Consider the following 57,671-nt stretch of genomic DNA (forward strand, 5'->3'; position numbering starts at 1 on the left):
GGGGGGGGGGGGGGGGGGGGGGGGGGGGGGGGGGGGGGGGGGGGGGGGGGGGAGTGGCTGGGGTTCGCCGGGCATGCGAAAGGGGCGCCAGGTGGTTGCCTGGGGCCCCTTTCGGTGCGGGTTACTTGGCCTGGTTGAGGCTGTTGCTGATGCCCTGGTCGAAGTCTTCGGCGTTCTTCTTGATGGAGTTGAACATTTCGCGGAAGTCTTCGATGCCTTTGACGGCGGCTTTGAGGCTGGTGTCGAAGTTGTTGTAGGTGTTGCGGATGACCTCGGAGGACTGTTTGAAGACGAGGCCGTCCTCGACCAGGGTGTTGACCCGGGTGCGGAGGTTCTCGACCAGGGGGACGATCTGGTCGTGGGCGTTCTTCATCACGTTGGTGACATCGACGATCTTGCCGTAGTCGAGGTTGATGCCGTCGTACGCCATTGCGGGTGTTCCTTTCGGTGGGCGTTCCGCTCGGTCTAGACGCCGATCGGGTAGGGGTAGTAGTCGTAGTCGTCCTCGGGCTTCGGCTTCTCGACCCAGTCGGCGGCGGTGCCGTCGTCGTTGTCGGGGCCGCGGGTGTACTCGGTGACGGTGCCGTCGGAGTCGGTGGTGGTCTTGGTGCCGCTGCCGTCGCCGGCCAGGTTGGTCACCGTGACGTCCTTCTTGCCTTCGGCGTCGGTGCTGGTGGCGGTGGAGGTGCTGCTGCCGTCGCCGTTGATCTTGGTCTCGTCGTGCACCTTGCTGCCGTCGGGGTAGGTGCTGTCGGTGATCATCGTGTGCTTGTCGTCGCTGTACGTTGTCACCGAGTGGTAGGTCTTGCCGTCGTAGGTGACCGTGGTCTCTTCCTTGATCACGTTGCCCTGGTCGTCCAGGGTCAGGTGCGTCTGGATGTTGCCGCGGTCGGTGGTGATGGTCTGGTCCAGTGGGGCGTCGCCGGGGTTGGTGGCGCTGCAGAAGTCGGGCGCCTCGGTGCCGGCGGGCAGGTTCTCGCACTCGCCCTTGTGGGCCTGGTAGTAGTCCCACTGGGACTTGTCGCGCTGCCAGTTGGACAGCGCCAGGTTGCTGTTGGTGACGTTCATGCCCTGGGCGATCTCGGCGTCGAACTGCAGAAACGCCTCACCGACCGACCCGAAGGAGCCGGCGAGCTTCTTCAGCCCGTCCTCGGCCTTGGTCATCGTGCCCTGGGCGTTGGTGTGCAGGGACGAGATCGCGTAGTAGATCGAACTGCTGCCCAGGACGTCGGAGCTGTCCGAGTTCGCCAGCGTGCTGAACAGACTGTCGTTCAACGTCGGCTTGATGTTCCCCGCGAGGTCCTCGAGGTCCTTCTTGGCGTCGTTGAGCAGGTTGTAGTTCATCTTGAGTTTGTCGGGCACCCAAACCCCTCCTGACACGCTGGCTCGGCCTGGCCTACGTACTGACCACGCCGGAACCGGCCCCCGAGTTCATTCCGATTTCGGAGTGAACTCCGAGGCCCGCTCGCGCGTGGTCAGTACGAGGGCTGACCGAGCGTGAGGAGGGGATGAATGCCACGGCCGGGCGACTGGGACGCGATCGGACTGGGCAGCGACCCCACTCCCGGGGAGCCCGAGACGATCGGCCAGCTGGCCGAGGTGCTGCAGAAGATCGGCGGCAAGGCCCGCGAGATCATGACCGCGGTCGACTCGGTGATGAACACGAACAACGACAGCGTGTTCGTCGGCGCCACCGCGGACGCGCTTCGCGGCAAGGTCGACGGCCGCCTGCGCGGCCATGTCGAGGATGTCGCCAACGCCTTCGAGACCGCCGCCACCGCCCTGCGCGAGTGGCGAACCGCGGTCGAGGGCTACCAGCGGACGGCGGACGCCGCGCTGAACGCCGGTCGCGGACTGGCCGAGGACGACCCCGAGCGGGAGCGCCAGAAGGGCGTCGCCGAGCAGGCCGGCCGGGACCAGTCGGATGCCGCCAGCGGTTTCGCCGGCCGGATCAACGGCGTCTCCGACATCCAGCTGCCGATCTCGGAGTGCGAGGCCTTCTGGGAGGCCTTCAAGTGGCTGGCGATCATCCTGATCATCCCGGCGCTGATCTTCGGCGGCCCGATCGCGCTGATCGCGCTCGGCGTCAACCTGGCGCTGTTCATCAAGACGATCGTGGACGTCGCCAACGGCGACGCCACCTTCCTGGACCTGTTCCTGGCCGGGCTGGGCCTGATCGCGCCGACCACCAAGGCGCTGCCGATCTTCTCCATCCTGAAGGGCGTCGCGAGCGGGATCGGCGCCGGTGTGAAGGGGATCGCGCAAACCTTCCGGAACATCTTCAGCAAGGACTTCCTGATGAGCGGCCTGACCGGGCTGCGCGGTCTGGGCAGCCTGGTCAACCTGACGATCCGCGAGACCGGCCTGTTCGTGGTGAAGAACCTGCGCAACTTCCCGGTCAGCGCCGCGAGTTTCGTGAACAACTTCGGCACCATCGCACTCGGCGCGTTCAGCAAGATCTCGCTCACCTTCCAGGCCGGGATGGGTGCGATCGGCCGCGGTTTCGTGAACTTCGGCAAGGGCATCGGGACGGTCTTCACCGGCACCAAGCAGTTCATCGGCGCGCATTTCGGCAACCTGCAGTGGACCCGGATCTTCCTGCCGGTCGCGGCCAACGACATCCGCGCCTTCCAGGCGATGGGGATGAGCAACTGGGCCTCGTTCACCCAGGCGCTGAAGGTCGGCGTGATCGGCCGCGGCGTCTTCGCCCAGAACGTCTACGGGATGCCGACGATGGCGGCGATCGGCCGCGGGATCAGCGCGGCCCCGATCCACACCGGCAACCTGTCGTTCGTCGACAACCTGAAGACGTTCTTCAACGAGGCGATGGACCCGCCGAAACTGGTGCCCGCCGTGCACATCAACAACTTCGGCCTGGCCACCGACTCCGGGTTCGGCGCCGGCAAGGCGTTCACCGCGATCGACGAGATCAACATCGCGCCGATGACGCCGATGCCGCCGACGAACGTCGGGGTCAGCGCGATCAACCCGCCGACCGTGCAGACGGCCGGCGGTCTGCACGTGCCGGTCACCGCGAACGTCGGCAACGTGTCGACCAACGTCAGCTCGCTGCACGTCGGCACGCCGTCCCTGGGTAACGTCGGCAACGTCTCCACGAACCTCCCCGGGATGCACGCCGGGACGCCGTCGCTCGGCAACGTCGGGAACCTGACGACGAACATCCCGGCCATGCACGCCGGTACGCCGTCCGTCGGCAGCCTCACGACGAACATCTCCGGCCTGCACACCGGCTCGCCGACCGTGAACGGCGTGAACGGGATCGAGGGCCTGGTCCAGGGGATGCCGAACGGCAACCAGGTGGCGCTGCCGGCGTTGCCGACCAACGGGTTGACGCACGGCGCGACCGGCGCGGGCACCGGGAACTTCGGGCACCTGACCGGGAACGCGAACGTCGCCCAGCCGAATGTGAACGTCAGCTCGCTGCACGTGTCGGCCCCGCAGTCCACCGGCATCGGCGACCTGGTCAACTCCGGCATCCGGAACAACACTCCGACGGTCTCGCCGAACTTCGGTCAGCTGATCGGGGACGGCGCCGGGCAAGGGTTCCAGGCGCAGCACATCCGGACGTCGATCGACGAGATCCTGCACTCGCCGGCCGCGACGAACGCGAACCTCACGTCGGTCACGCCGCCCGCCGTCGACCGGGTGAACACCGCGCTGAACCTGGTGCACGGCGGGCCGGAGATCAAGGTCGGCGCCGCGCCGGTGAAGGTCGACAACCCCAGCCTCGCCGGCACGCAGAACCTCGCCTCGCCGCCGCCTGCCGCGCACGTCCAGCCGGTCAACATGCCGCGCACCGACGTCCCCATCCAGACGACCCTGGTCCCGAACACGCCCGGCCTGGGCGGGACGCCGGGCCACATCGGCACCCCCGGAGTCGGCAGCGCCCCAGGCTCGATCGGCACGCCGGGAGTGGGCGGGGCACCCGGTCACATCGGCACTCCTGGTGTCGGCGGACTGCCCGGGCAGCTCGGGACACCCGGGAACGTCGGTACGCCGGGCGGGGGGCACTCGTTCGCACTCGGGAAGTCCGAGATCCCGCTGACCGGGCTGGACGGGCACCCGGGCGCGATGATCAAGGTTGAGCGCTTCGAAGGCGGGATGACGCAGTTCAACCTGCACGGCGGCGGCCCGAACGGCCGGCTCGACGTGCTGAACGGCGGCGGGGTGCGGTTCACCGACACCTCGACCGGCGCGACCACCCGGTTCGGCAGCGACGGCATCGTCATCGACCAGGGACTTCGGCTGGTCAAGGGTGACGGCGTACTGCGGCCGACCGACCAGATCGCCGTCAAGGGGGCCGACGGCAACTTCCACATCACCGGGCTGGACGGCAAGCTGGTGCCGGACGGGCTGAAGGTGCGTGGGCTCGACACCGGCGGCGTCCAGATCCTCGGCAAGGACGGCGCGTCCTGGAACTACGGCGCCACCGGCAAACTCGAGGGCCAGAACATCACCGCCGCCTGGAACGGCGATGTCGCCGCCAAGGCGGGCGTCTTCCGCAAGGTCGGCGACACCGACGCGATGGTCGACGCCAAGATGGACGACTTCCGGTCCGTCCAGAACGCTCAGAAGAACCTCGACATCGCCAACGAGAACGTGGCGATCCACGGTCAGCGCGCCGACGGCCCGTCGACCGCGCCGTCGGTCGGCGAGCAGGTGCACATCGATCTGCGCGGCGCGCAGAACGACCTGGCCAACGCCAAGCAGACCTTCGAGACCAAGCACGGCGTCAATCCGGACGGCATCCAGCAGCAGCTCGACGACCTGCTGGCCGGCTCGCTCAAGGAGCGCCCGCGGCTGCCCGGTGGCGCGCGGCCGCAGACCTACGACCTGCCGGGTGGCAACGGCGTTCGGTTCGAAGTTGCCGACGGCAAGCGAATCACCATCCACAGCGACGGTTACGGCTCCGAGGTGGTCGGCAACACCGTCAAGATCACCCAGAACTCGACCGGCCATTCGTGGACCTACAGCCTCGGCTTCGGGAACCGGGTCAACCACATCGGCGAATCGTTCCCACTGAGCGGCGGCCTGTTCGACGGTAAGCCGGTCTCGCTCCAGGGCACGCTCGGCCAGTTCGACCGCGGCGGCCTGGTCAGCGACGGGAAGGCGTTCCCGGTCAAGGTCACCGACGACACGATCACGGTTGGTTCGCCGCAAGGCCCGCTCAGCTACAACCGGAACGGCGTCTTCACCGGCGCCGGCCCGAACGACGCCGGTCACCTGCCGAAACCGGCCCCGCCCGCGCACCTGCTCGACGACCCGGCAGCGCTGGCGCGCTGGCAGTCCCAGGTCGACCTGTCCCGCACCCACCTGACCGTGGCCGCGTCGGACAAGGCCGTGTCGAACCTGATGAAGGACGTCATGGGCGGCTCCTTCACCTCCAAACGCGGGTACGACGGCTACGTGAACCCGACCGCGCTCGGCGACGGCACGCTGGTCGGCAAGGCGCGCCAGTTCGACACGATCACCCAGGACCTGCTGTTCAAGGGCCCGGCCGACGACATCACCGTCTACCGCGGCGTGAACCTGGACCCGCACGCGGCCGCCGCGAACAGTTTCACCGAGCGGCTGCCGATCTCGACCTCGACGTCGATGAAGTTCCAGGACGACTGGGCCAAGAACGGCGTCCTGTCGAACCGGGTCGTGTTCGAGATCGACGTCCCGGCGAATCACGGCAAGCTCGCGATGTCGTACCCCGACGGCTACAAGCCGGGCAGCACCGAGGCCCGCGCCTGGAACCAGGACCAGTCCGAGTTCACGCTGGCGCCCACCACGTTGACCCGGACCGGGAAGCCGGACCGCTTCGAGAACGGCCTGCGGATCATCTCGGTCAAGGCCGATCAGATCCCGGCGTCCCGGCTCGAGTCGCTGATCACCGAGCAGTGGAAGGGCCTGGACTCGGCGACCGCGTTCGACGATTTCGCGAAGTCCTTCAGCCAGCAGAATCTGCGCAACTTCGACGGTTTCGACGACGCGATCACCCGGACGACGACCAGCAGCGACAACCTGATGCACACGATCCACGTCCAGCGGCCGGGGTTCGCGGACGAGCTGACGATCACCGTGATGCGCAACGAGCAGGCCGACTCGGTCCGCGTGACGATGGTGACCGACGGTAAGACGGTCTTCAACCAGACCTGGTCGAAGACCGATTTCCGCAACCTGGCCACGGATCTGCGCGGTAACGTGCTCTTCAACAACGAGCAGTTCACCAACCTGGCCAAGCCCGCCGAGTGGACCAAGGCGCGCCCGACCGGCCAGCAGATCGCCGATGCCTGGGACGCCGACAGCCTCGCTCGGACGAATGTCTTCCGGCAGCCCGGCGACGCCGATTCCCTCGTCAACCAGCGCGCCAACGACTTCGTCGCCGTCCAGAAGGCGCAGAACGACCTGGGCAAGGCGCTGGAGAACTTCACCATCAACGGCAACCGGATCGAGGGCCCCTCGTCCGGGATGTCGATCGGCGACCAGGCCCGGGTCAGCCTGCAGCACGCGCAGGGCGAGTTCACGAAGGCCAAGGAGATCTTCGAGTCCAAGTACCCGGGGATGAACGTCGAGAGCGTCCAGCACCAGCTCGACGAGCTGCTGGTCGACTCGCTCCGCGACCGCCCGCGATTGGTTGCCGGCGGCATCCAGCCGCGCCCGGCCGCCATCCCCGACGGCAACGCGTTCTTCAAGGTGGACGACGGCGTCGTCACGTTCAGCGGCCCGAACGCGAACGCCTTCAGTAGCAGCTTCGACGGCCCGACGCTGAAGATCACCGAGACCGCGTTCGACGGGAATATCACCCGCCAGCTCGAGTTCTCGATCAACCGGCGGACCAACATGCCGATCCTGAACCGGGACGAGTTCACGCTCACCGGCGGCCCGTTCCAGGGGCAGCGGATCGGCGCCGAAATCGAGGTCGGCCTGCCCGGGGCCTCGGTCCTGGACGACGGCGCCGGTGGTCGCGTCCCGGTGCAGTACCTGTCCGGTGAGTTCCACGTCCCGTCGACGCTCGGCCCGGCGAAGTACACCCGGCAGGGCGATTTCATCGGGATCGGCAGCACCCGGACCGACCACCTGCCGCCGGTGACCCCGCCGGCCGGCCTGCTCGGCGACGACCTGGCCCGCTGGACCGCCCAGGCCGAGATCTCCCGCACGCACCTGACCGCGGCCAACCAGCTGGACGACGTCGGCAACATGATGCAGTCGGTTGCCGAGGGCGCCTTCACCTCCAAGCGCGGGTACGGCGGTTACGTCGACAACGCGTTCCACCACGGCTCGCTCGAGGAGCAGGTGCTCGAGTTCAACACCGTCGCGAACTCGCTGCTCGTCGACGGCAAGATCGGCAAGACCACCGTCTACCGCGGTGTCGCGATGGACAAGGCGGCCGCCCAGGCCGATGTGTTCATCGAGCGGCTGCCGGTCTCGACGTCGAGTGAGTGGAAGTTCCAGCCCGAGTGGGCCAAGGGCGCCGACTTCGACAAGCGGGTCGTGTTCAAGATCGACGTCCCGGAGACGCACGGCAAGCTCGCGATGGCGTACCCGGACGACTACGTGCGCGGCGCGAACGACGCGCTGCCGAAGAACCAGGGCCAGTTCGAAGTGACGTTGTCGCCGACGATCCTGGAGCGCACCGGCCCGTCGTTCCAGCAGGACGGCCTGACCGTCATCCCGGTCCGGGCCAAGCAGATGACCGACGAGCAGATCGGTCACTACCTGACCGAGCGCTGGCAGGGCTTCGACTCCGCGGACGCGTTCGACGACTTCGGCAAGGCGCTGGACCAGGGCTCGCTGCAGAAGTTCCCGGGGATGTCCGACATCACCGCGGCCTCGGCGAAGTCCGCCGACAACCTGGTCAACGAGATCACGGTCAGCAAGGTCGGGTTCGAGGGCAACGACCTCAAGATCACCGTGACCCGCAACGTGGACGCCGATTCCGTCACGGTCAAGGCGACGGCGGACGGTCGGAGTACCTTCAACCACACCTGGAGCCGCGAGCAGTTCGCCAACATCGCGACCGACCTCAAAGCCGGGACGCTGCACGACAACGACCTGTTCGTCTCGATGTCGAAACCGGCCGACTGGGCGTCGAAGGGCAAATCCTTCAGTCCGCAGTGGGACGCCGATCTGGCCGCCCGCAGCCAGGTGTTCACCCGGGCCGGCGACACCGACGCGATCGTCAGCGGCCGGATGGAGGACTTCGCCCGCATCCAGCAGTCCCAGCAGAACCTCACCGCCGCGACCCGCAACGTCGAGCTGCACGGCGGCCGCCTGGACGGCGACTCGAACGGCCCCTCGATCGGCGACCAGGTCCGAATGGATCTGGACTCCGCGCACGCCGACTTCGACGGCGCCCGGGCGGCGTTCAAGCGCAAACACTCGATGGAGTTCGAGCAGGTCCAGACCGACCTCAACGCGATCAAGCGTCTCAAGCTCGACGGCACCGACGGCTCGGGCCGACTGCCCGGCTCCGGCCGCCTGTACGACGTCCCGGGCGGCAACGTGTCCTTCCAGGTCGAGAACGGCCTGGTCAGCTTCGCCGGGAACCAGGCCGACCTGTTCCGCGGCGCGGTGAACGGCCGCGAGGTGACCATCACTCGCGTGGTCGACGGTCTCGCGGGCGACAGCTGGACCTTCCGGATGGGCTTCGGCCGCCCCAACCTGATCGGCCGGACGATGACGCTCAGCGACGGCCCGCTGGCCGGTGAGCTGGTCACCCTGCGCGGGATGGCCGGTCAGCTCGACGGCTCCCTCGGCGACGCCGGCGTCTGGCCGCGTCAGCTGTCCGGTGACAACCTGTACGTCGCCTCGCCCTCCGGCCCGCTGCAGTACACCCGGGACGGCGACTTCGTCGGCCACGTGCAGACCGCGACTCGCGATCTCGGCCCGGCGACCCCGCCGGCGCACCTGCTCAACGACCCGGACGGCCTGGCCCGCTGGACCGCGCAGGTCGACTCGTCGCGCACCCATCTCGACGCCGCGATGAACACCAAGGCCGTCGAGAACCTGATGAAGGACGTGATGGGCGGCGCCTACACGTCCAAGCGGGGTTACGAGGGTTTCGTGAAACCCGCCGCGCTCACCGACGGCACGCTCGCGGCCAAGGTGAACGACTTCAACACGATCACCAAGGACCTGCTCCTCAAGGGCCCGGACGAGCGGACGACGCTCTACCGCGGCGTCTCGATGGACCCGCACGCGGCCCAGGCCGACGAGTTCGTCGACCGGCTGCCGAGCTCGACCTCGAACAACCTCGGATTCCAGGAGGAGTGGGCCAAGAACGGCGTCGCCAGCAACCGGTTCGTCTTCGAGATCGACGTCCCGGCCGGTCACGGCAAGCTGTCGATGGCCTACCCGAAGGGATACGACGCGGGCGAGGGCGCGGCCAAGGCCTGGAACCAGAGCCAGTGGGAGGTCACGCTCGCGCCGACCGTCCTGAAGCGCACCGGGCCGGACCGGATCGAGGACGGGATGACGATCATCCCGGTCCGCGCCGAGCAGATCCCGCCGGGGCAGATCGCCGACACGCTGAACGCCAAGTGGCCGGGCATGAACCTGGACACGGCGTACGACGACTTCGTCCGCGCGTTCGACAACGGCTCGGTCAACCGCTGGGAGGGTTTCGACAACGTCGCCGTCTCGACGACGAAGAGTGCCGACGGCAACCTCACCACGCTGACCGTCAGCAAGCCCGGGTACGGCGACCAGCTGACCATCCAGGTCAGCAAGGACGTCGACGCCGGGACGGTCGCGGTCAAGATCGACGGCGGCGACGCGGCGTTCAGCAAGGGCCCGTGGCAGGGCACGGACCTCACCGACCTGGCCGCCCAGCTGCGCGGCAACGTGCTGCACGACAGCGATCTGTTCCTGCAGCTGCCCAAGCCGTCGTCCTGGGACGTCAAACCGTCTGCAGGTAAGCAGATCGCCGCCGCTTGGGACGCCGACAGCGCGGCCCGGCTCAACGTCTTCCGCGGCCCGGGCGAGTCCGACGCGATCGCCCTGCAGAAGGCCAACGACTTCGCTTCCGTCCAGAAGGCGCAGGCGAGACTCGACTTCCAGCTCGACAACCTGACCCGCAACGGCGGCCGCCTGGACGGCTCGTCGAGGGGCATCTCGGTCGGCGACCAGGCCCGCGTCAACCTGACGTATGCGCAGGGTGAGTTCACGAAGGTCAAGGAGATCTTCGAGGCGAAGTACCCGGGGATGAACGTCGAGAGTGTTCAGCACCAGCTCGACGAGTTGCTGGACGCCTCGCTGAAGAACCGTCCGCGGCTGGTCGCCGGGATGGACGGCCGGTCGACCGACGACGCCGTACCGCCCACCCACACGGCCCCGCCGCCGCCTCCGCCGCCGCCCGCGCAGGCGGTCCCGCCGCCTCCGCCCCCGCCGCCGCACACGGCTCCGGTGCCGCCGCCTCCGCCGCCCACGCTGGCCAACCAGGCCGGTACGGCGCCCGCGCCGGCTCCGGTGCGCCCGCAGCGGGCCGTAGCGCCGGACTTCCGCAAGGAGTTCGACGGGCCGTCGTTCGGGCACGAGAGCGAGCTCGGCGGCTTCGTCGTCGCGATGCCCGAGGGCACCAACCGCGCCTTCGCGTTCGTGAAGAACCTGGAGACCGACGAAGCCCTGGTCATGGTCACCAAGGACATGAGCAACGGCATCTACCGCAACCCCGGCGACCTGCCGATCGCGCGGAACGGCAACTGGACGACGCACACGGTCGAGCTGGTCAGCTACCCGTCGAAACTCGACGACCTGGGCGGTATCGCGCTGCGCGAGGACGCGACGCAGTTCCTGCTCGACACCTTCAAGACCCGCCTGATCGGCGCGAACCACCAGCCGATGGAGAGGATCGTCAGCGCGGACGGCCGGTTCGCGCTGGAGATCACCAACGGCCGGCATGCGATCGCCGGCGGCAGCGGCCTCGGCCTGGACGACGTCGGCTCGGTGACGATGCCGCGTGGCGGTCAGCAGCTCACGGTCGGCGTGAAGGCGACCGACTTCGGCAGCGGCGCCACGGACGAGCTGCGGGCGCTGGAGAAGAACCCGTGGTTCAAGCCGGAGTTCCGCAGCGACGACGCCGTCCGCGGGCTGGACCACAGTCAGCTCGACAACCCGGCGCAGGTGGAGTCGGCGTACACCTACCTGAAGTCGATCATCAACTTCACCTCGAAGCAGGTGGACAAACACGGCATCCCGATCGGCAACCACGCGGGCGCGGCGCCGTACCGCGGGCTGACCGACCCGGCCGTCAAGAACGACTGGGTCGTGCTGCCGCGGACCAAGCCGAGCCTGCTGCTGGAGTCGCTCACGGATCTGGACCGGGCTGCCACGCTCAAGCTGCTGCGCGAGATGGAGCCGATCGGCAACCCGGCGATCTGGAACGAGTCGAAGCTCTACATCCTCGGCGGCGGTGAGGTGGCCGGGCACGGGATCAACAGCGCGGTGATCGCCGGCGAGAAGGCGATGCTGTTCGAGTTCCGCTCGGTGCCGGAGCAGCTCAAGCACCTGGTGCCGAACCAGAAGGCGCCGACCGTCACGGTGACCGACGCGCTCGCGCAGCTCGGCGTCGGCGACAGCCGCAAGCTCGGCGTCCAGCACATCAACAATTTCGTCGGCGACGCCGACAACGGCAAGTCGTTCGCCAACTGGTTCCGCGAGCAGAACACGCAGCACCTGGGCAAGGCCGACGACCGGATCATCAGCATGGCCTCGGCGAAGGTCAAGGCCGACTGGATCGCGGGCCACCACCCCGGTGCGTGGGACTCGATCGTCGCCGGCCAGGCGCCGATCGTCGTCCGGCCGGCGATCATGCCGACGATCCAGACGTACCCGGTGACCGGCGCCTTCGACAACCACGTCGTCGTCCGGCCCGAGGGCGGCACTCCGCACGTCACCGGCCCGAACGCCCAGGCCATCACAATGCACGATTTCGGCGACGACGGCTTCCGTTTGGTCGGGCCCGACGGCCGGACGCAACGTTATGATGGCGCCGGCGTTCAGCTCGGCGACGGTATTCGGCTGCAGGAGCCGAGCGGCACGCGGTTCACCGAGGGCGGTCAGGTCGTCGACCTGCACGGCACGCCGGTTCCGAACGCCGTCGTGCAGCAGCTCGACAACGGCATCGCCGTCATCGAGGGCCGGGTCGGCCGCGGGTTCGACGCGAACGGCGCCCACATCGACAACCGGATCCAGCTGCAGGGCGCGTTCGGCGACCGCTGGGTGGTTCAGCCGCTGAACGGGCACCCGCGGGTCGGCGGCGCCGACGGGCCGTTGTTCAACGTCTTCGAGACGTCGAACGGGCTCCGGATCATCGGGCCTGGTGGCGAGAGCCACCGGTTCGGCGCGGACGGCGCCCACCTCGGCGGCGGCCAGGTGCTGGCCGACACCGCCTACCCGCGTGGCACGCTCTTCACCGAGGCTGACGGCGCCGGCGGGCTACGGGCCGTCGACGTGGATGGGGTGCCGATCCCGCAGCACCGCGTCGAGCTGCTTGGCAATGGGCAGTTCCGGATGTTCGACGACTCGACGCAGACGGTCCGCTGGTTCGGCAACGACGGCGTCGGACGCGCACACGGCATTCAGGTCACCGACCCGGCGAACGTGGGCAACGTCTACCTGTACCGCCCACACGGCGGTCAGCCGCACCTCGTCGATGACGCCGTGACCCGACTGCCCGGCACGGTCGACCTGCAGACCGGCGGCTTCCGAGTCACCGACGACCTCACCGGTGTCAGTCGGCACTTCGATGACTCCGGCACCTATCTGTCCCGGCATGTCCCGCTGCCTGACCCGGGGAACGCGGGTGTGCAGCGCTTCGTCGTCCACCAGGACGGCGACAGGCTCACCCTGCAGGGCGGTGGTAATCACACCGTCGAACTGGTGCCGGGTGGCGGCTACCGAGTCGTTGACAATGGCAACTTCCAGCGCTTCGACACCGACGGCGTCTTCCAGGCCTTCGGGCGGGAGATCGAGCTGCCCGGCGAGACGGCGTGGCTGGAGATCGGCGGCGGGACCGCCCGCTGGCTGGACAACACCTACACGCCGGTTCAGGGCCGTACGGTCACGGTCAACGGCACCGAGATCACCGTCACCCGGGTCAACGGTCACGATGTCTTCGACCTGCAGGGCGGTCTGCTGCGGGAGGTCACCGACATCCCGGGCAATGGCGCGGCTCTCGGCGGCACGCGGATCACTCGCGACAACACCGGCGTCCACTGGACCGACAACGCCGGTACGCAGGTGCCGACGCCGCACACGGCCACGATCGACAACGCCGGTGTGATCCGGATCGAGATCAATATGCCCGGCCGGCCGCGGCACGGCGAGTACCACCAGTTCAACCGCGGCGGCGAGATCACCGAGCAAGGGTTCCGCGTCGTCCGCGACAACCAGGCGACCGAGTTCAAGTACGTCGTCAACCGGACCGACAACACCTGGCAGCGGGTCCGCGACAACGGGACGCTCAGCGACCTCGGCTTCCACAAGGGCAAGGTCGACATCGTCGGCCTGGAGAACGGGCGGATCCGGTTGCAGAGCTCGACCGCGAAGGAGGTCGAGGTCTTCGAACGCCGGTGGTTGCAGGGCGGCGAGATCCTGGACAGCTTCCGGAAGACCGACACCTTGGGCTTCGGCCAGTACAACCGGCGGACGACGTGGGCGACGTACGACAGCACCGGCAATCTGACCAACTGGGGTAAGCGGCACCACGCGACCGCCGGCAACGCCTGGCAGGACATCGACCACAACTGGCGGACGGTCCGCGATTACCAGCAGGGCCTGCAGAAGTACGACAACCCGATCGCCGATCAGATGGGGCCGCTCGCGAAGGCCGAAGAGAAGATCGCCGGCCACGTGCTCGCGATCCGCAACGGCGACACCTGGACCTGGCATCGCTACCAGGCCGACTTCCTCCATGTTGCGCAGGGCAACCGAACCCTGGAGCGCGTCGGCGAGGGCTGGACCGACACCGTTCGGGTCATGGAGAACGGCAACGAGGTGAGCCGGGTCGCGCAGCAGAAGTTCGGCACCTGGCACGGACCCGACACCGCGCGCCAGTACAAGGAGTTCACGCTCGAGCCCGGCGCGACGCACCCGACCCGCGACGGCTCGTTCGAGGTGCAGTCGCCGCAGCTGAAGCCGGTCGGCAAGGGCGAGCTGCTGCCCGACAAGACGACCCTGCTCACCTCGACCCGGCAGGGCGACCAGCGGCCGCCGATCTGGGTCCGGAAGAACTTCCTGGACAACCCGCCGACGACGGGCAGCGTCGCGCACATCGCGAACGACAACCGCTTCCAGATCTTCCGCTGGGAGACCACCGGCGGCACGAACCCGGGCCGCGGCGTCCGGTACGTCGGCACCGACGAGGCCTTCGTCGACGTCGACCTGAACGGCGCGTTCGTCCGCTCGAAGGGCAAGCTGCACGACGGCACCGAGCTCAAGGTCGGCGACCACGCCGAGCCGCCCGCGAACCAGTACCAGAACGCGACCACCCCCTGGGAGGCCGGTGACGTCAAGGGCTGGCGGGTCAACAACGGCGACGACTGGCAGGACTTCACCGAGATCGACGGCCACGGCTGGCGGATGGTCCGGGAGAGCCAGCCGGGCGGCGTCGTCCGGGAGTATCCCGAGCACACCGACCTGCGGATCTGGGTGAACCGCGATGCCCACGGCAACGTGGTCGGAATGTCGCACAAGGTCGACAACGTGGGCACGGCCGGCGGGCACAAGTACGTCGTCGGCACCGGCCCGGCCGACTCGTCGGCGTGGCGCTGGCACGAGCTGAACGACCAGGGCGTCGCGATCGCCGGGCGCAACGGCGACCGGCTCCACTTCAAGGGCTCCCGCGACGAGAGCATCAGCTGGGACAACTCGTTCCGCGACTTCGACAACGCGGGCAACCTGGTCCGCGACCGGCGGATGCTCGACGAGCGCCGGTTCATCGAGTCCTGGAACGACGGCACCCAGTGGGTCTCGAAGGAGTTCGACAAACTCGGCGTCGAGGTCGTCGGGACGACCCAGCTCAACCGGCGCTGGCTGGCCGCCGACGGCACCTGGCAGCAGAACTGGACGCCGGGCTCGACGCACTTCCGCGACAGCACGCCGGGCGCCACACCGCAGATCGTCCGCGAGACGCCGTCCCATATCGGCGACGGCCGGCCCACCCGCGTCCGCGAGTACACGATGGACGCGAACGGGCACACGGACTTCAAGCAGTGGAAGGAGTTCGACTTCGACAAGGTCGTCCGGGAGCGGGTGGCGTCGGGGAACAACTACCTCGAGACCGACAAGCTGCACGGCCAGTGGAAGCTCTACGACAACACCGGCCGGGTGATCGGCGAGCGGTCCGACAACGGGCTGGTCTTCGAGATGCGCGGCGACCGGCTCACCCTGAGCGGGAACGAGTGGGACTTCCGCGGTCAGATGACCGAGTTCCGCGGCTGGAACTCGCGACTCGGCGACCTGCAGCGGCAGCCGTGGCTCATGCAGTCGGACTGGACGTTCACGAACAAGACGCTGCTGCCGGGTGGCGACGCGTTGCTCCGCGAGGCGAACTACGCGTCGTTCTCGCGGCTGTTCTCGCAGAAGATGCTGCTCACGATCACCACCGAGTTCCTCCTCGACTACGCGGCCAGCCTGATGATCATGGGCATCATCGCCGAGGCGCAGAACAAGCCGTTCTCGGGCACCGACGCGCTCAAGGCGCTGATGAACGCCGCGGTCGGTACGACGCTGCGGACGGTGGCCGGGGCCGCGCTGACGGAGTCCAAGCTCGGTGGCGCGATGCGCACCTTCAAACAGGACATGGGCAACCTGGACGGCGGCTCGCTGATCACCAAGCGGCCGAACAACAACGGCTCGCAATGGGGTGTCGAATGGGCCGGTAACACCAGCCCGACCAAGTGGCGGGCCGGCACCTTCGACTACGGCTTCGGCATGCTGATGCTGCCGCTGACCGGTTTCGTCAACGGCACGATGAACGCCGCGATCTTCGGCGTCACCGGGCCGGACGGCAAGCCGGTCAAGCTGACCGGTTGGGAGGCCGTTGCCGAGGGCGGCATGGCGGTCGTCTCCGGCTACGTGGCCGCGAACAGCATCGGTCTGCTGCGGACGATCGGGACCAACTTCGCCGGTGGGCGCTTCTTCCAGAAGGGCGGGATCGGCGAGATCCTGGTCACCATGCCGCTGCGGCTGTTCGAGAAGGGCCTGGGCAGCCTGCTGGTGCCCGCGCTGCGGCAGCAGTTCGACCCGGCCTGGTCGCGGCCTGCGCCGGCCCCGGTACCGGCACCGCCGCCGCCCGCCCCGGTCGCGACGCCTACGGTTACCTCTGGCGGCGTGATCCTGCCGCCTGGCGTCAGCTATGTACCTCCCGTCTCCGGCAGCCAAGGAGCACCGTGACAACTCGCTACGTGAGCCCGAAGGGCCGCGGCAGTTTCCGCCGGATCGGCGACGCCCTGCGGGCCGCCGGCCCCGGTGACGTGATCGTCGTGGCTGGTGGCGAGTACGCCGAGCAACTGCGGCTCGACCGGTCGGTCGCCGTGGTGGCCGAGCCCGGCGGCGGGCAGGTGACCGTGACCGGCGTACCGGGTGGGGAGCCGACGGTGGTTGCCGAAGGCCTCGAATGCACCGTACGCGGGTTGACGATCAAGGCGCCGTCCGACGACAGCGGCGCGCCTGCGGTAGGGGTGGCCGGTGGCGCCGGGTTGATGATCGAGGACTGCACGGTTTCCGGCGGGCGGATCCATGCCCGCGGCAACGAAAACACCGGGCAGAGCTCCGATCTGGCCGGGTACGGCGTGACCACGTTGATGCTGCGCGGGTCGCGGCTGGAGCAGGGGCGGCTGGCGGCGATTCATCTGTCCGGCCGGGTCCAGGCGAAGATCGAGGACTCGGTGATCGAGATGATCGATGGAATCGGGGTCGTGCTGTCCGGTCCGGCGTACCTGGATGCGTCGCGGCTGCGGCTGAACCAGACCTCCGGGTACGGGTTCCGGCTGCGGGGGACGAGCAAGCTGGTGGCGACGGACGGGACGATCCGGCAGACCGGGATGGCCGGCGTACTGCTCGAAGACGGCGCGACGGCGAAGCTGAGCGACGTCCGGATCGAGAAGGCCGGTGGGCCTGGGGTGCACGCGACCGGGTCGGCGCGGAGTGAGCTGACGGACTGCCGGGTGCGGGAGGCTCGGGCGAGCGGGCTGGTTGCGCAGGACAGCGCGTCGCTGGTTGCTGCGGACTGTGCGATTACTGACGCGGGTGCGAACGGGTTGCTGGTCTCGGATTCGGCGACTGCGACCGTGACGGCGACCAGGTTCGATCGGCCGGCGTACAGCGCGGTGCATCTGACCGGGACGGCGAATGTGAAGCTGACCGACTGCCACGTGCGGGAGGGGGTTGAGCACGGCGTCCATGTGACCGCGTCGGCGAAGGTCGAGCTGATTCGATGTGGGATTCAGGACGTTGGGCTGACCGGGTTGTCGGCGGTGGACGCCGCGACTGCGGATGCTGAGGACTGCCGGATCGTTGGCGGTGGGACGGGTATTCGGCTGGAGAGTACGACGGCGACCAATGTGCGGACGTCGTCCGTCATCGGGACGATCGGGACCGGGGTCGAGTTGGCCGGGCAGGGGTTGTCGAGTCTGGACGCCGTCCGGGTCAGCGGGACGAAGGCGGCCGGGATCGTGGTCGGGACGGGTGCGGCGGCGGCGATCGGGGCGAGCTCGATCGAGAACTGCGCCGGCTCCGGGCTGGTGATCTGGTCGGAGGCGACTCCGACGGTGACCGGGCTGCGGGTGCGGACGGTCGCGAAGAACGGGATCTACGTGGCCGAGAAGGCCGGTGGGACGTACACGGACTGCGATGTGACCGGGACGAAGTACCCGGCGCTGCATCTGGCGAAGGCGGCGGCGCCGACGTTCAAACATCTGCGGATCCGGGACTGCGCCGAGCCGATCGGGCAGGAGGACGGCGCCGTACCGGTGTTCGAGGACTGCACGGTGGACGGTGTCGCGATGGTCAAGGAGACGCCGCCGGTCGCGGCGGCCGCCACGGCCGGGGGCGCGCCGGCGCCGGACGTGAGTGTGCCGGGGACGCTCGACGAGAGCATGCCGCCGGACGACGAGACGCTCGAGGACGTGCTGGCCGAGCTCGAGGAGCAGGTCGGGCTGGATCGGGTGAAGCACGACGTCCAGTCGATGGTGAAGCTGATGCAGACGGTTCGGATGCGCGAGGAGGCCGGGCTGCCGGCGCCGCCGCTGAGTCGGCATCTGGTGTTCGCGGGCAATCCGGGTACCGGTAAGACGACGGTCGCGCGGCTCTACGGGCGGATTCTGAAGGCGCTCGGACTGCTGCGGAAGGGCCACCTGGTCGAGGTCGACCGGACGGCGCTGGTCGGCGAGTACGTCGGTCACACCGGCCCGAAGACCCAGGCCGCGGTGACGCAGGCGCTGGGCGGCGTGCTGTTCATCGACGAGGCCTACTCGCTGGCGCCGATCGGGATCGGGAACGACTTCGGCGCCGAGGCGATCGCGACGCTGGTGAAGTTGATGGAGGACCATCGCAACGACCTGGTCGTGATCGTGGCCGGCTACGTGAACGACATGTCGCGGTTCATCGGGTCGAACCCAGGTCTGTCGTCGCGGTTCACGCGGACGCTGCAGTTCGAGGACTACACGGCCGCTGAGCTGGTCGCGATCGTCGAGCACCAGGCGCGCGGGCATCAGTACGAGTTGACCGGGGACGCCCGGGGCGCGCTGACGACGCTGTTCGAGCAGCTGCCGCGCGGCGAGGGCTTCGGTAACGGGCGCTCGGCGCGGCAGATCTTCCAGGCGATGACCGAGCGGCAGGCGCACCGGATGTCGGAGCTGACGGCGCCGACGTCCGCCCAGCTGGTGGCGTTGGAGGCCGCTGATCTCCCGGAGAGTTTCTAACGGCTTTTCGTGAGTTGTTCACGGAAGTTATTGTTCGATATGGACAATATTTCCCGCCGTGGGTTGCTCACGGGTGCCGCCGCGGTCGTGGCCGCCGGTTCCCTGGGTGCGCCCGCCGCCTCCGCCCGGAGCCTTGCCCTGCCCGCCTCGAAGCGATTCAAGATGAGCGCGACCACCAACGAGTTCTTCCGGCACAAGCGGCTGTGGGGGCCGCGTGTCATGCAGTCCTTCGCCTTCGACACCCCGAACAACCGGCTCTTCACCGGCCAGCTGCGGTCGGAGACGGCCGCGAACAGCGGTGACATCACGCTCAGCCAGCTCGACTTCGCCGGGAACGTCCTCGGCCACATGTACCTGACCGGCTTCGGCCACGCGGTCTCGATCGGCGCCGAGGCGGTCGGCAGTACGTCGTACATCTGGACCGAGACCGACGTGGACACCGACGACGGGCGCGGCCGGCAGATCACCCGCTTCCCGTGGCAGAACGGGAAGACGCACACCACGTCATCCGTCACGAAGTGGAAGCCGATCGCGGGCGCCGCCAACTGCACCCCCGCCGTCGACCAGCGCTTCGGCCGCGTCGGCATCCGGCACCGGCGGTCGAACGGCATGCACATCAACATCTACTCGCTGGCCGCCGCGCGGACGGGCGATTTTTCCACCGTCCTCGCGTCCTTCAAACAGCCGGCCCTCACCCCCGGCGTCGACTTCCAGGGCTGGACCCTCTACGGCTCCTACGTCTACTTCTGGGAAGGCGAGGCCTACCCCGGCGACCCCGACGAGACCAAAGCCAACTCCAAACTCTGGTGCTACGACATCAACGCCGGCCAACTCGTCGACTCCTTCCTGACCCTCGCCGGCAAAAGCCTCACCTACCGCGAAGCCGAAGGCATCGCCGTCTACGGCTCCACCGACGCCACCGCCCGCCTCTACTTCGGCTTCGCCTCCGGCCTGGAAGGCGACCGCCGAGCCAACCTCTTCTACCGCAACACCCTGGTCTGAGAATTACTGGGCGACGCCGTACAGGCGGTCGCCGGCGTCGCCCAGGCCGGGGACGATGTAGCCCTTTTCGTTCAAGTGGGAGTCCATGGCGGCTACTACGAGGGTGCAGGGGACGTTGAGGTGGTCGAGTTCGCGTTCGATGCGGGTGACGCCTTCGGGGGCGGCGAGGAGGCAGATGGCGGTGATGTGGTCGGCGCCGCGGTCGACGAGGAACTGGATGGCGGCGGCGAGGGTGCCGCCGGTGGCGAGCATCGGGTCGAGGACGTAGCACTGGCGGCCGGAGAGGTCTTCGGGGAGGCGCTCGGCGTACGTCGAGGCGTCCAGGGTCTCCTCGTTGCGGATCATCCCGAGGAAGCCGACCTCGGCGGTCGGCAACAGCCGCGTCATCCCCTCGAGCATGCCCAGGCCGGCCCGCAGGATCGGCACCACCAGCGGCTTCGGCGAGGTGAGTTTGACGCCCTCGGCCGCGGCGACCGGGGTCTGCACGGTGGTCGGGCCGGTCCGCACGTCGCGGGTCGCCTCGTAGGCGAGCAGCGTGACGAGCTCCTCGGTCAGCCGCCGGAACGTGGGCGAGTCCGTGCTCTCGTCCCGCAGCGTGGTGAGCTTGTGGGCGACGAGCGGGTGGTCCACGACGAGGATCTGCATAACCCGGAACGCTACCGTCGGCGATTCGTCCCGCGAAACCACCAGCCGCCCTAGGCTTGAAAGTGCATTGGTTTGTACCCTCTTCGCCCCAAGGGGAGTGCCGATGACCGAGGACGCCGCGAACCCGCCCCGCCCGCGCCTGGTCGCGCCCCGCCGCGACCTCGACCGCCTGCACCGCCGCGCCGAGTTCCTCCGCGAACTCGAAGAAGCCAAAGCCCTCCGCGACCGCATCGCCCCCCGCCGCGCCCGCGTCCGCCGCCTCCGCGAGGCCATGCGGCGCGCGACCTACCACCACTGACCCCGTTTCGCCAGGCCATCACAATCGCCCGTCGGCGGCGGTCGCCCGCCTGGGCGGGGGCCGAGACGCAATCGTGATGGCCTGGACGGTCGGGGGGTGGGGGAGTCTGCGACTATGGCGGGGTGTCCGACGTCACAGCGGGACCGACCACCGACCTCGACTTCGCGATCGCCGCCTACGCCGAGGACGGCGTGTGGACGGTGACGCCGTTGGTGTTGCGTGGGGAGCCGGAGTTGTCGGCGGTGGTTTCGGCGTTGTTGCGGTATCCCGGGGAGGCCGGGGTGCTGGGGATGATCTCGGTGGACGAGGACTTCTTCGTCGTGATCCGGGTGGTCGGCGGGCGGGCGCGGTTGCTGATCTCCGATGTGACGGCGGCGACCGAGTGGCCGTTGGCGCGGCAGGTGGTGGACGAGCTGGACATCCCGCTGGCCGATGACGACGACGAGCAGGTGCCGGCCGGTGACCTGGCGATCGTGGCCGACCTGGGGATGAGCGCGATGGATCTCGGCGCGCTCTGCGACGACGTCGACCTCTACCCGGAGGAGATGCTCGAGGAGATCGCCGACGCGCTGGGCTTCGGCACCCAGTTCCAGGAGGCGATCGAAGCTCTTGGCTAGCCCGGCACTGCAGCGCGAATGGGCCCGGCTGATGACGCTGGCCCTGGAGGAGGCCGAGCTCGCGCTGCCCGACGTACCGATCGGCGCGATCGTGATCGATGCCGAGGGCACCGTGATCGGCCGCGGTCACAACGAACGTGAGACCACCGGCGACCCGACGGCGCATGCCGAGGTGCTGGCGCTCCGCGACGCCGCCCGGCAGGTGGGCGAGTGGCGGCTCACCGGCTGCACCCTCGTCGTCACGCTGGAGCCGTGCACGATGTGCGCGGGCGCGATCGTGCTGTCCCGGATCGAGCGGCTGATCTTCGCGGCGTACGACGAGAAGGCGGGCGCCGTCGGCTCGCTGTGGGACGTCGTCCGGGACCGCCGGCTCAACCATCGGCCGGCCGTGACCGGCGGCGTCATGGCCGATGTGGCCGGCGCCCGGCTCCGCGATTTCTTTTCTGGGCACAGGTCTTGATAGCCTCTGCGGCGGTGGCGTGTCCGAGCGGCCGAAGGAGCGCGCCTCGAAAGCGCGTGACGGGTACCCCCCGTCCGAGGGTTCAAATCCCTCCGCCACCGCCAACTGCCCGCGAGGGTGGATGTAGGACCGAAGACCCTGACGCCGTGTGATGCGCCAGGGTCTTCGTTTCTCCAGATGATGCTCGGGACCGAACCTCGACGAGAGGGGCCCCACCGGTGGACGTGGAACAGCTCGACCAGATTCTGCTCGGCGGGGCCGTGGTGTTGCTGGTCGCGGTGATCGCGGTTCGGCTGTCCGGCCGCCTGGGCCTCCCGTCGCTGCTGATCTATCTCGGGATGGGCCTGCTGCTCGGCGAGTCCGGGCCGGGGCACATCCATTTCGAGGATGCCCAGATCGCGCATGCGCTCGGTTTCGCGGCGCTCGTCATCATCCTCACCGAGGGCGGTCTGACCACCCGGTGGAACGAAGTCCGCCCGGTGATGCCGCTCGGGCTGGTGCTGGCGACGGCCGGCGTCGCGATCAGCGTCGGCGTCGTGGCCTGTATCGCGCACTACATCCTCGGGCTCGATTGGCAGATCGCCGTCCTGATCGGCGCGGTGACCTCCCCGACGGACGCCGCCGCCGTGTTCTCCGTGTTGCGCCGAGTCCCGATCAGACCGCGGTTGCGCGGCGCGCTGGAGGCGGAGTCCGGCCTCAACGACGCCCCGACCGTCCTGCTCGTCACCCTGGTCAGCACGGGTGCCACCGCCGAACACGGCTGGCTCTACTTCACCGGCCTGGTCGCCTACGAGCTGATCGTCGGCGCGCTCTTCGGCTTCGTGATCGGCTGGATCAGCGTCGGCCTGATCCGCCGGGTCGCCCTCGGCTCGGCCGGTCTGTACCCGCTGGCCGTCGTCTCGCTCGCGATCATCTCGTACGCCGGTGGCACCGTCCTGCTGCACGTATCAGGGTTCGCCGCCGTCTACGTGACCTCGCTGGTCCTCGGCCGCGCCGAGCTGCCGCACCGGATGGCGACCCGCTCGTTCGTCGACGGGCTCGCCTGGCTGGCGCAGATCGGGCTGTTCGTGATGCTCGGCCTGCTCGCGTCCCCGGGCCGGATCGGGCTGAACGACGTCCTGATCGCGCTGGTGATCGGCATCGCGGTCACGGTCGTGGGCCGGTTCCTCGCGGTGCTGGTGTCGGCGACGCCGTTCAAGGTTCCCTGGCGGGAGCAGGCGTTCATCTCCTGGGCGGGGCTGCGCGGCGCCGTCCCGATCGTGCTGGCGACGATCCCGCTCGCCGAGCAGGTCCCGCAGGCGACCCGGATCTTCGACATCGTCTTCGTCCTGGTCCTGCTGTTCACGCTGCTCCAGGGCCCTTCGCTGCCTTGGCTGGCCAAGAAGCTCCGGGTGCTCGACGAGAACGCGTCGTTCGAGGTCGAGATCGACGTCGCGCCGCTGGAGTCGCTCGGCGCGGACATGCTCCAGGTGCATGTGCCGAGCGAGTCCCGGCTGGCGGGGGTCGAGGTCGGCGAGCTGCGGCTCCCGGCCGGGGTCTCGGTCTCGCTGATCATCCGGGACGACAAGACCTTCGTCCCGGAGCGGCGGACCGTACTCCGGGCCGGCGACGCGCTGCTGGTCGTTGCCCCCAGCCCGCTCCGCGAGCAGACCGCGCGCCGGTTGCGCGCGATCTCGCGGGCCGGCCGCCTGGCCGGATGGTTCGGCGAACGCGGCCGCGAGAGCTACTGACGGCGAATCAGTTCGGGTTCTGGCCCTTGGGGATCGGCTGCGGGGTGTAGATGACCGGCAGGCAGATCGTGCCGTCGCCGGGGACGGGTGCGGACGCCGCGCCCTTGTCCTTCAGCTTGGTGTACCCGCGGCCGAGGACCAGGTCGACGGTGTGGTCGTCGCGGGAGTCGCCGACCCGGATCGGCTTCTGGGCGAGCTGGCCGACGACCAGCTGCAGCTCGGGAGCCACGTCGGTGTTACCGCGGACGGCGACCACGTCGATCTTGTCGCCCTTGGGCTCGTTGGCCACCTTGGCGATGTGGAAACCGCGCTTCTTCAGCAGGTCGGCGACCTTCCGCGCGGTACCGCCCGGGGCGCCGCCGTTGTAGACGTTCACCGAGACCTTCTGCGGCACCAGGCGGTTGTTCTCGACCTTCTGCTCGACGCAGGTCGGGCCGGCGCTGGAGTTGATCAGCGAGTTCCAGCCCCACCAGACGCCGCCGATCAGCACGACGAGCAGGATCACCATCGTGATCGGCGTCCGCCAGTGGATCCGCGCGAACGGGCTGGGCTGTGGCTGCAAGGCGGTCATCGTGATCAGTCCACGACCAGGACCCGGGCGTGCAGGACCAGACGCTGCTGCAGTGCGGCGCGCAGCGCGCGGTGCAAACCGTCCTCCAGGAACATCTCACCCCTCCATTCGACGACGTGGGCGAACAGGTCGCCGTAGAACGTCGAGTCCTCGTCCAGGAGCGCGTTCAGGTCGAGAGTCCCCTTGGTGGTGACCAATTGGTCCAGCCGGACCTGCCGTGGTGGCAGAGCAGACCAGTCCTTCGGCTTGAGCCCGTGGTCCGGGTACGGCCGTTCCTCCCCGACGCGCTTGAAGATCACCCCCCGAAGTCTAGCGGTGTCCGAGGTCTCGTGGTTGGTCGTTTACCTCACCGGAGCAGTCCGGAACAAGGATCAACCTTTTGGATGAGCCGGACGTCATACTCAGGTTGTAGGACAGCCTGTCCACCTGTTGCCGGACGGCCGCGGACGGCGTGCGCTCCTAGGATCGCCGTATGTCGGGCACCGTGCGGCTCAGGCCGCCCAGCAATGCACTGGACCACCGCGTCGTCGCCGTCTGGCGGACGACCGCTGGGATCGTTTTCGGCCCACCTGTCCTGGTGCTGGCCCTGCTCGGGCTGCTCATCCCGCCCGCTCGGGTCTGGTTACTCGTCCCGGCCGCCGTGATCGCGCTGGTCGCACTTCCGTACCTCACCGCGCTCCCGCGCTGGTGGTACGGCGTCCATCGCTGGGAGGTCACCGACGATGCCGTGTACACCCGGGCCGGCTATTTCTGGCAGGAGTGGCGGGTCGCGCCGATGTCCCGGATCCAGACCGTCGACACGCTTCGCGGGCCGATCGAGCAGGCGTTCGGGCTGTCGACCCTCGTCGTCACCACGGCCTCGGCCAAGGGCGCGCTCAAGATCCGCGGGCTCGAGCAGGAGGTCGCCGCCGACCTTGCCGAGCGGCTGACCGCGATCACCCAGGCGACGCCGGGCGACGCCACATGAGCGACTGGCAGCGGCTCGACCCGAAGGCAGTCGCCGTCGCCGCCGTCCTCGGGGCCGGGGTGGCCGGCGCGGCCGGAGTCCCGACCGCGGCGGGGATCGCGAGCGGTACGTCGTGGCCGGTCGCACTGCTCTGGGTCGTCCCGCCCGTGGTGCTGCTGATCGTTGGCGCGGCAGTTCTCGAGCACGTGCGCTGGCGGCGGACGCAGTACCGGATCAGCGCCGACCGGGCCGAGCTGCACTCGGGCCTGGTCGTACTGCGCCGCCGGACCCTCACCCGGGATCGCATCCGTAGCGTCGACCTCACCGCGAACCCGATCCTCCGGATCTTCGGCCTGGTCGCGGTCCGGATCGGTACCGGCGAGCAGACGGACGCCGGCGAGGGCACGCTGACCCTGACGCCGGTGACTCGGGCCGAGGGGGAGCGGCTCCGGCAGGAGCTGCTGCGCGGAGCGACCACCGAGACCGACGGGACGCTCGCCCAGCTGGATCCGGGGTGGATCCGGTACGCGCCGACGTCGTTCGTCGTCCCGGTGCTCGGGTTCGGCGCGGGCGGCGCGGTCATGCAGGTGTCGCAGTGGTTCGGGCTGCAGGAGGAGCTGATCGACTGGGTCCAGAGCCTGTCCAGCGGAGTACCGCTGCTTTTCGTCCTCCTCATCCTGGCAGCGCTGCTGATGGTCGTCGGCGTGATCGGCTCGCTCGGCCTCTTCGTCGAGATGTGGTGGAACTACCGGTTGGACCGCGAGCCGGGGACGCTGCGGGTCCGCCGGGGCCTGTTCACCACCCGCTCGATCTCGGTCGAGGAGCGCCGGTTGCGCGGGGTCGACGTGGTCGAGCCGCTGGGCGCCCGGCTGCTCGGCGCCGCCCGGGTGGACGCGATCGCGACCGGGCTCGCGCAGCAGACGGACGACGAGAAGACCGACCACAAGACGTTGTTGCCGGTGGCCCCGAAGGGGCTGGCCGATCGGATCGCGGCCGCAGTACTGCGGGAAGAAGTCGCGCCGACCGCGGCCGCTCGGTTGACGCCGCACCCCCGGGCCGCGTTCGGCCGGCGGCTGCGGATCGCGGTGACCGTTGCCTTGGTCCCGGTTCTGCTCCTGACCGGGCTCGGTGTCTGGCTGACCGGCGTCCTGATTCAGCTGGCCGCCGTCCTCGCCGTCCTGGCGTTGCCCGCAGCGGTGTTGCTGGCTCGGGAGTCGTACCGCTCGCTCGGCCACGGTCTGACCGGCAACTACCTGGTCACCCGCTCCGGCGCCCTGCGCCGCTCGACCGCGGCCCTGCAACGCGACGGCGTGATCGGCTGGCGGATCCGGCAGACGATCTTCCAGCGCCGCCTCGGCCTGGCGACCTTCAGCGCCGTCACGGCCGCGGGCTCGGGCGCCTACTCGATCCGGGACGCCGACGCCGACGAAGGGCTCGTGTTCGCAGAGAGCGCCGTACCCGACCTACTCACGCCATTTACCACTAGCATCACGACCGGGTAGTTCCGTCAACCGGGGAAAGGCGCGCTGAGATGGCTGAGAAGGCCGACGTCGTGGAGACCGTCAAGCAGGGGTACGCGTTCGAAGGGGCCGCGGTCGAGCTCGGCGCGCTGCTGGTGGACGGCGAACCCGCGCCCGATGCGGCGGTGCGGATCCCGCTGTCGATGGTGAACCGGCACGGCCTGGTGGCCGGCGCGACCGGTACCGGTAAGACGAAGACGCTGCAGCTGATGGCCGAGCAGCTGTCGGCCGCCGGGGTCGCGGTGTTCGCGGCCGATATCAAGGGCGACCTGTCCGGCATCTCGCAGCCGGGGGAGAGCAGTGAGAAGCTGCTGGCCCGGACGAAGACGATCGGCCAGGAGTGGACGGCGACCGGCTTTCCGACCGAGTTCTACGCGCTCGGCGGTCAGGGCGCCGGCATCCCGATCCGCGCCACGGTCACCTCGTTCGGGCCGGTGCTGCTGTCCAAGGTGCTCGGGCTGAACGACGTCCAGGAGTCGTCGCTCGGGCTGATCTTCCACTACGCCGACAAGCAGGGCCTGACCCTGCTCGACATCAAGGACCTGCGCGCGGTCATCACGCACCTGACCAGTGACGAGGGCAAGGGCGACCTGAAGGAGCTCGGCGGTCTGTCCGCCGCGACCGCCGGGGTGATCCTGCGCGCGCTGATCGGGTTCGCCGACCAGGGCGCCGAGGCGTTCTTCGGCGAGCCCGAGTTCGACACCGCGGACCTGCTCGCCCAGCGCGACGGCAAGGGCGTCATCTCGCTGCTCGAGCTGCCGAACCTGCAGGACCGGCCGGCGCTGTTCTCCACCTTCCTGATGTGGCTGCTGGCCGACCTGTTCCACGACCTGCCCGAGGTCGGCGACGCCGACAAGCCGAAGCTGGTCTTCTTCTTCGACGAGGCGCACCTGCTCTTCAACGACGCCTCGAAGGCCTTCCTGGACTCGATCGCCCAGACCGTCCGGCTGATCCGGTCGAAGGGCGTCGGCGTCTTCTTCGTCACCCAGACCCCGAAGGACGTGCCGGACGACGTCCTCGCCCAGCTCGGCTCACGCGTCCAGCACCAGCTGCGCGCGCACACGCCGAACGACGCCAAGGCGCTCAAGGCGACCGTGTCGACCTTCCCGAACTCGGCGTACGACCTGGGCGAGGTGCTCACCCAGCTCGGGATCGGCGAGGCGATCGTGACCGTGATGAACGAGAAGGGCGCGCCGACGCCGGTCGCCTGGACGCGGCTGCGCGCGCCGCAGTCCCTGATGGCGCCGGCGCCCGCCGACCAGCTGACCGCGGCGGTGGCCGCTTCGCCGAACAACGCGAAGTACGCGCAGGTGGTCGACCGGGAGTCGGCGTACGAGCTGCTGGCGGCGAAGGTGCAGGCCGGGGCCGCGCAGGCCGAGGCCGAGCGGCAGGCCGCTGAGCAGGCCAAGCAGCAGCAACAGTCGGAGCAGCCCGCGCCGCGCGGGCGGGCGCCGAAACCGGAGAAGTCGATGGTCGAGCAGGTGATCGGCTCGTCGGCGTTCAAGCAGTTCGCCCGGACCGCCGGCCGCGAGATCGTCCGCGGTCTGTTCGGCGCCGCCCGTCGCCGTAAATAACAACTGGCGGTAACCGAGCTGACCACTTGGTGGGGTCCGCTCAGCGGACCTCGCCGAGGATCCTCCGGCTTTCAGCGGCAGCCTCCGGAAACCTTTTCGAGACCGGCCGGTCCGCGGATTCTTCAGGTAATTAAGGCGGCGACGCGTTTGATGATTGATCAAACGACTGAATCGGTTGGGATCGATCATCGTTCCCAACTGGTTATCCACAGCACGCCGTCGCGGATTGGGAGCAGACGCTCACACGTCGTACCGTGGGGGTAATGGTTGCGCAGAGTAGGCGATCGGTACGGAAATGGGCGCTCTGGACCTTGACGGTCCCGGCGTTCACTCTTGTCGTGCTCGTCGACTTCGCCGCCATCGGGTACGCCGTCGAGGCGTTCACCGAGTTGCCGAGCTGGCGCGGGGTCGACGTGGTGCTCGCGCTCTCGATCGCGGCCCTGATCACCGTCGAGGGCGCCCGCCGGGTGGAGAACCGGCGCAGCCGCGGCGGCGCCTTGCACAAGGATCTCGCCCCGGCCTGGATGATCGCGGCCGCAATCGTGCTGCAGCCGGCGCTGGCGATCCTGGTCGTGCTGCTGCTCCGCATCTGGTGGCGGGTCCGCGCCGGGAAGTGCATCCCGTACCGCTGGGCCTTCTCGACCGCGGTGCACGTGCTCGCGGTCGGCGCCGCGCATGTCGCCTTCACGGCCGCCCGTGAGCTCTTCGGCGGCAGCGAGCTCGCGCTGGTCCCGTCGATGGCCGCGGCCGCGATCGCCTTCCTGGCGACGGATGCCGCGCTCTGCGCGCTGGCGATCTACCTGATCGTCCCGGGCAGCAGCCGGCAGGATCTGGTTGGCGGTGTCGACGACCTCTGTATCGACGGGACGTCGGCGGCGTTCGGCTGCCTGCTCGCCGGGGCCTGCCTGATCAGCCCGGCGTTCGCGTTCGTCGCGATCCCGATCACGCTGACCGCGCAGCGCGCGCTGCTGCTCGGCCAGCTGGAGTCCGAGGCGCAGACCGACCCGAAGACCGAGCTCACCCGGGTCGACTGGTGGCGTCGGCAGACCGAGGAGATGCTGCGCGGCTCGCGCAGCCAGGGCGAGCCGATGGCCGTGCTGCTGATCGATATCGACCACTTCAAACAGGTCAACGATCGGCATGGGCATCTCGTCGGCGACGAGGCGCTGCGCGCGGTCGCGACGATCCTGCGCAGCGCGATCCGCGTCAAGGACGTGATCGGCCGGTTCGGCGGTGAGGAGTTCGTGATCGCGCTGCCCGATACCGGGATCGACGAGGCAACCGTCACGGCGGACCGGCTGCGTAACGCGGTCGCCGCGAGCCCGCTGGCCGCGATGTGCGCCGGCGTCCTCGACGACCCCGATCTGGATCCGGACACCTTCCAGCTGACCGTGTCGATCGGCGTCGCGGTCTACCCGGCCGATGGCGTCACGGTCGACGAGTTGCTACAGCGCGCCGACCGCGCGATGTACGCCGCGAAGGCCGCCGGGCGGAACCGGGTGCGCCTGGCGGCCGATCTGACCTCGATCACGGCCCGGGCGCAGGTCCGGCCGGTGCCGAGCGGCGCGGCCGCGCCGAACGACCTTTCTTGATCCCGCGCAGAACCTTTCGCCCCTGGACCGCGTCTTCAGCCGTGACACCTGCGGACGGAGAGCGAATGGCGACCTCGCGAAGTCGTGACGACGACTTCACGGCGTTTGTGCTGGCCAGGTCCGGGCGGTTGGTGCACTTCGCCCGGATGTTGTGCGGTGACGCCGCTCTCGCCGAGGACCTGGTGCAGGCCGCGCTGGAGAAGGCCTACCTGCGTTGGGAGCGGATCGAGCTGGCCGACCCGTTCGCGTACGTCCGGCAGGCGGTGGTGAATCAGCACCTGTCCTGGGCACGCCGTCGTCCGTGGCGCGAGCGGCCGAGCGGCGCCGCCGCCGAGCTGGACCTGTTCATCGACACCCCGCCCGACGACTCGGGCACGATCGACCGCCGGGTCTCGGTCGGCGCCGCGCTGGCGGCGCTGAGCCGCCGGGAGCGCGCGGTCGTCGTCCTGCGGTACGTCGAGGATTTGACCGAGAAAGAGGTGGCGGCTGTGCTGGGTGTGGCGGTCGGCACGGTGAAGAGCGCGAACGCGCGAGCGCTGGGGAAGCTGCGCGTCGCACCTGAGCTCGCCGGGGTGGGGGATCGAGGATGAACGACCGGAGGATGACCGAGGACGAGCTCCGCACCGCCCTCGCGCCGGACGGCCTGGTCGAGGCGCTCGACCCGGCGCGAGTGATCGCGGGCGCGCGCCGACGGCGTACGCGCGGGCTGGTCGCCGTGGCCGCCTCGGTGGCCATCGCCGCCGTCGCCGCGGCCGGCGTCGCCACCGCCCAACTCCAGGGCGGCCCCGGGCCTGCCCAGCCCGGCCCTGCGACGCCGGTGGCGCCGCCCTCGCTCTCGACGCCGACGTCACTGCAACCCCCGCCGCTCACGCCGACCTCGCCGCCGGGTACGCCGACGAAGAAGCCGTCGGTGGGTGAGACGCCGCCACCGGGCGTGACCCCAAGTGGTTCTCCGGAGCTCCCACCGGCGCGGACACCGCCGCCGGAAAGTACTCCGAGCTGACGCAGAACCTTTTCCGCAGCTGCTCGCGTCCTTCAGCCCGACCGATCGAACTGAAGGGTGCGGAGGGCAAGGATGGATGAGGCAGGCCGGAAGCGGCGGACGCTGCGACTCGCGATTGCGGGCGTCGTGGCCGCGGTGGTGATCGTGGGTGGAGTCGCGGGGACGGCGATGGCGCGCAGCGGCGGTGGCAGTCCGACCCCACCGCCAGGAACCCCCTCGACACACCCCAAGCCCCCACCGAACACCCCGACGAACACCCCCTCGGTGTACCCACCGCCCAGCACGCCGACCAAGAAGCCGTCGTACCCGCCCCCCGGGACCACGCCGACGAAGCGGCCGTCGGAGGCAACGCCGCCCCCGAGCGTGCAGCCGCCCGTGGCGACGCCGACGCCGATCGTGACGCCGACTCCGGTTGTGACGCCGACCCCGATCGTCAAGCCGCCGACGAAGTCCCCGGGGAAGTAGCTTCCGATCGAGCCGCCGGCGAGGTCCGGTGGTGACGCCCGGTCCGACCGCTGTCGGTGGCGGCTTCGACGTCGACTGTTGAGCTGCGGCCGGCGGCGGCGAGTAGCAGTCGCCTGCAGGTAGGCCGAGCTCCCGTCCGCCGATCAGTTGCGGACGGGAGTTCGCTGGGTCAGCAGGTGCTGAAGGTGCCGGCGGCGACCCAGGCCTTGGCGACGTACATGCCGGGGTGGACGCGGAGCCAGATGTTGCTGGTGCCCTGGGAGCCGCTGACGCTCTGTCCGGTGGTCTGACACTCGACGGTCACCTGCGCCGACTTGCCGGCCATACCGACGACGGCGCCGCTGGAGCTGGCTGAGTTCCGCAGGTTCAGGTAGCCCGAGGTGATCGAGACCGTGCCGCGGCCGCCGTCGCCGGTCCACAGGTAGGTGGCGTCGACCCAGGCGTTGTTGGTCAGGCCGAGACCGTCCCAGAAGGTGCCGTCGGCAAGGTCGATACCGGCCGGGTTCGCGACCGTCCGGCCGAACTGGTCCTTACCGCCGTTGTAGCCGTTCTGGTACGCCGCCTGCGACTCGGGCCGGCCCTGCGGCAGGTCCTTCCACATCTCACGCGTGGCGCTCGGGTTCCAGTAGTCGTCCTTGGTGTTCCACGGCCCGACGTCCCACACTGGTTCGAACGCGCACCGGGACGCCGTACAGACCTTGACCGAGTAGGCGCCGGAGCCCTTGCTGGACAGGCCGCGCCGGGACGGCAACGCCACAAAATGGTCGCGGCTGACGATCACATGCCCGTTGGCCGTCGTCCCGCCGACGAGCCCTTCGCGGGTCGCGAAGACGCGTGAGGTGAGCGGAGCCGCCTGCGTCGTCATCCCGCTGACCGTGGTCTTGTCGGTCGGCTGCACGCGAACCTCGCCGACCCACGGCGCCCGGCCGGTCGGCGGTGCGCTGACGATGATGCGCAGCTGCACCTGGTCACTCGCGCCGGGCAGCGCAGTCGGTACGCCGGACGCCGCCGGCGTCCACTCCGACCAGCGGTCGTTGACCCAGGCCCGGACGTCGACGTTCGCAGCGGAGCCGTCCGGCGTGCTGACGGCGTACTGCGCCAGGACGGCGGACGTCGCGGCCGGGAACCGAACCGGGGTGAGCTCGGCGAGGCCCGAGCGCTGCTTGACCTCGGTCGAGCCGACCGCGGCCGGCGCATCGCCGAGGACGATCCGGTCGTTCGCGAGTTTCACATTGCTGGAATTGCTGATCGTCGCGCCGGAAATCGGCTCCGGCGACGAGGCGGCGCTCGGCAGGCTGATGGTCAGCGCTGTGACCAGACAGGCTGCGAGCACGGTGGCACGGGTGATACGCATGGGCTGAACCTCCGGGGCGGTGAGGTGCTGCGTCGTTCGCAGGACCCAATGTGACAAAGAAACCGCACATCTGTACAGCCTGTGAATAAACTTCTCCGAAGGAGTTGGTGACAGAACAGAACCTAGCCGGTCACTCAAAGGGTTTGGATCCATGTGACAGAGGCAGAGGAGATTCGATGACCCGGACCGCGGACGCCGACTTCGAGCGCTTCGTGCAGACCCAGTCGACCCCCTTGCTCCGCTTCGCGGAGATGCTGTGCGGCGATCGGCACACTGCCGAAGACCTCGTCCAGCAGGCGTTGATGCGGTCGTATCCGAAATGGCACCGATTGGACGGCGATCAACTGCGCTACGTCCGGCGGGTGCTGGTCAACCGATTCCTCACCCAGGCCCGCCGGCGCTGGAACAACGAAGTACCCAGTGATCCGGTTGAGAACGATTGGGACCAGCGAGCGGTAGCGGACTTCGCCCAGCAGGTGCAGACCAGAGAGGCCGTGCTCTCGGCCTTGGCCGGTCTGACTGTTCGGGAGAGAGCCGTCGTCGCGCTGCGCTACTCGCAGGATCTCTCCGAGGCCGAGACCGCCGAGCTGCTCGGTATGGCGGCCGGGACCGTGAAGAGCACGGCCTCCCGGGCGCTTGCCAAGTTGCGTCTGGCACCCGACCTGATCGACAGCGGAGTTGGAGGAAACTGATGAGTGACGAGCAGCTGCGCAGTGCGCTCGAGTACGACCTGGAGCCGTTCGCGCCGAACGCCGGCGAGCTGATGCGGCGCGGGAAGCGGCTGGCCTGGGTCCGTCGCGGGCTGGCCGCCGCGGGTGTGACGGCCCTCGCCGGAACGGTGGCCACCGTATCCGCCGCGGTCGGGGGGCCTGCCCCCGTGAAGAACCTGTTCGCCGGGGCCCCGAAGCCTCCGGCGGTCGTCGTGCCAACCGACACCCCGAAGCCGTCGGTCGACCCGAGCTGCCTGCCGGCCAAGCCGAAGCTGCCCAAGGTGGTTGTGAAGGTCGACAAGACCATCGACCCGAACCAGCAGCCGACGGTTCCGGCGGTACCGAAGCCCGACGTGCCGCAGCCCGAGCTGCCGAAGCCGAGTGTCGAGCAGCCGAAGCTGCCGGCCAAGCCGTCCGTGCCGACGGCCAAGCCGTCGCTGCCGAACGTGCCGACCGCGAAGCCGAGCTTCCCGACGACCAAGCCGTCGTTCCCGAACCCGTCGGTGCCGACCGCCAAGCCGTCGCTGCCGGGTAAGCCGAGCCTGCCGACGACGAAGCCGTCGCTGCCCGGTAAGCCCTCGTTGCCGACCGCGAAGCCGTCGCTGCCGACGACCAAACCGTCGCTGCCGGGCAAGCCGAGCCTGCCCGCGAAGCCGACTCTGCCGGGCAAGCCGACCCTGCCCGCGCTGCCCGACTGCGTGGACGGCGTCCCGTCGGTCCCCTCGGTGCCGAAGCCGTCGGCCCCCGCGCCGAACAAGCCCTCGGTCCCGACCGCCAAGCCGTCGCTGCCCGCGAAACCCGCCGTCCCGACCGTGAAGGTCTCCGGCGGCGTCAAGGTGACGGTCGACCCGGGTAAGCAGCACAAGCCGGGGCTCCCGACCGCGAAGCCGTCCTTCCCCACCGCGAAGCCGAGCTTCCCGACGCCGAGCGTGCCGACCTCCTTCCCCACCGGCCAACCCTCCTCAGGCCGGTGATCCCAGGTCGCCGGTGAGGCAGGACTCGGGCGGAGATTCCCTGCCCCACCGGCGATCCCATCGTCCCCGCACCCGCCGGGGCACCCGAAAGAACCCCGTACCGGCATCCTCCCCCCGCTGCCGGTACGGGGTTTCGGTTTGTCTAGAAGGCCCGCAGGAAGTCGGCGGTCGCCTCGTCGGCCGGGTAGAACGACTCGATCATCAGCTCGGACACCGTGACATCGAGCGGCGTGCCGAAGGTCGCGATCGTGGTCAGGAACGACAGTTGGCGGCCCTCGTGGCTGAGCTCCAGCGGTACTACGACGTCGGTCGGGCCGGGCCGGCTCGGGCGATCCGCGGCCGCATAGCCGCGCAGCTCGTCGTACAGGTCCTGGAGGTCGGGGTCGGCGGTGGCGGCGACCTGGCGCTGCAGGCTCGCGAGCGCGGCCGCGCGGACGTCGGCGAGGTTGCCGATCCGCCGGGCCAGACCGGCCGGGTGCAGGGTCAGCCGGAGTGCGTTCATCGGTGCCTTGAGCAACGATTCGTCGACGTCGGTGGTGAAGAGGCGGGCGCCGGCGTTCGCCTCGACGATGTTCCACCAGCGGTCGACGACGAGCGCCGGGTACGGCTGGTGGGCGTCGAGCAGGCGGCGCAGCGTGCTGCGGATCGCCAGCATGGCCGGCGAGTGCAGCGAGGCCTCGCTGTAGATCGGCGCGTAGCCGCCGGCCAGCAGTAACTGATTGCGATCACGCAGTGGCACGTCGAGGTGCTCGGCCAGCCGCAGCACCATCTCCTGACTGGGCCGGGACTTACCCGTCTCAACGAAGCTGACGTGCCGGGTCGACACCTCGACCCGATTCGCCAACTCCAACTGGCTAAGGCGTCGCTGCTCACGCCATGCACGCAACAGCTCACCCACTGGTCGCTGGAACGTCACCGTCATCCTCCGACAGTAGCCGCCCGCGCACGGGCGGCGAGCTTCGTGGGTCGGTAAGAAAATGACGGACAGTAAAAGGCGCTGAGTGAGCCCGGTCACGTCGTAGGTTGCCGACCATGTGGAAAAAGCTGAGTGGGGTGGGGGTTGTCGGCGTCCTGCTCGCGGCAGCCGTGCCGGGGGGTGCGGCGGTCGCGACCGGGCCGAAGTGGGACAAGTGCACGCCGGAAGGTATCGAGCTGTGCACCACGCTGAAGGTGCCGCTGGACTGGTCGAAGCCGTCCGGCCCGACGACGAACGTGTTCGTCGTCAAGGTGCCCGCGCGAGACCAGTCGAAGAAGCGTGGCGCGATCGTGTTCAACCCCGGTGGGCCGGGCGGCGCGGGCGGCTCGATCTACGCCGCCGGGATGGCCGATCAGGTGATGGGCCCGCTGCGGGACAAGTACGACCTGGTGAGCTTCGACCCGCGGGGGACGGGCGCGAGCAGCCAGCTCGACTGCGGGCCGGTGTTGCGTCCCGGCGTACCGGTGTTCCCGAAGAACAAGGCCGAGTACGACCGGATGGTCGCGTCCAGCCGGGCGACCGGGCAGGCCTGCCTGAAGAAGCACGGCAACCTGATGCGCAACCTGGACACCCGGACGGCGGCGCGCGACATCGACGCGATCCGGGCCGCGCTGGGCGAGCGCAAGCTGAGCTTCTTCGGGATGTCGTACGGCTCGTTCATGGGCACGGTCTACGCGCAGCTGTTCCCGCAGCGCGTCGACCGGATGCTGCTCGACGGGATCGTCGACCACTCGCAGGGCTCGCAGCGCTTCATGCTCGAAGAGGCCAAGGAGATGGAGAGCGAGTTCAACGCTTTCATCAAGTGGTGCGCCACCGACAAGGCCTGTGAGCTGCACGGGCAGAACGTCGGCAAGCTGTGGGACGACACCGTTCGCAAGGCCGACAAGACGCCGCTACCCGGCGGGTCGATCCCGGTCACCGGCGACGTGATGCGGATGGCGCTGCCCGCGCTGCTGCCGAAGATCGTCGACTTCGGCGCCGACTGGACCAACCTTGCCGGCGCGCTCGCCAAGGCGGCCAAGGGCGACGGCTCCGGCTTCTACTCCAGCTACATCGGGTATGCCGAGACCGCTTACGCCGCCGTCTCCTGTATGGACCTCCCCGGCGAGCTGAAGGGGTACGCCGACGCCCGCGCCCGCATCACCCTCGCACGCGCTGTGGCGCCCCGCGTGGGCGCTGCCGTCGAGGGCTGGATCATGGCGGCCGCCTGCTCCGGCTGGCCGATCCCACCGAGCAACCCGTGGGCCGCGACCCCGATCAAGAACACTCCGACGATTCTGATCGCCACCGCGACCCATGACCCGTCCACCCCGATCGCCGGGGCGCGCGGCCTGCACCGCCAGATCCGCAACAGTCATCTGCTGGTCGCCGAGGCGCACGGGCACACGGCGTACTTCAACTCCCAGTGCGCCCGCGAGGCCGTTACGGCGTACTTCCTGGACGGCAAGCTGCCCGCGCGGCGGGCCTGCTACTGAGGTGACTCCGAGCTCGGCGGGCGCATCCTGGGAGAGATGCACCCGCCGGGGCCGGTCGTTCTCCCGCCCCTCAGTGGGAGAACTCGCGGCTCGGTGAGCATCACCCATGCCCGAATGACACCGACTGAACCGCGGGACGCACCTATAGGTACCCCACTCGAGTGAGATGCACACACTCGGAACCGGGGTGAGTCGCGGAATCTTTGCGTTACTCGAACATCGACAAGGCCCCACCGGTAGCAGCCGGTGGGGCCTTGGTGGTCCACTACCGCCCGGGCACTCCCGGTGCAGCTGTGGAGGTGGAGAGCGGAACCGACGCCGATGCAGGGGTCAAGACGTCAGCTCCGCTTGTCTGTGTTGAGTTATCCCTTCGGGTCCACGGCCCACACGTGGGCGTGGTGGAACTCCAGGTGCTGCCGCATGGCAGCCGGAGTGCCGACCGAACCGAGGTGGTGCATCGCGGGTACGACGACCGCCCGGACGTCGGACCGCTTCACCTCCTCGAGCAGTGCGTGGAAAGCCGCGGACTCGGCCGTGTCGCGCTCGGTGTAGACCGTGCCGAGGGTGAACCCCTCCGCGCTGGCGAAGGCGGCGAGCGAATGCGTCGCCGCGGCCAGCTCCTCCGCGCAACTGAGCGCGTCGGCCCGCACGTATCCGAGTAGCGTCGGCCGGGTGGTCATCGTCCCGGACCCGCCACGGCGCCCGCGGGCACCGGCTCGCTCGTCACCCGGAGGGAGGCGAACCGGCGCCGCATGGCTTCCTCGTACTGCGCTGCCTGCTCCGCGGTGGCGGTGTGGTCCGCGATCGGGTGAGCGCCGAACCAGACCCGCACGCGGTGCTGCGGTGCGGTGTTTTCCAGCGACTCGGTCATCAGCGGTCCTTCTTCGGCAGTGGTTCGATCGGCACCCCGGACGACTTTGTCCGGCGCTGAGAAAAGAACACATCACCCACCGCTACCTGAGGAACACTTCCGCAGGGACCTTTACACAGCCTTGACGGAGAGTAGGGAATGCCTGCGAATCCCCAGGTCAGGGCGGTCTCATCGACTGCTTATCCGCCGTCGCGAATAGTCTGTCAAGAATGTTTGCACGGATTTACCAATAACGATTCGCGCAGCCGCCCGAGGATTCGAACCCGATGGAAATGTCGCCCTTCCTGCTAACCCTTTGCGGCCACTCGATCACGCACCGGAGCGCGTAATCCGCCGGCCGCGACGGCGACGCCGAGCACGGCCGCGACCAGTGGGACGAGCAGCCCGTTGCGGAAATCCGCGGCGGTCAACTCGTCCGCCGTCGCCAGGACGGCGGCGACCACCGCGAGCCCGAGCGCCGACCCGAACTGGAACGACGTCGTCAGGACGCCGCCGGCCAGACCCTGCTCGTGTTCGGCGACCCGTTCGGTGGCCGCGATCGTCAGCGGCCCGTAGGCCAGCGCGAACCCCAGCCCGAGCAGCAGGAACGCGGGCAGCATCGCGGCGAACGTCGTACCGAGTGGGAGGAATGTGACGTAGGCGAGGACGGCGGCGACGAAGCCGCCGAGGATCACCCGGCCGTTCCCGAAGCGGTTGACCAGCCATGGCGTCAGCGTCGGCGCCAGGACGGCGTCGATCCCGATCACCATCATCCCGAGGCCGGTGTGGAACTCCGACCAGCCGCGCAGTTCCTGCAGGTAGAGCACCGCGAGGAACTGGAAGCCCATGAACGACCCGATCAGCAGGATCGCGCCGAGGTTCGCCCGGATCAGCGGCGCGTTCCGCAGCAGCCCGAGCCGGATCAGCGGGTTGGCCACCCGCTGCTCGATCAGCACGAACACGGTGAGCAGCGCCAGACCGGCCGCGGCCGTCATCAGCGTCTGCACGGCCGGCACCTCCGGGACGCGGGCGACGGTGGCCACCAGGAGCAGCATCGCGCCGGTCAGGGTGAACGTCCCGCCGAGGTCGAACCCGCCTCGGCGTACGGCGCTCGGCGCGTCCTTCGGCAGCAGGACGAGCGCGGCGACCAGGATCGCGGCGCTGACGAGCACGGGTGCGAAGAAGACCCAGCGCCAGCCGATGCTGGTGAGCAGTCCGCCGGCGACCATGCCCAGGGAGAAGCCGGCGGCACCGGTCCCGGCGTACACCAGGACGGCCTTGTTGCGCTGCGGGCCCTCCGGGTAGGTCGTGGTGATGATGGACAGGCCGGCCGGCGTCATGAAGGCCGCGGCGACGCCGGTCGCGAAGCGGGCCAGGATCAGCACCCAGCCCTCCTCGGCGAGCCCGCCGAGGCCGCTGAACAGGAGGAAGACGACCAGCCAGCCGACGAACATCCGGCGCCGGCCGAGCAGGTCCGCGGCGCGGCCGCCGAGCAGCACGAACCCGCCGTAACTGAGCGCGTAGGCGCTGACGACCCACTGGAGCTGACTGGTCGGCAGCCCGAGCTCGGCCCGGATGGACGGCAGCGCCACGCCCATCATCGAGACGTCGATGCCTTCCAGGAAGATCGCGCCGCAGAGGATCAGCAGCACGGCCCAGGCGCGGCCGGTGAGCCGCGCCTCGGTAACGGTTGTCGACACGAAAACTCCCAGGTGGTTGATGGTTCTCTCTTGTAACTGACCCCATCTTCAGGAACCATCTGGAAACATGGAAGAAGGCACTTTGGGAGAACCGGGTTACTGCTGCGATACCTCCGACGCCTTCCAGTGGGACAGTCGCGAGGACTGCGACGTCCGCCAGATCCTGGATCGGATCGCCGACAAGTGGTCGCTGCTCGTGATCGCGCTGCTCGACGACCGCTCGATGCGGTTCACCGAGCTGAAGAAGACCATCGACGGGATCAGCCAGCGGATGCTCACCGTCACCCTGCGCCAGCTCGAGCGCGACGGCCTCGTCAGCCGCACGGTGCACCCCGTCGTCCCGCCGCGCGTCGACTACGCGCTCACCCCGCTCGGCGTCGGCCTGCACGCCACCATCCAGTCCCTCGTCACCTGGACGGAGTCCCACCAGGCCGAGATCGCCGGCGCCCGCGCCCGCTACGACGCCGCTACCGCCGCTACTGCCTCGCCGGTCGAGTGAACGCCGCGGGGTGACCTGGCACGACGGTCGCCGTCACCAGCGCCGCCAGGACGGCGAATGCGGCCAAGCCATTCAGGGTCGCGGGTAGTCCGGCTGCGGTGGTGATCGCCGGGGCGACGAGCGCGCCGATCAGTAGCGCGAGTGAATCGGCGGCGAAGAACAGCGCCCCGATCCGGCCGAGCATCTCTTGGGGAGCGGTGCGCTGGATCGCGGTCTCCGCGGTGATCAGCAGGATGCTTCCCGGCAGCCCGATCAGCACGGCCGCCGCGATCGCCGTCCGCAGGTCGGGTGCGTTGACGAGCGCGAAGAAGGCGCCGGCGGTGGCCAGCTGTGTAGTGACCAAGAGGCCGCGAATCCCCAACCAGGTCTGGGCTTTCGCGCTCAGGCCGGCGCCGATCAGGTAACCGGCGCCGAGCCCCGCGACCAGATAGCCGAGCGCGGACGCCGGTGCGCCGAGCCGATCGACCGTCAACGGAACGAGCAGCGCCGTCAGCCCGGCGTTCGCCGTCAGGAAGAGCGTCTGACCGAACAGCAGACCGCGCAGAGCGCGATGCCGAGCCGTGTAGGCGAAGCCGGCGCGGGCGCTACTGGGCAACTCCAGGGTGCCGGCCTGGCGGCGTACGCGGATGGTGGAAATGATTGCTGCCGACAACAAATAGCTCGCGATATCCAGCCACAGCACGGCAATCAGACCCGGTCCGGCCAGCAGCAGCGCGCCGAGCACCGGCGCCGTCAGCCGGATCGTACTCGCGGTCAGCGCCGTGATCGCGTTGGCGGCCGCGAGCTCGTCGCCCGTGCCAACCACCGCCGGCATCAACGCCCGCACCGCCGGCCGAAACACCGTCGTCGCCGCACTCTCGATCAGAATCGCCACGTAAATCAGCCAGATCCGCTCCGCATCGGCGAACAACAGCAGGGCCACTGCCGCCGCACTCACCAGATCCGCCACCCACATCGCCCGCCGCAGATCCCACCGATCCAGCCAAGCCCCCGCCCAAGGCCCCAACACCAACGGCGGCACCGCCTCCAAAGCCAACGCCAGCCCCGTCAACACCGCCGACCCACTCAACTGGAACACGTACACCGGCACCGCAATCACCAACAGCCAAGACCCAACCCCCGAAACCCCACCACTAACCCAAACCCGCCAAAACTCCCGATTCCCCAACACCCCCATACCCCGAAAAGTACCCCCCACAAAGCCCACAACCACCAGCGCCCACCACCTCCCACGAGCACCCCTCGCCCACCCCGTCACCGCCCCCACCCCGCGCTCCCGCTCCCGCGCTCCCGCTCCCGCTCCCGCTCCCGCGCTCCTTCAGTTGCCGCCCTCCACCTCGGCAGGCCTCCGCCAACCGACAGCCATCCGCCACCTGCCATCGACCGCGCTCCGCTCGGCCGCTCGCCAGCCCACCCCGCCGCCCGCCGCCGCTCGGCTGCGTCCGCCAGCGGCGCCACGCCGCCGGTCACCTGCGCTGCCCGCCGCGGGTCGTGTGCCCAGCTCACCGGACTGCCGACGTCCGGAGTCGCAGGGCGTCGTACTGCTGGCGGAAATGCGATCGAGGGTGGGCCTGGGGGCGGTTTAGGGTCGGGGTATGCAGATCGGGGCGCGGATCGCGCGGGCGCAGTTGGACGGGTTGGCGAGGTCGCGGCGGCAGATCGTGGTGGGGCCGCTGGTGGGGCTCTTGCACGACGAGGACGCCTGGTACCTGTCGACGATGGTGGCCGCCGAGCCGGGGAAGCCTTTCGACCCGGAGGAGGTGCGCGAGGCGCTCGCCGTGCTGCGGCAGGCGTTCCGCGCTGAGGGCCGCTGGCTGAGCGCCGAGCTGATCGAAGAGGCGAACCCGGGTCTCGCCGACGAGCTCGAGACCAACGGGATGAAGATCGTGTCCCGGCCCCCGCTGCTGGTGGTCGAGCCGGACGAGCTGGTCGACCCGACGCTGCCGGCCGGCGTCACCGCGCTGGTCATCAGCTCGGACGCCGAGCAGGCCGAAGCGAACGCGATCGCCGCCGACGCGTACGCCGCGGAGGGCGTCGGCTTCACCTATCAGCCCGTCCACGCCAACGGCGGCGGCGTCGTCATCCGGGTCGACGGCGTGCCCGCGGCCACCGCCGCCTGGACTGCGGTCGCGGACGGCGTCACCGAGGTCGCCGGGGTCGGCACGATCCACAGTCACCGGCGCCGCGGGCTGGCGGGCATCGCCACGGCGTACGCGACTCAGCAGGCTTTCGAGCTGGCCGGCGCCACTCTGGCCTGGCTGACACCGGGTGACGACGGCGCCGACCGCGTCTACCGCCGGGTGGGCTACAGCCCGCAGGCGACCGCCGTCCACCTCGGCGACCCAGGCGGTCACCTAGCCGATCTGCGCTAGATGCAACCCCGCTCCGCTGTCCCCTCGTATCCCAGGAGACAGCGGAGAGTGGAGGGACGATGGTGAACCGGGACCAGGAGTACGTCGAGTTCGTCGCGGCGGCCAGCGGTGCGTTGCGGCGGACGGCGTACCTGGTGTGTGGCGACTGGCATCGCGCCGACGACGTCGTACAGGACGCTTTGTGCAAGCTGTACCGGTCGTGGGCGAAGATCGATCGCGACGGGAACCCGCTCGCCTACGCCCGCCGAACGGTCGTCAACGCGGCCCTGGACAGCGGTCGGCGCCCCTGGCGCCGGGAAGTGCCGACCGTCGACCTGCCGACCGACCAGCTCTGGGACGCCGATCCGGCCACCGGGCACGCCGAGCGTGACGAGGTCCTCGCCGCCTTGACGAGACTCGCTCCGCGGCAGCGGGCCTGTGTCGTCCTGCGGTACTACGAGGACCTGTCCATCGAGCAGACCGCCCAGATCCTGGGCTGCTCGGAGGGCACGGTCAAAAGCCAGACGGCTCGTGGTCTCGAAACTCTCCGGAATGTGATCGACCGAGCCGCGAGGCTCGTATGAAGGAGAACCCCATGGACAACGAACGAGTTGTCGGCGTCGAACTCGAACGCCTCGCCGCCACCGATCCCCTGGCCCCGATCGACCCGCAAGCCATGCTGACCCGCGGCCGCCGCAGCCGCCGCAACCGCCGCCTCGCCGGCGCCGGCACCAGCATCGCCGCCGTAGCCGTCGTCGCCCTCGGCACCACCCTCCTCCCCAACCTCAACGCCACCGGCACGGACGCCGACACCGCCGGCTCCACAGCCGACTTCACCGCCGTCCCCGGCATCCCCCGCGGCGAAGCCGGCACCGGCGTCGAACTGACCCCCGCCGAAGCAAACCGCCGCTGCGCCCTCCGCTACCCAGACATCAAGCGCCAGTTGCGCCCGTACGACACGTTTCGGGCCGGGCAGGTCCGGATGTACGACCTGAAACCCGGCGTTGACGCACCGTCGGCCTATTGCATCGTCCCGGGCGGCGACAAGCCGTCGGCGGCGCTGGTCGAGGCTGCTCGCCGCGACCCGGTACCGACCAAGCAGGCCGATCAGCTTCGCAACTGCTCCGTCGGTTTCTGGACAGATCTGACCAAGTGGCGCGTGCTGGCGTCGGACGTGGACCCCGGTAAGTCGGCCACGCTCGTGGCTGTCTCACCGTCCGGCAACAGGTACGCCGGCTGCTCGTTGTGGGCCAAGGAGCCGCCCCGCGCGGAAACTCGGATGCACCTGAACTCCACGATCGTCCGCGCGCCGTTCAAGGCGGAAACCTTCCGATCCACTTTCAACGTGGACGCCGGATCTCACCGCCGCTGCCAGCAGGGCAAATGCGTCGAGCAGCACAACCGGATCGGCCTGGTGGAGCCGAGCGTCGTCCGGATCACCGCGCAGCGAATCGGTGGTGGCCGGCACGAGGTCCCGGTGAAAAACGGCTGGTTCGCGCTCACCTGGCTCGACACCAAGCCCTCCGCGAAGGTCGGCGGTCTCAAGTTCACCGCCCACCACAAGGACGGTCACACCGAGGTCATCCCCCGATAGCCGGAAACCGTTCGACCGGTCGGTCGGTGCAGGACAGACGAAGGCCCCGGAAACCGCCAACGCGCTCCGGGGCCTTCGACGTGTTGTCAGCGGACGGTGAAGCCGGCTTTGCGGAAGGCGTCGGCGAGGGAGCCTTCGTCCATCGGGGTGTCGCCCTTGGGGGCGCCTTGGCCGCGCCCGCCCTGGCCGCCGCCCTGGCCACCGCGGCCGCCCGGCCCGCGGCCACCGCCGCCAGGCCCACGACCCTGACCACCGGGGCCGCGACCACCTGGGCCTCGACCACCGCCCTGACCGCCACCGCCGCCACGGGACTGGCCGCCTTGGTTGCCGCCCGACGCGCGGCCGCCGCCGACCTCGTCGTCCAGCCGGAGGGTGAGGGAGATGCGCTGGCGGGGGATGTCGACCTCGAGCACCTTGACGGTGACGATGTCGCCGACCTTGACCACCTCGCTCGGCTCCTTGACGAAGTTCTTCGACAGTGCCGAGACGTGCGCCAGCCCGTCCTGGTGGACGCCGATGTCGATGAACGCGCCGAAGGCGGCCACGTTGGTGACCTGGCCCTCGAGTTTCATCCCCGGCTTCAGGTCGGCGATCTTGTCCACGCCTTCGGCGAAGACGGCGGTCTTGAAGGCCGGCCGCGGGTCGCGCCCCGGCTTCTCCAGCTCGGCGAGGATGTCGGTCACCGTCGGCAACCCGAACATGTCGTCGACGAAATCGGCCGCCTTCAGCCGCTTCAGCTCCGCCGAGCCGATCAGCGCCTTCACGTCCTGGCCGGTCGCATCCAGGATCCGGCGGACGACGGGGTACGACTCCGGGTGCACACTCGACGAGTCCAGCGGGTCGTCGCCGCCGGGGATCCGGAGGAAGCCGGCCGCCTGCTCGAACGCCTTCGGACCGAGCCGCGCGACATCCTTCAGCGCCGACCGGGACGCGAACGGCCCGTTCAGGTCGCGGTGCTGGACGATGTTGTCGGCCAGCCCCTGGGTGATGCCGGAAACCCGCGTGAGCAGCGGCGCGGACGCCGTGTTCAGGTCGACGCCGACCGCGTTCACACAGTCTTCGACGACGGCGTCCAGCGAGCGGGACAAAGCGTTCTCGGCGAGGTCGTGCTGGTACTGGCCGACGCCGATCGACTTCGGGTCGATCTTCACCAGCTCGGCCAGCGGGTCCTGCAGGCGGCGCGCGATCGAGACCGCGCCGCGCAGCGAGACATCCATCCCGGGCAGCTCCTGGGAGGCGAACGCCGAGGCCGAGTAGACCGACGCGCCGGCCTCGGAGACGACCGCCTTGGTGAGTTTCAGCTCCGGGTGCTTGGCGATCAGCTCGGCGGCCAGCTTGTCGGTCTCCCGGGACGCCGTGCCGTTGCCAATAGCAATCAACTCGACCTGGTGCGCGGCGGCCAGCGCGGCCAGCGTCGCGATCGACTTGTCCCACTGGTTCTGCGGGACGTGCGGGTAGATGACGCCGGTGTTGACCACCTTGCCGGTGGCGTCGACGACGGCGACCTTGACGCCCGTCCGGAAGCCCGGGTCGAGGCCCATCGTCGCGCGGGTGCCGGCCGGGGCGGCCAGCAGCAGGTCGCGCAGGTTCGACGCGAAGACCCGGATCGCCTCCTCCTCGGCGACCTGGCGCAACCGCATCCGCAGGTCGATCCCGAGGTGCACCAGGATCTTCGTCCGCCAGGCCCAGCGGACCGTCTCGACCAGCCACTTGTCGGCCGCGCGGCCGGCGTTCTCGATCCCGACCTTGCGGGCGATCGTCGTCTCGTACTCCGTCGGCCCGTCCGGCTCGACACCGGCCGGCAGCGGCTCGACCGACAGCGTGAGCACGTCTTCCTTCTCGCCGCGGAACATCGCCAGGATCCGGTGCGAGGGCATCTTGGTGAACGGCTCGTCGAACTCGAAGTAGTCCGAGAACTTGGCGCCGTCGGTCTCCTTGCCCTCCCGGACGGCGGACGCCAGCCGGCCCTGGGACCAGACCCGCTCGCGCAGCTCGCCGATCAGGTCGGCGTCCTCGGCGAACCGCTCGACCAGGATCGCGCGGGCGCCGTCCAGCGCGGCCTGCGCGTCGGCGACCTCGGCGTTCACGAACACCGCCGCGGCGGCCAGCGGCTCGACCGTCGGATCGGCCATCAGCCCGTCGGCGAGCGGCTCCAGGCCGTTCTCCCGGGCGATCATCGCCTTCGTCCGCCGCTTCGGCTTGAACGGCAGGTAGATGTCCTCCAGCCGCGACTTCGTGTCGGCCGCCAGGATCGCCGCCTTCAGCGCGTCGTCCAGCTTGCCCTGGCTCTCGATCGACTCCAGCACCGTCTTACGGCGCTCCTCGAGCTCCCGCAGGTACCGCAGCCGCTCCTCGAGCGTGCGCAACTGCGCGTCGTCCAGCTCCCCGGTGACCTCTTTGCGGTACCGCGCGATGAACGGCACCGTGGACCCCTCGTCCAGCAAGGCGACCGCCGCCCGCACCTGGTTCTCGCCGACCTCCAGCTCCTCGGCGATCCGCTGCTCGACCGACAACACCACCACGTTTGGTTCCCCTCTACCGATTCCACTTCCACGAGCCCCAAGACCCGACCCCCACATCCTTCCCCATCCCACCCCCCACCCCGAAACCCACCACCCCACCCTGTGGACAACCCGTACGATGGGCGCCTCTAAGGGGAGGGCACGATGAGCCAGTTCAACAACCTGGTCGAGCGCAGCTTCGAGCCGCCGTCCGCGGCTCGGCGAGCCTTCGAGCTGATCGTCCCGCTCGCCCTCACCATCCGCGCTGTCGCGGAGCCGACGCTCGAGTACATCCTGAGCGCGATCTTCGTGGCCGCGCTGTGCGTTCCACTCGCCGTCGCGCCGGCCCGCCTCCGCGTCGCCCTCGACGGTTTCCAGCGCAAGCACCGGGTTCTCGCCAACCTCGGCGCCGCCGTCTTCGTCGCCGGGTGCATCTTCATCCTGGCCCGCTTCGCCCTCGACCGGCCCGCCAGCGCCCTGATCGCGGCAGTTGCGCTCGCCCTGGCCTTGGCCGCCCCCCTCGTGAACCACCTCCGGTCTCGGCGCTGACGGGTCGGTTCAGGTGCGTGCGGGGCGCATGAGGAAGTAGGCGATGGCTACGGCGGCGGCGACGATGGCTGCGGCGACTGCGAAGGCGAAGTGGTAGCCGTTGGTGAGGGCCTGGAGCTCCGTGGGGCCGGTGGTGTTGGTGGCGGCCAGGGTGGCCAGGACGGCGAGACCCAGGGCCGCACCGACCTCGGCTGTGGTGCCGATCAGGCCGGAGGCGAGTCCGGCGTCCTCGGGCGGTACGTCGGCCATGGCCAGGCCCATCAGGGCCGGGAAGGCGATTCCGCCACCCAGACCGAGCAGAGTGAGCACGGGGAGGACGTGGACGACGTAGCTGCCGCCAACAGGCGCCTGGGTGAACAGGACCAGGCCGAGCGTGACCAGGGCCAGTCCGGCGATCAGCGGACGACGGGGCCCGAAGCGGGTCACCAGCTTCTCGGAGTACTTCACTGAGAGCAGTCCCATCACCAGAGTGGTCGGCAGAAACGCCAGTCCGATCTCCAGAGCGTCGTACCCGAGGACACGCTGCAGATAGAGCGAGCCGAGGAAGAAGATGCCGAACATGCCCGAGCTGGACAGCGCCTGGACCAGGTTGGCGCCAGTCAGGTTCCGCGACCGGAAGATGCGCAACGGAACGAGCGGGTTGGCCGCAGTGGCTTCCCGGACGACGAAACCGGCCAGCAGCGCCACAGTCAGCAGCCCGAGCAGCACAGTCCGGCCTGCAGTCCACCCCAGCTCCGCAGCGGGCTCGACGATCGTGAAGACGCCCAGCATCAGCGCAGCGGTGATCAGAACCGCGCCTGGTACGTCGGTGCCGCCACCGCTCCCAAGTCGCTTGTCCTTCTCGATCAGCCGCACTCCGGCGACCGCAGTCAGGATGCCGATCGGGAGATTGACGAAGAAGATCCAGTGCCAGTTGATCGCCTGCGTCAGGACGCCGCCCGCCAGCAGCCCGATCGACCCGCCGGCCGACGCGACGAACGCGTAGACGCCGATCGCCTTCGCCTGCTCCCGCGGCTCCGGGAACAGCGTCACGATCATGCCCAGGATGACGGCCGACGTCAGCGCACCGCCGACGCCCTGGACGAAGCGGGCGATCACCAGGACCTCCTGCGAGGTCGCCAGTCCGCACAGCACCGAGGCGATCGTGAAAACGACCAGTCCGGCGGTGAAGATGTTCCGCCGACCGAGGAGGTCACCCAGACGGCCGGCCAACAGTAGGAGCCCACCGAACGCGATCAGGTACGAGTTGACCACCCAAGCCAGTGACGAGCTCGTAAAACCGAGGTCGTCCTGGATGGCGGGCAGAGCCACGTTCACGACGGTGACGTCGAGAACGATCATCAGCATCCCCGCACACAGCGTGTACAGGGCGAGCCATCGTGAACGCCCACCCCTCGTGGTCGGGGTAGTCGATTCGGTCAGCGCGGTCATCGCGGTCTCCTTGACGAGAGGGCAGCTACACCCTTACGTCGAACTGCAATGGCTCAGATTGACACCTCGGTCGAATCTTTTTTCGTACGCCGTCCTGGCGCGCCCAGCCAGTACGCGAGCAACGCCGGTACCAGCCCTGACCCGATGACCAGCAGTGTCGGCAGCTGTGACGCCAGTGCGAACCAGGTGAGCAGCCCGACCACCGCACCGGCGACAGCCAGCGACCGACGTAGCAGAAACAGGTTCGCCTGCCGGAACACCGACTTGAAGGTGGCGTCCTCCTCAGCGTCCGCCAGCACGGCCAGACCGCTCAGATAGAGCCCCAGGATCATTCCGGTCAGCGGAATGAGCACAGCGAGCGCGAAGATCCGCACCGGGCCGTCTGTGAACGCCCAGAACGCCAGACCGAACGCGAGCATCGCGCCCCCGACGTACAGGCCCAGCCCGGCCAGCCAGAAGCGCTTGAACGCCCAGACGAACTCTCGCAGGTACCGCCGCATCAGCTGCGGGCGGTCCTGACTGATGGCATCCGGCAGCACCCGCTGCAGCGCGAACGCCGCCGGGAACGTCGTCACGATGCCCACGCTCAGCACCAAGGACGCCAGCTGCAGCATCAGCAGATCGCCGACCACCGTCAGTTTCGCCAGTACGGCGTTGGTCCGGCCGGCCTGTTCCACTGCTTCGCCTCCTCGTTCCGCCCGAGTATCGGTTGATCGTATGATCACAAACAATCACCCGAGATCACAGGGGACGTCGCCATGCTTGCACCGGAGCGCCACGAGCTCATCCTGCGCGGCCTGCGCCGGCACGGCCGGCTCCGGGTGGCCGAGCTGGTCGCCGAGCTGGGCGTTTCCGCGATCACAGTACGCCGCGATCTCGCCGAACTGGACGCCGCCGGTCTGCTCCGCCGCGTCCACGGCGGCGCGATCGGCGCGGGCCCCGCCGACCAGAGCGCGCCCGGCACCCGGCTCACCATCGGCATCGTCGTCCCGCGCGCGTCCTTCTACTACACCGACGTCATCCGCGGCGCCGAGGCGATGGCCGCCCGCTACGGCGCCCGCCTGATCCTCGGCATCTCCGGCTACGACCCCGTCGTCGAGCTGGAGCGGATCGAGAAGGTCCTCGGTATTGGCGTCGCCGGCCTCCTGCTCAGCACGGCGTACGGCGACGGCGAGGCCGACCGCCTCGGCTCCCGTCTCGACGACATCGACGTCCCCGTCGTCCTGATGGAACGCGCCTTCGGCTTCCCGCACGTCGCCCGCGAGTACGACCACGTCCGGACCGACCACGCCTACGGCGCCATGCTCGCCCTGCGCCACTTCACCCAACTCGGCCACCGCCGCATCGTCGTCAGCCTCCAACCCACCGTCACCGCCCATTGGCTCCGCCGCGGCATCGAACAAGCCGCCGCCACCCTCGGCGCCGAGGTCTTCCTCTCACCCGCCGACCTCCCCCAAACCGGTGACGACCCGGCCTCCCTCGCCCAACTGGACGCCTTCCTCGCCGAATGCGAGTCCCACAACTCCCGCGCCGTCCTCATCCACTCCGACGAACACGCCGCCCGCCTCGTCGAACGCGCCATGGAACGCGGCCTCCGCGTCCCCGAAGACCTCGCCGTAGTCGTCTACAACGACGTAACCGCCGCCCTCGCCGTAGTCCCCCTCACCGCCGTCAGCCCCCCACGCCACGCCCTCGGCGAAACCGCCTGCGACCTCCTCATCCGCAAACTCCAATCCAAACCCGCCCCCACCCAACACCTCTCCCTCCTCCCCACCCTCAACATCCGCTCCTCCTGCGGCGCCCAACCCGCCGCCCTGAGCAGATAGATTGCTCGCCATGCAGTTCGAACAGTTCGACACCGAGTACCGCAAGGTCCTCGATGCCGTCCGCACCGGCATGGACGAGGCCCAGGCCCGCCCTGAGATCGATCGCCTCCGTTCTCTGGCAGCCGCCCTCACCGACCCGAACGACCGCACTGACGCTGCCCACGACCTCGAACTGCTCGAGGACGTCCTCGGCACGCCCCCCGCGGCCCCCCGCTCAGCCCGCCTCCAGCAGGCCTACGAGCTACAGGCCGTCGCAGTCGCCGAGACCGGCACACCGGCTGAACGCATCGAGCGGCTGCAGCGAGCCCTGGCGGAGCTGGCCGAGCTCGTGGACGGCGCCGAGCCCGCGGACCAGGAAGAGATGCGTGGTATCGGCCACACCCTCAGCCTGTTGGTCGGCGCACTCGAAGCTGAACGCTGAGCCTCGTGCCCAAGGCCACCACCTACCGGCAGCTCCTGGCCGAGCAAGCACCTGCCGCCGTCCGGATCTCCGGAGCTCATCATTCGGTCTGGAACGGCCGGACCGAACTGACGGATCCCGCCAAGCCGGTTGACGGGGAGGCGGAGTGGCACGGCACAGTCCGCTACAACGACCAGCGGATCCTCGAGCCGACCCGTGAGATGTTCCGCAACTCGCGCGTCCACATGCAGGACGCCGCGACGCTGCGCAGCTACCGCAAAGCAATCAAGACCATGCTGCACGAGAACGTGCACATGCTCGCCGGGGAAGGCTCCGACCCGCGACGTAACCAAGCCGAGTACAACACGCCGCACGGCAAGGCGGCCGAGGAGGGCTTCACCGAGCTCTACGCGATTCAGAAGACCGATGACTACATCGACGAGCTCGGTCTCGAGGACATCGCGCCCGGTATCAAGGCGGCCGGGAAGCACGAGATCTACGCCGAGTACGTCCAGGGCGCTGATGCGTTCGCCCAGACGATCGGCAGCCGGAGCGGGCTGGGCAGCGAAGAAGTCGTGCGCCGGATTGCCACAGTCGGTGCCGCGCAGAAGTTCGAGGCCGCCGCCGCGGCGATCTACGACACCAGCGACCTCCCTGGCCTCGTCCCCGACGACCAACGTTCCGCCGCAGTCCAGCAGATCGCCGAAGCGATGAAGAAGGACTACGCCCAGATCGACCAGGCCCAGAACATCAAGGATCCGGACCTGCGCCGCAAGGCCGCCCGCGCCGCAGGCGGAGCCGCCGCCCGCGCGGGCTACGACGAGATCCGCAACATCCGCCGCCAGTGGTCGATGCCGGCACCCGAAGCACGCGTGGAGCGTGGAGCCAACGCCGAGCAGACCCGCTCGAACGATTCACCCACCAACGCACCCGCAACCCTCGAAGCCACCACCGCCGCCACCCCCCACTCCCTCCCGCCCGGCCTCGCCACCGCGGTCCACGCCAGTCGGTCCGGCGCTGAGCCGCTCACGTCGGCTACTCGGCTTGACGAGGCGGATATGGGCTCTCGTCGTGGCGGTACGCAGACTGCGCCGGAGCGCGGGCCTGAAGTGCAGCGCTGACTGCGAGCCTTCAGCGTGCGGAGGGCAAGCGTTTGGGCGAAAAGGTGGGTGCTGCGCGGAACTTTGATCGGTCTGGTTCCGGAACTGATCGAAAGTGATCGTTCGAGCGCTAGGGTATTGACGAGGAAAGCCCTTTCCCATACCTTCGCTGCACTTGATGGTGGTCCGGTCGTTCGGGCCCGGCCGAAACCGGTTCGGCAGTGAAGGAGTTCCCCTGTGAGACGTAGCGTGGGACTGACGTTGCTGGCCGCGGCGCTCGCCGTGGTGGCCAGCGGTTGTGGCAGCGGGGTGATCGACAAGAGCACGGACGGCGTTGCGCCGGCCGAGGCCACCGGGACGCTGCGGGTGCTGCTCCCGTCGTTCCCGCCCAGTAACGAGGGGCGGGCGCAGTTCCAGAAGGTCGTCGAGGACTTCCAGCAGAAGTACCCGAAGATGAAGGTCGAGCCGGACTTCGCGACCTACAACAACCTGAACGAGAAGATGTCGACGTCGATCGCGGCCGGCATCCCGTACGACGTGATGGTCACCGGCGTCGGCTGGATCCAGCCGTTCGCGTCCAAGCGGATCTTCGCCGACCTCGGCGCGTACGGCCTGACGCCGGACGTGATCAAGGAGAAGAGCATCGCCGCGCTGATCCCGGCGGTGACGTACGACGGCAAGATGTACGGCTACCCGTTGCTCGCCGACGCGCGCGCGGTCGCACTGCGCAAGAGCGCGTTCATCGAGGCGGGGCTGGATCCGGAGAAGCCGCCGGCGTCGCTCGCGGAGCTCAAGATCGCCGCGGAGAAGCTGACCAAGCGGGACAAGGACGGCAACATCACCCGGAGCGGATTCGACCTCGCGTCGGCGTCCGGTTTCCGGCAGTCGTTCACGACCTTCCTGGCCTCGACCGGTACGACGCTCTACGAGGACGGCGAGCCGAACTTCGACAACCAGGCCGGGCTCGACACCCTGCTCTGGATCAAGTCGATGATCAACAACGTCCAGCCGTACGGTCAGGTGAACGCAGCGCAGCAGCCGCTGGTGTACTCCGGCGAGGCCGCGATGGGGATCGTCGGCGGCGCCGTCGACTGCGGCACCGGTGGTAAGGGCATCGGCCAGAAGAACTGCGACGACCTGAAGTTCTTCCGCTTCAACAGCGGCAAGGAGATCGAGTACCTCGGCGGCGACCTCGCGTCGATCGGCTCCCGCAGCGTGCACAAGGACGCCGCCTGGTCGTTCATCCAGTCGCTGACCCAGCCGAGCTCGCTGGACGCGATGGCCAAACTGAACCGCAAGCTCCCGGCGTACAAGGACGCGAGCAACTCGCCGCAGGCGAAGTCCAACCCGTTGAGCAAGTTCGTCGCGGACGGCCTGGTGTACGCCGCGAACGAGAACGAGGTGCCGGCCAACTGGCTCGAGATGCGGGGCAACTTCGACATCCAGCTCACCCAGGCGGTCCTCGGTCAGAAGGATCCCGCGAAGGTGCTGCGCAACCTGGCAGGACAGAGCCGATGAGCACAACACTCGAGCGCCCGGCGCTCAGCGCGACCCGCAAGGCGGACGTCGCCAAGGACAAGGGCACCCTGACCCGTAATCAGGTCCGTACCGGCTGGGCCCTGCTGGCCCCGGCGCTGCTGCACTCAGGCGTATTCATCGTGATCCCCGTCGTCGCGGTGCTGGTCCTGAGCTTGACCGACTACAGTTTCGGCGACACCTGGTCGTGGGTCGGTTTCGGCAACTACAGCGAGCTGTTCCGCGACGTCGATTTCCTGGCGTCGCTGTGGCACACGGTGCTGTACGCGATCATCGTCATCCCGATCTCGATGGCGATCTCGCTCGCCGTCGCGCTCGGCCTGAACCAGAAGATCCGCGGTCTGGGCTTCTTCCGGACGGCGTTCTACATCCCGACCGTCACCGCGACGGTCGCCGTGGCGACGATCTGGCTGTGGATCTACAACCCGGGCTCCGGTCTGGCGAACGGCTTCCTCAGCCTGTTCGGCTTCGCGCCGAACCGCTGGCTGGCCGACCCGGGCACCGCGCTCGGATCGCTGATGGTGGTCGGTATCTGGCAGGGGCTCGGCACCAAGATCATCATCTACCTGGCCGCGCTGCAGGGCGTTTCCCGCGATCTGCTCGAGTCGGCCGATATCGACGGCGCGAACCGGTGGCAGAAGTTCCGCAACGTCACGCTGCCGGCCCTCGGCCCGGTGCAGTTCTTCGTGCTGATCACGTCGATCGTCGGCACCTTCCAGGTGTTCGACCTGGTCTACGTGATGACGCGCGGCGGGCCCGGTAGTGAGACGCGCGTCCTGGTGCTGGACATCTACCAGAACGCGTTCCAGGACCTCAAACTCGGTTACGCGTCCGCCGAGACCGTGATCATGATGATCGTGATCGCCGTCTTCATCGGCGTCGGGCGCCTGCTCCAGAAGGCGGACACCAATGACTAGCGCCACGTTGCCGGCGGTCGCCGCCGCCGGGAAGCCGTCCGCGTTCCGGCCTGGCCGGATCCTGTTGTACGCCGGGCTGGTGATCGGCGCGCTGCTGATGATCACGCCGTTCCTGTGGATGGTGCTGACCGCGTTCAAGAGCGAGCTGGAGATCCTCAAGTTCTCCTGGCTGCCTGGTGAGCTGCGCTGGAGCAACTTCAGCGAGGCGATGCAGACCGCGCCGTTCCTGCGGTACTTCCGGAACAGCGCGCTGATCGCGCTCGGCGAGACCGCGTTCACGCTGGTCGTCTGTACGACGGCCGGCTACGCGCTGGCCAAGATGCCGTTGCGCGGTGGCAAGCTGATGCTCGGGTACTTCATCGTGCTGCTGCTGGTGCCGTTCCAGATCATCCTGGTGCCGCTGTTCATGATCGTGAAGTCGATCCCGCTGTTCGGCGGGAACAACATCCTCGGTCAGGGCGGGATCGGCTGGCTGAACTCGTGGTGGGGTCTGATCATCCCGCTCGGCGCGGCGCCGTTCTTCACCTTCCTGGCCCGTCAGTTCTTCGTTTCGCTCCCGGACGAGCTGGCTCAGGCGGCCCGGGTCGACGGGCTCGGCGAGTTCGGGATCTTCTGGCGGATCATGTTGCCGCTGATCAAGCCGGCGCTGATCACGATCGGCGTCTTCCAGATCGAAGCGGCCTGGAACGGGTTCCTCTGGCCACTGATGATCACCACCTCGGACGAACTTCGCCCACTCCAGCTGGGGCTGGCGATCTTCTCCCAGAACCCGGCCGAGATTCAGTGGCCCTACCTGATGGCCGGTACGGCGCTGGCGACGCTGCCGATGATCGTGCTGTTCGTCTTCGCGCAGAAGCGGTTCATCGAAGGAATGGCGAACGTCGGCATCAAGGGCTGAGCCCCCTGGAGTTGTGGGCCGACCTCGAGCAGATGCTCACCCCGCCCCGGGTGAGCATCTGCGAGGCCCCCTCCCACATGCGGTGGTCCCGAAGAAACACCGGAGTGTCCCGCGTAGTCCCCCCACCGGCACACTCACCCGTTTATCGCGCCACTGTGCCCTGCGTTACACCCGCGTCCCGTTTTTTCGCCGATTTCCCGAACGATTTCTCCTCGGGCCCGGCAAATTCCAGAAATTGTCACATCACGCAGCGTGACGATCACTTTCGGTAGTCGATTGTCTCGGTGGCGGGGTAACCAACCGATTGGAAGACTCGGGGGATGGACGAACGGGTCGCGGCCAATCGGGTCGTCTGGGAGCAGGCGTCGGCGAAACACGTGCGCGAGTACGACGAACTGCTGGCGCAGGCCCGCGATGGGGAGCTGTTCCCGCGGGAGGTCTCGTTGCTCGCACCGGTGCTGGCTGACGGCCCACTGGTCGTGCATTTCCAGAGCGGGCACGGAGTAGACGACACCGCGCTCGTACGGGCGGGCGCTCGTCAGGTGGTCGGTGTCGACTACAGCTCCGTCGCTGCGACGGCCGCACAGCGTCGGGCCGTCGACCTCGGTTCGCCTTGTCGCTATCTGGTCGCGGAGGTGCCCGGCGTACCGGTGCGGGATGGCTGCGCCGACCTGGTGTACACGGGCAAGGGTGCGCTGATCTGGATGCGCGATCTCGACGCATGGGCCCGCGATGCGGCGCGCGTACTACGTCCGGGCGGCAGCCTGTTCGTGTACGAAGCGCACCCAGCCGTGCCGCTGTGGTCGTGGGACGCCGATGAGCCGCGAATCCGGGCGGACCGGAGTTACTTCGCCGACTCACACGTCAACGACAGCTTTCCCGGCAACGGTGCGCGCGAATGGCAGTGGAACCTCGGTCAGATCGTCACTGCGATCACCCAGGCCGGCCTGCGGCTCGACGTACTGGAGGAGTACGCCGAGCCGTTTTGGCGGCCCGCCGACGGAACAGCCGCGGCCGCGTGGTCCGGCCGGCTGCCCAACGCCTACGCCCTACTGGCTCACAAGTAGGACAGCAGCGCCGCCTCCTCGTGGTCGAGGTGTGCGATCAACAGATCGGCCAGCCGGTCCACCTCTGTCGCCAGGTCAGGACTGGGCTCGCTGAGCAGCTTCTCCAGCGCCTCCAGCCGTACGCCGATTTGGTCGTGCTCGGCCTGCAGTGCGTCGATCTCAGTCGCCAGCTCCGGGTGCAGCTCGCGCAGTCCGGGGAACAGGCCCATCGACTCCCCGGTGTGGTGGTTGTGCAGCCCCTGGCACAGAGTGAGGCAGTTGATCCGCAGCTGCGCTCCCAGCCCCGCCGTACCGGAAGCAGCGACCTCCGCCCGGATCAGCTCGAGCTCACGCCGGAAAGTCTTGTGGACCTTGATCAGCAGCTCGGCAAACGAGTCAGCACCCCCAGGCGGCCCGGCCTGCCGCTGCACCAAAGCGACCACCGGAATCGTCCGCGACGTCTTGGCCTGGTATTCACCCCAGCCGGCATCCGCCTCGACCAGCCGCGCGAACACCTCGTCCCGCTCCGCGCCTTCGAGCGGCACGGCGTCCGCCTCGTACGTGAACACCCCGGTCTCGACCGTCACCTCGGCGTTCGCCTGCAGGTTGTGAAACCAGTCCGGATGCTGGTCGGCGCCGAGGGCCGACCCGACCACCAGCAACCGTTCGCCATCCGGGTAGTACCCGAGCGCGGTGGTGTGCGGCCGACCGGAACGCCGTCCAGTCGTTGTCAACAGCAACATTCGCGCGTCTGCGAACGGCCCGCTCAGCCGTCCTTCTTGCGCACGGAACTCAGCAATCAGCACATCAGTAAAAGGGTTCGTCATTCTCTTCTCTCGGTAGATGATCAGAATCGGTGAGAAAGAGAAGACGCGGCGGCCCACGGGCCGGCCAGGCGCTCAGAAGTCGCCCGGGAACCCAACTCGTGCATGGCCCAAGGCCGACCCGGTAGTCACGATCCAAACCCTAGCCGATCAAACTGAGCCCCGTGAAGGTGTCCGTAGTGATCCCGACCCGTGGCGACACGGACCTACGAGCTGTGCTGGACGCACTGGCCGCGCAGCGCGACGCACCGGCGTACGAAGTGCTGGTAGAGGTGGACGGTGCCGGCGAGGGCGTCAGTGTGGTGCGCAACCGCGCCGCGGCGAAGGCATCTGGCGAGCTGCTCGGCTTCCTCGACGACGACACCATTCCGGACGCGGACTGGCTTCAGAAACTCGCTGACGCGCTGTCCGGCCCACATGCCGCCGTAGCCGGCCGCATCACCGAGTCCGGCACCGCCACCCTCAACCGCCTCCGCGCCCTCGCCTTCAACCACCGCCACGCCACCAACGGCGTCCTCGTCGACTACCTGAACGGCGGCAACTTCGGCATCCGCACCGACGTCTTCCGAGCCCTAGGCGGCTTCAACCCGACCTACCGCAAGTCCCAAGACCGCGAACTGGCCCGCCGCACCCTCCAAGCCGGCCACACCATCCATTACCGCCCCGACCTCCACATAACCCACCAAGGCCACTACACCCTCAAATCCCTCACCCAAGGCCGCTACCGAGCCGGCGCCGCAGCCGCCACCATGCAACGCAACGGCCCCCAGTCCGTAGGCCCCCTAACCCTCCGCACCACCTACGG

Annotated in this window: 45 protein-coding genes and 1 tRNA gene (1 of these 46 running past the window's edge); 31 read left to right on the forward strand and 15 right to left on the reverse strand. The window is 69.0% G+C overall.

The genetic code is table 11. The features are described from left to right. Window positions 1-121: 121 nt before the first annotated feature. Both HPO96_RS32085 and HPO96_RS32090 read right to left on the reverse strand, forming a co-directional pair. Complete coding sequence (locus HPO96_RS32085) at window positions 122-430, reverse strand: hypothetical protein (protein WP_171678164.1); 309 nt, start codon at window positions 428-430, stop codon at window positions 122-124. Between the two features lie 35 nt (window positions 431-465). Continuing rightward, window positions 466-1,362, reverse strand: coding sequence for a hypothetical protein (locus tag HPO96_RS32090; RefSeq protein ID WP_171678165.1), 897 nt, complete (start codon window positions 1,360-1,362; stop codon window positions 466-468). 150 nt (window positions 1,363-1,512) lie between these two features. Between HPO96_RS32090 and HPO96_RS32095 the strand changes: the two genes are divergently transcribed. The 3 genes from HPO96_RS32095 to HPO96_RS32105 all read left to right on the forward strand — a co-directional run bounded on the left by HPO96_RS32095 (window position 1,513) and on the right by HPO96_RS32105 (window position 19,934). After that, window positions 1,513-16,404, forward strand: coding sequence for an actin cross-linking domain-containing toxin (locus HPO96_RS32095; protein WP_171678166.1), 14,892 nt, complete (start codon window positions 1,513-1,515; stop codon window positions 16,402-16,404). Then, window positions 16,401-18,932 (forward strand): right-handed parallel beta-helix repeat-containing protein, encoded by a 2,532-nt coding sequence (locus HPO96_RS32100; RefSeq protein ID WP_171678167.1) that lies wholly within the window; start codon window positions 16,401-16,403, stop codon window positions 18,930-18,932. The genes HPO96_RS32095 and HPO96_RS32100 overlap by 4 nt, the downstream gene beginning before the upstream one ends. Before the next feature lie 162 nt (window positions 18,933-19,094). Then, window positions 19,095-19,934: a phage baseplate protein gene (locus HPO96_RS32105; protein WP_171678168.1), complete on the forward strand. Its 840-nt coding sequence runs from the start codon at window positions 19,095-19,097 to the stop codon at window positions 19,932-19,934. 3 nt (window positions 19,935-19,937) lie between these two features. Here HPO96_RS32105 and upp read toward each other — a convergent pair whose 3' ends face one another. After that, a complete protein-coding gene (gene upp, locus HPO96_RS32110) occupies window positions 19,938-20,579 on the reverse strand; it encodes a uracil phosphoribosyltransferase (RefSeq protein WP_171678169.1) in 642 nt (213 codons plus the stop codon). Window positions 20,580-20,682: 103 nt separating this feature from the next. Here upp and HPO96_RS32115 point away from each other — a divergent pair, with 103 nt between their 5' ends. The 5 genes from HPO96_RS32115 to HPO96_RS32135 all read left to right on the forward strand — a co-directional run bounded on the left by HPO96_RS32115 (window position 20,683) and on the right by HPO96_RS32135 (window position 23,684). Continuing rightward, entirely contained in the window at window positions 20,683-20,877 is a 195-nt protein-coding gene (locus tag HPO96_RS32115) for a hypothetical protein (protein ID WP_171678170.1), read from the forward strand. A gap of 122 nt (window positions 20,878-20,999) precedes the next feature. Beyond that, window positions 21,000-21,494 (forward strand): tRNA adenosine deaminase-associated protein, encoded by a 495-nt coding sequence (locus tag HPO96_RS32120; RefSeq protein WP_171678171.1) that lies wholly within the window; start codon window positions 21,000-21,002, stop codon window positions 21,492-21,494. A gap of 31 nt (window positions 21,495-21,525) precedes the next feature. Further along, window positions 21,526-21,954 carry a nucleoside deaminase gene (locus HPO96_RS32125; RefSeq protein WP_171678395.1) on the forward strand — a complete coding sequence of 143 codons (429 nt, stop codon included), beginning with the start codon at window positions 21,526-21,528 and terminating at the stop codon, window positions 21,952-21,954. A gap of 13 nt (window positions 21,955-21,967) precedes the next feature. Continuing rightward, window positions 21,968-22,058 (forward strand) — tRNA-Ser (locus HPO96_RS32130). 114 nt (window positions 22,059-22,172) lie between these two features. Continuing rightward, on the forward strand, window positions 22,173-23,684 hold the full coding sequence (locus tag HPO96_RS32135; RefSeq protein WP_171678172.1) for a potassium/proton antiporter: 1,512 nt from the start codon (window positions 22,173-22,175) through the stop codon (window positions 23,682-23,684). Window positions 23,685-23,691: 7 nt separating this feature from the next. Here the strand turns inward: HPO96_RS32135 and HPO96_RS32140 are convergent, their stop codons facing one another. Continuing rightward, window positions 23,692-24,255 carry a LytR C-terminal domain-containing protein gene (locus HPO96_RS32140; RefSeq protein WP_171678173.1) on the reverse strand — a complete coding sequence of 188 codons (564 nt, stop codon included), beginning with the start codon at window positions 24,253-24,255 and terminating at the stop codon, window positions 23,692-23,694. Window positions 24,256-24,260: 5 nt separating this feature from the next. Beyond that, window positions 24,261-24,554 (reverse strand): type II toxin-antitoxin system VapB family antitoxin, encoded by a 294-nt coding sequence (locus tag HPO96_RS32145; RefSeq protein WP_171678174.1) that lies wholly within the window; start codon window positions 24,552-24,554, stop codon window positions 24,261-24,263. A 173-nt stretch (window positions 24,555-24,727) separates the two neighbouring features. Between HPO96_RS32145 and HPO96_RS32150 the strand changes: the two genes are divergently transcribed. From HPO96_RS32150 to HPO96_RS32180, 7 genes are all read left to right on the forward strand, one after another. Beyond that, complete coding sequence (locus HPO96_RS32150) at window positions 24,728-25,222, forward strand: PH domain-containing protein (RefSeq protein WP_171678175.1); 495 nt, start codon at window positions 24,728-24,730, stop codon at window positions 25,220-25,222. Then, complete coding sequence (locus HPO96_RS32155; RefSeq protein WP_171678176.1) at window positions 25,219-26,703, forward strand: PH domain-containing protein; 1,485 nt, start codon at window positions 25,219-25,221, stop codon at window positions 26,701-26,703. Before HPO96_RS32150 ends, HPO96_RS32155 begins: the two co-directional genes overlap by 4 nt. Before the next feature lie 29 nt (window positions 26,704-26,732). Then, window positions 26,733-28,295, forward strand: a complete 1,563-nt coding sequence (locus tag HPO96_RS32160) for a helicase HerA-like domain-containing protein (RefSeq protein ID WP_171678177.1) — start codon at window positions 26,733-26,735, stop codon at window positions 28,293-28,295. 263 nt (window positions 28,296-28,558) lie between these two features. Then, entirely contained in the window at window positions 28,559-29,887 is a 1,329-nt protein-coding gene (locus tag HPO96_RS32165) for a GGDEF domain-containing protein (RefSeq protein ID WP_171678178.1), read from the forward strand. A gap of 65 nt (window positions 29,888-29,952) precedes the next feature. Further along, window positions 29,953-30,477 carry a SigE family RNA polymerase sigma factor gene (locus HPO96_RS32170; protein ID WP_171678179.1) on the forward strand — a complete coding sequence of 175 codons (525 nt, stop codon included), beginning with the start codon at window positions 29,953-29,955 and terminating at the stop codon, window positions 30,475-30,477. After that, entirely contained in the window at window positions 30,474-30,890 is a 417-nt protein-coding gene (locus tag HPO96_RS32175; protein WP_171678180.1) for a hypothetical protein, read from the forward strand. Before HPO96_RS32170 ends, HPO96_RS32175 begins: the two co-directional genes overlap by 4 nt. A gap of 72 nt (window positions 30,891-30,962) precedes the next feature. Beyond that, the gene (locus tag HPO96_RS32180; RefSeq protein ID WP_171678181.1) at window positions 30,963-31,355 is read left to right on the forward strand and encodes a hypothetical protein; all 393 of its coding nucleotides are present in this window, start codon (window positions 30,963-30,965) and stop codon (window positions 31,353-31,355) included. Between the two features lie 169 nt (window positions 31,356-31,524). On the opposite strand, the gene HPO96_RS32185 is transcribed toward HPO96_RS32180, so the two are convergent. After that, a complete protein-coding gene (locus HPO96_RS32185) occupies window positions 31,525-32,709 on the reverse strand; it encodes a hypothetical protein (RefSeq protein ID WP_171678182.1) in 1,185 nt (394 codons plus the stop codon). Between the two features lie 176 nt (window positions 32,710-32,885). On the opposite strand from HPO96_RS32185, the gene HPO96_RS32190 reads away from it, so the two are divergent. Together HPO96_RS32190 and HPO96_RS32195 are read left to right on the forward strand one after the other, a co-directional pair. Next, window positions 32,886-33,401, forward strand: a complete 516-nt coding sequence (locus tag HPO96_RS32190) for a SigE family RNA polymerase sigma factor (RefSeq protein WP_171678183.1) — start codon at window positions 32,886-32,888, stop codon at window positions 33,399-33,401. After that, a complete protein-coding gene (locus HPO96_RS32195) occupies window positions 33,401-34,393 on the forward strand; it encodes a hypothetical protein (protein ID WP_171678184.1) in 993 nt (330 codons plus the stop codon). The genes HPO96_RS32190 and HPO96_RS32195 overlap by 1 nt, the downstream gene beginning before the upstream one ends. Window positions 34,394-34,535: 142 nt before the next feature. Here HPO96_RS32195 and HPO96_RS32200 read toward each other — a convergent pair whose 3' ends face one another. Beyond that, the gene (locus HPO96_RS32200) at window positions 34,536-35,315 is read right to left on the reverse strand and encodes a helix-turn-helix transcriptional regulator (RefSeq protein WP_171678185.1); all 780 of its coding nucleotides are present in this window, start codon (window positions 35,313-35,315) and stop codon (window positions 34,536-34,538) included. A 110-nt stretch (window positions 35,316-35,425) separates the two neighbouring features. Between HPO96_RS32200 and HPO96_RS32205 the strand changes: the two genes are divergently transcribed. Then, a complete protein-coding gene (locus HPO96_RS32205) occupies window positions 35,426-36,844 on the forward strand; it encodes an alpha/beta hydrolase (protein WP_171678186.1) in 1,419 nt (472 codons plus the stop codon). A 362-nt stretch (window positions 36,845-37,206) separates the two neighbouring features. On the opposite strand, the gene HPO96_RS32210 is transcribed toward HPO96_RS32205, so the two are convergent. The 3 genes from HPO96_RS32210 to HPO96_RS32220 all read right to left on the reverse strand — a co-directional run bounded on the left by HPO96_RS32210 (window position 37,207) and on the right by HPO96_RS32220 (window position 39,394). Continuing rightward, window positions 37,207-37,524 (reverse strand): recombinase family protein, encoded by a 318-nt coding sequence (locus HPO96_RS32210; RefSeq protein WP_171678187.1) that lies wholly within the window; start codon window positions 37,522-37,524, stop codon window positions 37,207-37,209. After that, a complete protein-coding gene (locus HPO96_RS32215; RefSeq protein ID WP_171678188.1) occupies window positions 37,521-37,715 on the reverse strand; it encodes a hypothetical protein in 195 nt (64 codons plus the stop codon). The genes HPO96_RS32210 and HPO96_RS32215 overlap by 4 nt, the downstream gene beginning before the upstream one ends. Before the next feature lie 287 nt (window positions 37,716-38,002). Further along, entirely contained in the window at window positions 38,003-39,394 is a 1,392-nt protein-coding gene (locus HPO96_RS32220) for an MFS transporter (RefSeq protein WP_171678189.1), read from the reverse strand. 82 nt (window positions 39,395-39,476) lie between these two features. Here HPO96_RS32220 and HPO96_RS32225 point away from each other — a divergent pair, with 82 nt between their 5' ends. Continuing rightward, window positions 39,477-39,893: a winged helix-turn-helix transcriptional regulator gene (locus HPO96_RS32225; protein ID WP_272954757.1), complete on the forward strand. Its 417-nt coding sequence runs from the start codon at window positions 39,477-39,479 to the stop codon at window positions 39,891-39,893. On the opposite strand, the gene HPO96_RS32230 is transcribed toward HPO96_RS32225, so the two are convergent. Beyond that, window positions 39,871-41,070, reverse strand: coding sequence for an MFS transporter (locus HPO96_RS32230; protein WP_171678190.1), 1,200 nt, complete (start codon window positions 41,068-41,070; stop codon window positions 39,871-39,873). The genes HPO96_RS32225 and HPO96_RS32230 overlap by 23 nt on opposite strands. A gap of 418 nt (window positions 41,071-41,488) precedes the next feature. Between HPO96_RS32230 and HPO96_RS32235 the strand changes: the two genes are divergently transcribed. Genes HPO96_RS32235 through HPO96_RS32245 form a run of 3 tightly spaced genes read left to right on the forward strand, consistent with a single transcriptional unit; the run spans window position 41,489 to window position 43,838 of the window. After that, complete coding sequence (locus HPO96_RS32235) at window positions 41,489-42,265, forward strand: GNAT family N-acetyltransferase (RefSeq protein WP_171678191.1); 777 nt, start codon at window positions 41,489-41,491, stop codon at window positions 42,263-42,265. 59 nt (window positions 42,266-42,324) lie between these two features. Then, window positions 42,325-42,828 carry a SigE family RNA polymerase sigma factor gene (locus HPO96_RS32240; protein ID WP_171678192.1) on the forward strand — a complete coding sequence of 168 codons (504 nt, stop codon included), beginning with the start codon at window positions 42,325-42,327 and terminating at the stop codon, window positions 42,826-42,828. An 11-nt stretch (window positions 42,829-42,839) separates the two neighbouring features. Beyond that, the gene (locus HPO96_RS32245; RefSeq protein WP_171678193.1) at window positions 42,840-43,838 is read left to right on the forward strand and encodes a hypothetical protein; all 999 of its coding nucleotides are present in this window, start codon (window positions 42,840-42,842) and stop codon (window positions 43,836-43,838) included. An 86-nt stretch (window positions 43,839-43,924) separates the two neighbouring features. Here HPO96_RS32245 and HPO96_RS32250 read toward each other — a convergent pair whose 3' ends face one another. Next, window positions 43,925-46,360: a Tex family protein gene (locus tag HPO96_RS32250; protein WP_337796900.1), complete on the reverse strand. Its 2,436-nt coding sequence runs from the start codon at window positions 46,358-46,360 to the stop codon at window positions 43,925-43,927. Between the two features lie 144 nt (window positions 46,361-46,504). Between HPO96_RS32250 and HPO96_RS32255 the strand changes: the two genes are divergently transcribed. Next, a complete protein-coding gene (locus tag HPO96_RS32255; protein ID WP_171678195.1) occupies window positions 46,505-46,888 on the forward strand; it encodes a hypothetical protein in 384 nt (127 codons plus the stop codon). A gap of 9 nt (window positions 46,889-46,897) precedes the next feature. Here the strand turns inward: HPO96_RS32255 and HPO96_RS32260 are convergent, their stop codons facing one another. Continuing rightward, window positions 46,898-48,319 carry a DHA2 family efflux MFS transporter permease subunit gene (locus tag HPO96_RS32260; protein ID WP_171678196.1) on the reverse strand — a complete coding sequence of 474 codons (1,422 nt, stop codon included), beginning with the start codon at window positions 48,317-48,319 and terminating at the stop codon, window positions 46,898-46,900. A 53-nt stretch (window positions 48,320-48,372) separates the two neighbouring features. After that, entirely contained in the window at window positions 48,373-48,996 is a 624-nt protein-coding gene (locus tag HPO96_RS32265; RefSeq protein ID WP_337796901.1) for a DUF624 domain-containing protein, read from the reverse strand. 81 nt (window positions 48,997-49,077) lie between these two features. Here HPO96_RS32265 and HPO96_RS32270 point away from each other — a divergent pair, with 81 nt between their 5' ends. The 7 genes from HPO96_RS32270 (at window position 49,078) to HPO96_RS32300 (ending at window position 56,063) form a co-directional block, all read left to right on the forward strand. After that, window positions 49,078-50,145, forward strand: a complete 1,068-nt coding sequence (locus HPO96_RS32270; RefSeq protein WP_171678197.1) for a LacI family DNA-binding transcriptional regulator — start codon at window positions 49,078-49,080, stop codon at window positions 50,143-50,145. 10 nt (window positions 50,146-50,155) lie between these two features. Then, a complete protein-coding gene (locus HPO96_RS32275; RefSeq protein ID WP_171678198.1) occupies window positions 50,156-50,566 on the forward strand; it encodes a hypothetical protein in 411 nt (136 codons plus the stop codon). Window positions 50,567-50,571: 5 nt separating this feature from the next. Beyond that, window positions 50,572-51,666, forward strand: a complete 1,095-nt coding sequence (locus HPO96_RS32280; RefSeq protein ID WP_171678199.1) for a hypothetical protein — start codon at window positions 50,572-50,574, stop codon at window positions 51,664-51,666. Between the two features lie 216 nt (window positions 51,667-51,882). Continuing rightward, window positions 51,883-53,163 carry an extracellular solute-binding protein gene (locus tag HPO96_RS32285; RefSeq protein WP_171678200.1) on the forward strand — a complete coding sequence of 427 codons (1,281 nt, stop codon included), beginning with the start codon at window positions 51,883-51,885 and terminating at the stop codon, window positions 53,161-53,163. Then, entirely contained in the window at window positions 53,160-54,098 is a 939-nt protein-coding gene (locus tag HPO96_RS32290) for a carbohydrate ABC transporter permease (RefSeq protein ID WP_171678201.1), read from the forward strand. Before HPO96_RS32285 ends, HPO96_RS32290 begins: the two co-directional genes overlap by 4 nt. Then, window positions 54,091-54,996, forward strand: coding sequence for a carbohydrate ABC transporter permease (locus HPO96_RS32295; protein ID WP_171678202.1), 906 nt, complete (start codon window positions 54,091-54,093; stop codon window positions 54,994-54,996). The genes HPO96_RS32290 and HPO96_RS32295 overlap by 8 nt, the downstream gene beginning before the upstream one ends. 320 nt (window positions 54,997-55,316) lie before the next feature. Beyond that, window positions 55,317-56,063, forward strand: a complete 747-nt coding sequence (locus HPO96_RS32300) for a class I SAM-dependent methyltransferase (RefSeq protein ID WP_171678203.1) — start codon at window positions 55,317-55,319, stop codon at window positions 56,061-56,063. Here the strand turns inward: HPO96_RS32300 and HPO96_RS32305 are convergent. After that, a complete protein-coding gene (locus tag HPO96_RS32305; protein WP_171678204.1) occupies window positions 56,054-56,869 on the reverse strand; it encodes a nitroreductase/quinone reductase family protein in 816 nt (271 codons plus the stop codon). The two genes, HPO96_RS32300 and HPO96_RS32305, sit on opposite strands and share 10 nt — an antisense overlap. Window positions 56,870-57,036: 167 nt before the next feature. Between HPO96_RS32305 and HPO96_RS32310 the strand changes: the two genes are divergently transcribed. Beyond that, a protein-coding gene (locus tag HPO96_RS32310; protein WP_420371480.1) for a glycosyltransferase family 2 protein crosses the window boundary here: on the forward strand, window positions 57,037-57,671 show its 5' portion. 103 nt of this gene lie beyond the right edge of the window; 635 of the gene's 738 nt are visible here — the first part of the coding sequence; it begins with the start codon at window positions 57,037-57,039; its stop codon lies beyond the right edge, outside the window.

Source organism: Kribbella sandramycini, assembly GCF_013131805.1.
GTDB classification, from domain to species: domain Bacteria; phylum Actinomycetota; class Actinomycetes; order Propionibacteriales; family Kribbellaceae; genus Kribbella; species Kribbella sandramycini.

Coding starts and splice junctions, on each gene's coding strand:
- HPO96_RS32085 (WP_171678164.1), bottom strand. CDS start 430: ATGGCGTACGACGGCATCAACCTCGACTACGGCAAGATCGTCGATGTC.
- HPO96_RS32095 (WP_171678166.1), top strand. CDS start 1,513: ATGCCACGGCCGGGCGACTGGGACGCGATCGGACTGGGCAGCGACCCC.
- HPO96_RS32105 (WP_171678168.1), top strand. CDS start 19,095: ATGAGCGCGACCACCAACGAGTTCTTCCGGCACAAGCGGCTGTGGGGG.
- upp (WP_171678169.1), bottom strand. CDS start 20,579: ATGCAGATCCTCGTCGTGGACCACCCGCTCGTCGCCCACAAGCTCACC.
- HPO96_RS32115 (WP_171678170.1), top strand. CDS start 20,683: ATGACCGAGGACGCCGCGAACCCGCCCCGCCCGCGCCTGGTCGCGCCC.
- HPO96_RS32125 (WP_171678395.1), top strand. CDS start 21,526: ATGACGCTGGCCCTGGAGGAGGCCGAGCTCGCGCTGCCCGACGTACCG.
- HPO96_RS32140 (WP_171678173.1), bottom strand. CDS start 24,255: ATGACCGCCTTGCAGCCACAGCCCAGCCCGTTCGCGCGGATCCACTGG.
- HPO96_RS32150 (WP_171678175.1), top strand. CDS start 24,728: ATGTCGGGCACCGTGCGGCTCAGGCCGCCCAGCAATGCACTGGACCAC.
- HPO96_RS32155 (WP_171678176.1), top strand. CDS start 25,219: ATGAGCGACTGGCAGCGGCTCGACCCGAAGGCAGTCGCCGTCGCCGCC.
- HPO96_RS32160 (WP_171678177.1), top strand. CDS start 26,733: ATGGCTGAGAAGGCCGACGTCGTGGAGACCGTCAAGCAGGGGTACGCG.
- HPO96_RS32165 (WP_171678178.1), top strand. CDS start 28,559: ATGGTTGCGCAGAGTAGGCGATCGGTACGGAAATGGGCGCTCTGGACC.
- HPO96_RS32170 (WP_171678179.1), top strand. CDS start 29,953: ATGGCGACCTCGCGAAGTCGTGACGACGACTTCACGGCGTTTGTGCTG.
- HPO96_RS32175 (WP_171678180.1), top strand. CDS start 30,474: ATGAACGACCGGAGGATGACCGAGGACGAGCTCCGCACCGCCCTCGCG.
- HPO96_RS32180 (WP_171678181.1), top strand. CDS start 30,963: ATGGATGAGGCAGGCCGGAAGCGGCGGACGCTGCGACTCGCGATTGCG.
- HPO96_RS32185 (WP_171678182.1), bottom strand. CDS start 32,709: ATGCGTATCACCCGTGCCACCGTGCTCGCAGCCTGTCTGGTCACAGCG.
- HPO96_RS32190 (WP_171678183.1), top strand. CDS start 32,886: ATGACCCGGACCGCGGACGCCGACTTCGAGCGCTTCGTGCAGACCCAG.
- HPO96_RS32195 (WP_171678184.1), top strand. CDS start 33,401: ATGAGTGACGAGCAGCTGCGCAGTGCGCTCGAGTACGACCTGGAGCCG.
- HPO96_RS32200 (WP_171678185.1), bottom strand. CDS start 35,315: ATGACGGTGACGTTCCAGCGACCAGTGGGTGAGCTGTTGCGTGCATGG.
- HPO96_RS32205 (WP_171678186.1), top strand. CDS start 35,426: ATGTGGAAAAAGCTGAGTGGGGTGGGGGTTGTCGGCGTCCTGCTCGCG.
- HPO96_RS32210 (WP_171678187.1), bottom strand. CDS start 37,524: ATGACCACCCGGCCGACGCTACTCGGATACGTGCGGGCCGACGCGCTC.
- HPO96_RS32215 (WP_171678188.1), bottom strand. CDS start 37,715: ATGACCGAGTCGCTGGAAAACACCGCACCGCAGCACCGCGTGCGGGTC.
- HPO96_RS32230 (WP_171678190.1), bottom strand. CDS start 41,070: ATGGGGGTGTTGGGGAATCGGGAGTTTTGGCGGGTTTGGGTTAGTGGT.
- HPO96_RS32235 (WP_171678191.1), top strand. CDS start 41,489: ATGCAGATCGGGGCGCGGATCGCGCGGGCGCAGTTGGACGGGTTGGCG.
- HPO96_RS32240 (WP_171678192.1), top strand. CDS start 42,325: ATGGTGAACCGGGACCAGGAGTACGTCGAGTTCGTCGCGGCGGCCAGC.
- HPO96_RS32245 (WP_171678193.1), top strand. CDS start 42,840: ATGGACAACGAACGAGTTGTCGGCGTCGAACTCGAACGCCTCGCCGCC.
- HPO96_RS32255 (WP_171678195.1), top strand. CDS start 46,505: ATGAGCCAGTTCAACAACCTGGTCGAGCGCAGCTTCGAGCCGCCGTCC.
- HPO96_RS32260 (WP_171678196.1), bottom strand. CDS start 48,319: ATGACCGCGCTGACCGAATCGACTACCCCGACCACGAGGGGTGGGCGT.
- HPO96_RS32270 (WP_171678197.1), top strand. CDS start 49,078: ATGCTTGCACCGGAGCGCCACGAGCTCATCCTGCGCGGCCTGCGCCGG.
- HPO96_RS32275 (WP_171678198.1), top strand. CDS start 50,156: ATGCAGTTCGAACAGTTCGACACCGAGTACCGCAAGGTCCTCGATGCC.
- HPO96_RS32290 (WP_171678201.1), top strand. CDS start 53,160: ATGAGCACAACACTCGAGCGCCCGGCGCTCAGCGCGACCCGCAAGGCG.
- HPO96_RS32295 (WP_171678202.1), top strand. CDS start 54,091: ATGACTAGCGCCACGTTGCCGGCGGTCGCCGCCGCCGGGAAGCCGTCC.
- HPO96_RS32300 (WP_171678203.1), top strand. CDS start 55,317: ATGGACGAACGGGTCGCGGCCAATCGGGTCGTCTGGGAGCAGGCGTCG.
- HPO96_RS32305 (WP_171678204.1), bottom strand. CDS start 56,869: ATGACGAACCCTTTTACTGATGTGCTGATTGCTGAGTTCCGTGCGCAA.